The 40,444-nt window shown below is 46.9% G+C and carries 23 protein-coding genes, 8 tRNA genes and 15 pseudogenes; 31 read left to right on the forward strand and 15 right to left on the reverse strand.

All coding sequences use genetic code 11. The features are described from left to right. The first annotated feature begins 289 nt into the window (after positions 1-289). From TZ48_RS07975 to TZ48_RS08000, 6 genes are all read left to right on the forward strand, one after another. Positions 290-1,912, forward strand: coding sequence for a methyl-accepting chemotaxis protein (locus TZ48_RS07975; protein ID WP_112478804.1), 1,623 nt, complete (start codon positions 290-292; stop codon positions 1,910-1,912). A gap of 231 nt (positions 1,913-2,143) precedes the next feature. Next, positions 2,144-2,219: transfer RNA gene (locus tag TZ48_RS07980), tRNA-Phe, on the forward strand. Positions 2,220-2,276: 57 nt separating this feature from the next. After that, a tRNA-Thr gene (locus TZ48_RS07985) sits at positions 2,277-2,352 on the forward strand. 19 nt (positions 2,353-2,371) lie between these two features. Continuing rightward, a tRNA-Asn gene (locus TZ48_RS07990) sits at positions 2,372-2,447 on the forward strand. Between the two features lie 32 nt (positions 2,448-2,479). After that, positions 2,480-2,555 (forward strand) — tRNA-Thr (locus TZ48_RS07995). Positions 2,556-2,574: 19 nt separating this feature from the next. Next, positions 2,575-2,650 (forward strand) — tRNA-Asn (locus TZ48_RS08000). Positions 2,651-2,936: 286 nt separating this feature from the next. On the opposite strand, the gene TZ48_RS08010 is transcribed toward TZ48_RS08000, so the two are convergent. Beyond that, a complete protein-coding gene (locus TZ48_RS08010; RefSeq protein ID WP_112478806.1) occupies positions 2,937-4,046 on the reverse strand; it encodes a PilT/PilU family type 4a pilus ATPase in 1,110 nt (369 codons plus the stop codon). A gap of 9 nt (positions 4,047-4,055) precedes the next feature. Next, a complete protein-coding gene (locus tag TZ48_RS08015) occupies positions 4,056-5,096 on the reverse strand; it encodes a type IV pilus twitching motility protein PilT (RefSeq protein WP_112478807.1) in 1,041 nt (346 codons plus the stop codon). Between the two features lie 25 nt (positions 5,097-5,121). Between TZ48_RS08015 and TZ48_RS08020 the strand changes: the two genes are divergently transcribed. From TZ48_RS08020 to TZ48_RS08055, 8 genes and pseudogenes are all read left to right on the forward strand, one after another. Beyond that, positions 5,122-5,832 carry a YggS family pyridoxal phosphate-dependent enzyme gene (locus TZ48_RS08020; RefSeq protein ID WP_112478808.1) on the forward strand — a complete coding sequence of 237 codons (711 nt, stop codon included), beginning with the start codon at positions 5,122-5,124 and terminating at the stop codon, positions 5,830-5,832. A 40-nt stretch (positions 5,833-5,872) separates the two neighbouring features. Next, positions 5,873-6,690: pseudogene (gene proC / locus TZ48_RS08025) on the forward strand (pyrroline-5-carboxylate reductase). Between the two features lie 31 nt (positions 6,691-6,721). Further along, a complete protein-coding gene (locus tag TZ48_RS08030) occupies positions 6,722-7,279 on the forward strand; it encodes a YggT family protein (RefSeq protein WP_042501029.1) in 558 nt (185 codons plus the stop codon). Next, positions 7,279-7,562 (forward strand): annotated as a pseudogene (locus TZ48_RS08035) (DUF167 family protein). The gene TZ48_RS08030 and the pseudogene TZ48_RS08035 overlap by 1 nt, the downstream one beginning before the upstream one ends. 24 nt (positions 7,563-7,586) lie before the next feature. Further along, on the forward strand, positions 7,587-8,018 hold the full coding sequence (locus TZ48_RS08040) for a DUF4426 domain-containing protein (RefSeq protein ID WP_042501032.1): 432 nt from the start codon (positions 7,587-7,589) through the stop codon (positions 8,016-8,018). Between the two features lie 15 nt (positions 8,019-8,033). Then, positions 8,034-8,630 (forward strand): annotated as a pseudogene (locus TZ48_RS08045) (XTP/dITP diphosphatase); the annotation flags it as partial. A gap of 8 nt (positions 8,631-8,638) precedes the next feature. Continuing rightward, a complete protein-coding gene (hemW, locus tag TZ48_RS08050; RefSeq protein WP_112478809.1) occupies positions 8,639-9,808 on the forward strand; it encodes a radical SAM family heme chaperone HemW in 1,170 nt (389 codons plus the stop codon). 116 nt (positions 9,809-9,924) lie between these two features. Then, on the forward strand, positions 9,925-11,784 hold the full coding sequence (locus TZ48_RS08055) for an LTA synthase family protein (RefSeq protein ID WP_112478810.1): 1,860 nt from the start codon (positions 9,925-9,927) through the stop codon (positions 11,782-11,784). Between the two features lie 72 nt (positions 11,785-11,856). On the opposite strand, the pseudogene glsB reads toward TZ48_RS08055, so the two are convergent. Next, a pseudogene (gene glsB / locus TZ48_RS08060) lies at positions 11,857-12,776 on the reverse strand (glutaminase B). Between the two features lie 79 nt (positions 12,777-12,855). After that, positions 12,856-13,574, reverse strand: a pseudogene (trmB, locus tag TZ48_RS08065) (tRNA (guanosine(46)-N7)-methyltransferase TrmB). A 153-nt stretch (positions 13,575-13,727) separates the two neighbouring features. Between trmB and mutY the strand changes: the two are divergent. The 7 genes from mutY (at position 13,728) to TZ48_RS08100 (ending at position 16,796) form a co-directional block, all read left to right on the forward strand. Next, positions 13,728-14,429 (forward strand): A/G-specific adenine glycosylase, encoded by a 702-nt coding sequence (gene mutY, locus TZ48_RS08070; RefSeq protein WP_420822925.1) that lies wholly within the window; start codon positions 13,728-13,730, stop codon positions 14,427-14,429. Then, complete coding sequence (locus TZ48_RS26290; RefSeq protein WP_420822926.1) at positions 14,426-14,773, forward strand: NUDIX domain-containing protein; 348 nt, start codon at positions 14,426-14,428, stop codon at positions 14,771-14,773. Before mutY ends, TZ48_RS26290 begins: the two co-directional genes overlap by 4 nt. Before the next feature lie 14 nt (positions 14,774-14,787). Beyond that, on the forward strand, positions 14,788-15,060 hold the full coding sequence (locus TZ48_RS08075; protein ID WP_112459442.1) for an oxidative damage protection protein: 273 nt from the start codon (positions 14,788-14,790) through the stop codon (positions 15,058-15,060). A 56-nt stretch (positions 15,061-15,116) separates the two neighbouring features. Continuing rightward, positions 15,117-16,253 carry a membrane-bound lytic murein transglycosylase MltC gene (gene mltC, locus TZ48_RS08080; protein ID WP_112478820.1) on the forward strand — a complete coding sequence of 379 codons (1,137 nt, stop codon included), beginning with the start codon at positions 15,117-15,119 and terminating at the stop codon, positions 16,251-16,253. Between the two features lie 125 nt (positions 16,254-16,378). Beyond that, positions 16,379-16,454 (forward strand) — tRNA-Phe (locus TZ48_RS08085). A 56-nt stretch (positions 16,455-16,510) separates the two neighbouring features. Then, positions 16,511-16,586 (forward strand) — tRNA-Thr (locus TZ48_RS08090). Positions 16,587-16,720: 134 nt separating this feature from the next. Continuing rightward, a tRNA-Asn gene (locus tag TZ48_RS08100) sits at positions 16,721-16,796 on the forward strand. A gap of 126 nt (positions 16,797-16,922) precedes the next feature. Here the strand turns inward: TZ48_RS08100 and TZ48_RS08105 are convergent. After that, positions 16,923-18,244, reverse strand: a pseudogene (locus TZ48_RS08105) (cation:proton antiporter). Positions 18,245-18,587: 343 nt separating this feature from the next. Here TZ48_RS08105 and metH point away from each other — a divergent pair. Beyond that, positions 18,588-22,240, forward strand: a pseudogene (metH, locus tag TZ48_RS08110) (methionine synthase). A 95-nt stretch (positions 22,241-22,335) separates the two neighbouring features. Here metH and TZ48_RS08115 read toward each other — a convergent pair. Continuing rightward, positions 22,336-23,609, reverse strand: a pseudogene (locus TZ48_RS08115) (HlyC/CorC family transporter). Positions 23,610-23,705: 96 nt separating this feature from the next. Then, positions 23,706-24,498 (reverse strand): annotated as a pseudogene (locus tag TZ48_RS08120) (cytochrome C assembly family protein). A 174-nt stretch (positions 24,499-24,672) separates the two neighbouring features. On the opposite strand from TZ48_RS08120, the gene ffh reads away from it, so the two are divergent. The 5 genes from ffh (at position 24,673) to rplS (ending at position 28,310) form a co-directional block, all read left to right on the forward strand. Continuing rightward, positions 24,673-26,055, forward strand: coding sequence for a signal recognition particle protein (ffh, locus tag TZ48_RS08125; RefSeq protein ID WP_112478811.1), 1,383 nt, complete (start codon positions 24,673-24,675; stop codon positions 26,053-26,055). A 248-nt stretch (positions 26,056-26,303) separates the two neighbouring features. Continuing rightward, positions 26,304-26,552 carry a 30S ribosomal protein S16 gene (rpsP, locus tag TZ48_RS08130; RefSeq protein ID WP_031494887.1) on the forward strand — a complete coding sequence of 83 codons (249 nt, stop codon included), beginning with the start codon at positions 26,304-26,306 and terminating at the stop codon, positions 26,550-26,552. Between the two features lie 46 nt (positions 26,553-26,598). Then, the gene (rimM, locus tag TZ48_RS08135) at positions 26,599-27,129 is read left to right on the forward strand and encodes a ribosome maturation factor RimM (protein ID WP_162674520.1); all 531 of its coding nucleotides are present in this window, start codon (positions 26,599-26,601) and stop codon (positions 27,127-27,129) included. Between the two features lie 35 nt (positions 27,130-27,164). Next, complete coding sequence (gene trmD / locus TZ48_RS08140; RefSeq protein ID WP_112478813.1) at positions 27,165-27,914, forward strand: tRNA (guanosine(37)-N1)-methyltransferase TrmD; 750 nt, start codon at positions 27,165-27,167, stop codon at positions 27,912-27,914. 42 nt (positions 27,915-27,956) lie between these two features. Then, entirely contained in the window at positions 27,957-28,310 is a 354-nt protein-coding gene (rplS, locus tag TZ48_RS08145; RefSeq protein ID WP_112478814.1) for a 50S ribosomal protein L19, read from the forward strand. 110 nt (positions 28,311-28,420) lie between these two features. On the opposite strand, the gene yacG is transcribed toward rplS, so the two are convergent. From yacG to nadC, 8 genes and pseudogenes are all read right to left on the reverse strand, one after another. Beyond that, entirely contained in the window at positions 28,421-28,615 is a 195-nt protein-coding gene (gene yacG, locus TZ48_RS08150; RefSeq protein WP_112478815.1) for a DNA gyrase inhibitor YacG, read from the reverse strand. A 53-nt stretch (positions 28,616-28,668) separates the two neighbouring features. Continuing rightward, positions 28,669-29,408: pseudogene (gene zapD / locus TZ48_RS08155) on the reverse strand (cell division protein ZapD). 31 nt (positions 29,409-29,439) lie between these two features. Next, a pseudogene (gene coaE, locus TZ48_RS08160) lies at positions 29,440-30,047 on the reverse strand (dephospho-CoA kinase). Continuing rightward, positions 30,047-30,918 (reverse strand): annotated as a pseudogene (locus tag TZ48_RS08165) (prepilin peptidase). The pseudogenes coaE and TZ48_RS08165 overlap by 1 nt, the downstream one beginning before the upstream one ends. Positions 30,919-30,960: 42 nt before the next feature. Next, positions 30,961-32,187, reverse strand: coding sequence for a type II secretion system F family protein (locus tag TZ48_RS08170; RefSeq protein WP_112478816.1), 1,227 nt, complete (start codon positions 32,185-32,187; stop codon positions 30,961-30,963). Positions 32,188-32,203: 16 nt separating this feature from the next. Next, a pseudogene (gene pilB / locus TZ48_RS08175) lies at positions 32,204-33,891 on the reverse strand (type IV-A pilus assembly ATPase PilB). A 10-nt stretch (positions 33,892-33,901) separates the two neighbouring features. Then, the gene (locus tag TZ48_RS08180; protein ID WP_112478817.1) at positions 33,902-34,348 is read right to left on the reverse strand and encodes a pilin; all 447 of its coding nucleotides are present in this window, start codon (positions 34,346-34,348) and stop codon (positions 33,902-33,904) included. 303 nt (positions 34,349-34,651) lie between these two features. Further along, positions 34,652-35,541, reverse strand: a pseudogene (gene nadC, locus TZ48_RS08185) (carboxylating nicotinate-nucleotide diphosphorylase). Between the two features lie 185 nt (positions 35,542-35,726). On the opposite strand from nadC, the pseudogene ampD reads away from it, so the two are divergent. The 4 genes and pseudogenes from ampD to TZ48_RS08205 form a co-directional block, all read left to right on the forward strand. After that, positions 35,727-36,289: pseudogene (gene ampD, locus TZ48_RS08190) on the forward strand (1,6-anhydro-N-acetylmuramyl-L-alanine amidase AmpD). A 405-nt stretch (positions 36,290-36,694) separates the two neighbouring features. Then, the gene (pdhR, locus tag TZ48_RS08195) at positions 36,695-37,462 is read left to right on the forward strand and encodes a pyruvate dehydrogenase complex transcriptional repressor PdhR (protein WP_112478818.1); all 768 of its coding nucleotides are present in this window, start codon (positions 36,695-36,697) and stop codon (positions 37,460-37,462) included. 56 nt (positions 37,463-37,518) lie between these two features. Beyond that, the gene (aceE, locus tag TZ48_RS08200; RefSeq protein WP_112478819.1) at positions 37,519-40,182 is read left to right on the forward strand and encodes a pyruvate dehydrogenase (acetyl-transferring), homodimeric type; all 2,664 of its coding nucleotides are present in this window, start codon (positions 37,519-37,521) and stop codon (positions 40,180-40,182) included. Between the two features lie 30 nt (positions 40,183-40,212). Then, positions 40,213-40,444, forward strand: a 232-nt coding sequence (locus tag TZ48_RS08205) for a biotin/lipoyl-containing protein (RefSeq protein WP_338062257.1), incomplete at its 3' end; no start/stop codon positions are given.

Raw genomic sequence — 40,444 nt, forward strand, 5'->3', positions numbered from 1 at the left:
AAGAAGCCTCGTCGAAAGACGAGGCTTTTTGCTATCTGCGACATACTAAGCCCTAGACTAGGCTCGATTCTACATCTCCAGGTTGCTGAACAATTCAGCTCTTTCAACACTTAACTCTGCACTCTTGGGCAGCGACCATTTGATTCAAATCTTTAACAAGAAACTTAATTTATCTTGCAAATTTAATCCCCGTCATAGTTTTCGACACTCCTACTTTAAATGATATATCTGTCATGTATTCTTCATCGAAATGCAATATTCCGTACGTTATCAGTATCTGAGCAAAAAAATGAAGTTAAAAAATCAGACATATTTATTATCTCTAATTATCCTTGTTGCCGTCGTCGCTGTTGCGATATCAGGCCTTTGGTCACTTCGTGTCGCTAGCGACAGTGACAATAAATCTCGAGTGACTGAGATTTTCACGAGCACTTATTCAACCATTGCTGAACTAGAGAAGTTGGCGATAGAAGGTGTGCTCTCTGAGTCAGAAGCTAAGGCAATTGCAACGCGCATACTTAGGAACAATGTCTATAAGGATAATGAGTATGTGTATGTCGCCGATGATCAAATGGTCTTTATTGCTGCACCATTGGATCCTCAACTACATGGTACAAGCTTCCACGATTTCAAAGATAGTAGCGGTCGTAGTGTCGCTGATATCATTTTGAGTAAGCTGGGGAATACAACAGGCTCTCTTATTGAGTATCATTGGTCTCAGGCACTCCCAGATGGCTCAGTAGAGGACAAGTTGTCTATTGCTGAGCGTACGCCTCATTGGAACTGGGTCGTAGGTACGGGTATTGGCTTCAATGAAGTTAACGAACGCTTCTGGTCAACCGCTAAATGGCAACTGTCATTTTGTTTAGTCATTATTGTAGCCATCGTAGGCCTTTTGCTAACTTCTCTAAATAGAATGACCTCCATCCTAGGTGGAGAGCCCTCTGATGTGCTTAAAGCTGTCCGCGACGTTGCAGATGGCAAGCTAAAGACAAACTTTGAGCATAAAGCAATTGAAGGCAGTATTTATCATTCAGTACAGACCATGAACCTCTCACTTGCTTCATTACTGTCTAGCATCGAGAAGGTAACCGCGTCTATTACGTCACAGCTCTCAGACGCTGATTCTCGCTCTTCGGTTATCGCGTCGCTAGCATCTACTCAGCAGCAAAGTACAGAGATGATCGCTACGGCTATGACGGAAATGGCTTCCTCTGCTTCTCATGTTGCTCAATCGGCCACTGATGCGGCGCAGAGTACGGATGAAGCAGACAAACAGAGCCAACAAGTGAGTCAGCTTATTCTAGCGACCGTGTCGAATATCGAAGGTCTAGCCACTCAGCTGGAGGGCGCGAGTACGGCGGTGTCTGAACTCGACAGTGATGTGAATAATATCGCGCGCGTTCTCGATGTTATTGGTGATATTGCAGAGCAGACCAACCTTCTCGCATTGAACGCAGCCATTGAAGCGGCACGTGCAGGCGAACAAGGTAGAGGTTTTGCAGTCGTCGCTGATGAAGTGCGTAACCTAGCTGGTCGAACTCAGCAGAGCACTAAAGAGATCCAAGAGATGATCGGTAACTTACAATCTGGCTCTCAAAACGCGATTCAAAGTATTCTACTTTGTGCTGAAACGAGCCAGGCAACGGTTTCTGAGTCTCAAACTGCTTCTCGTGCACTTCAAGAAGTTGTCGTGAGCCTTGAAGCCATTACCGAGAAAAGCCAACAGATCGCGACAGCGGCCGCTGAGCAAACAGAAGTGAGTGATGATATCTCACAACGCATCAATATGATTGAACACAGTGGCAGCGAATTAAGAGGTGTTGTCGACGAAACTAAGCGAGCGACTCAAACATTAAACCAGCTTTCTGAAGATCTAAGTTCGAAAGTGGCTCGTTTTGAAGTGGCTTAACATAAAATAAGGTTGGCTGTAGGCGTTAAAATTGATACTTTTTTGGTGCTTGGGAACTGTCTCAAGTCCAGTAATAACGTGGTCTACAATTGTCTGATCCACTGCTAGGGCTTGTTTTTGAGCACCAAACGAATAAAAATAGAACGCTAAGTATATAAAAGCAACAAACGATATTTTTTTTGCAATTTAGTGTTGACCTAAAGGCCGAAAAACCGTTTAATACACCTCGTCGCCCGGATAGCTCAGTCGGTAGAGCAGAGGATTGAAAATCCTCGTGTCGGTGGTTCGATTCCGCCTCCGGGCACCACAATTTAGATTGTTGGTGCTAAGACAATTAGTACGAGCAATAACAAAATAAAGTGTCGCCGACTTAGCTCAGTAGGTAGAGCAACTGACTTGTAATCAGTAGGTCACCAGTTCGATTCCGGTAGTCGGCACCATTTATTTACGTAAAGTAATTCCCCCTTAGTTCAGTTGGTAGAACGGCGGACTGTTAATCCGTATGTCGCAGGTTCGAGTCCCGCAGGGGGAGCCACTTTTAAAAGTAAGCGAAAGCTTGCTTTAAGTGCCGACTTAGCTCAGTAGGTAGAGCAACTGACTTGTAATCAGTAGGTCACCAGTTCGATTCCGGTAGTCGGCACCACTTTATTGCGAAAAGCAATTCCCCCTTAGTTCAGTTGGTAGAACGGCGGACTGTTAATCCGTATGTCGCAGGTTCGAGTCCCGCAGGGGGAGCCACTTTAAGAAAGCTGCATCGAAAGATGCGGCTTTTTTTGCATTTGATGCTCCCAAGCTTTATAAGCTTGATGTCGCAGACCTAGGCGGCCCCGTACTAGTCCCGCAGGGGGAGCCACTTTAAGAAAGCCGCATCGAAAGATGCGGCTTTTTTGCATTTGATGCTCCCAAGCTTTATAAGCTTGATGTCGCAGACCTAGGCGGCCCCGTACTAGTCCCGCAGGGGGAGCCACTTTAGAAAAGGCCGTATCGAAAGATACGGCCTTTTTTGCATTTAATGCTCTCAAACTCAACTCATATCTATCTTAATACCACTCAATCTACTTTGCTGTTTAGAATCGCTCTCTTGAAGTTTTAGCATCAGCCTTAGGTCGTTTGGTGAGTCTGCACTGTGCAGAGCGTCGCTTTGATTGATTTTATCCGCCAGAACAAGGTCGTACAGGGCTTGGTCGAAGGTTTGCATTCCGACTTCTTTGCTTTTGTTCATCGCTGTTTTGATTTCGTGGAGATCGCCTTTGCGTATCAGCTCAGCGACTCTGGGGCTATTAAGAAGTACTTCAAATACCCCATGTCGACCTCGTCCGTTTTTATCCCTTATCAACTGCTGTGCGACGATCCCTCTTAAGTTGGTTGAAAGATCAAACAGAAACTGCTCTTTGCGCTCCTTGGGTACGAGATGAAGTACTCTTTCTAATGCTTGGTTGGCGTTATTGGCATGCAGAGTCGCCATACATAGGTGGCCTGTTTCGGCGAAAGCCATCGCATATTCCATGGTTGCACGAGTGCGAATTTCACCAATAAGGATCATGTCGGGAGCTTGTCTGAGTGAATTTTTTAGCGCGACGTCGTAGCTCTCTGTATCTAACCCCACCTCTCTTTGGGTAACAATGCATTTCTGATGCTCATGCACAAACTCAATCGGATCTTCCACCGTTAGGATATGTCCACTTCGATTACGGTTGCGATACCCCGTCATCGCTGCCATCGTGGTTGATTTTCCAGATCCGGTTGCGCCAACCACAAGCACCAGCCCACGTTTGGCGATCGCTAAGTCCTGTAGAACGTCGGGTAGTGCTAGCTCTTCAAAGCTAGGTATTTGGGTTTCGATACGGCGTATTACCGCTCCAGGGAGTTCTCGTTGAAAAAAGGCACTGACGCGAAAGCGGCCAATTGCTTTTACGATCGCAAAGTTTGCCTCTTTAGTCGTGAGGTAATCTTGTTGAAGGTTATTATCCATGACCGCGTTTAATAGCTCGAGGATCGCCTGCTCAGTAAGTGTATCTCCCCTAGACTTTAGCTCGCCATCGACGCGATACAGAACAGGAGCCCCCACCGTCAGGTAGAGATCCGAGGCTTTCAGCTCTAGCATGTGATTTAGAATGTCATCAATGATTGGCATGGTGTTTCCTTACTGGAACAGAGTGTCATTTTGAACCACTTTCTTACTGACCTCTTCAATATCGATTAGGCCTTGAGAAAGAAGCTGCCTTGCGTGCTGCTCCATGGTTTGCATTCCATTCGCAGCGCCTGTCTGGATAACAGAAAACATTTGAGCCACCTTGTCTTCTCTGATGAGGTTGCGTATCGCAGGAGTTCCAACCATGATTTCATGACACGCAACTCGTCCACCTCCCAGGCGCTTAAGTAGTGTTTGTGCAATGACGGCTCGTAATGATTCAGAGAGCATAGAGCGAACCATGTCTTTATCTTGGCCGGAAAACACATCAACAATCCTGTCTACTGACTTGGCTGCAGAGTTAGTGTGCATAGTGGCAAACACCAAATGCCCTGTTTCAGCCGCCGTCAACGCAAGGCTAATGGTTTCTTGGTCGCGAAGCTCGCCGACAAGGATAATATCTGGGTCTTCCCGCAGCGCAGAACGAAGCGCTGCATTAAAGCTATGAGTATCCCTATGCACTTCACGTTGATTAACGAGGCATTTCTTGTTGCTATGGATAAATTCGATTGGATCTTCAATAGTCAAGATGTGCTTGTTTTGATGTTCATTAATGTGATTGACCATAGCAGCGAGTGTGGTGGATTTACCAGAGCCGGTTGGTCCTGTTACCAGTACTAGCCCATTCTCAAGACTGGCAAGTTCTGCAAACTTGCTCGGTGCGCCAATGTCTTCGAGTGTCGGTATTTTGGTGGGTATAGTTCGAAACACGGCTGAGCAACCTCGAGATTGATTAAACGCATTGGCGCGAAAGCGGCCGATATTGGGAAGTTCAAACGAAAAGTCGATTTCTAAATGCTCTTGGTACTCGTTGCGCTGCTTGTCATTCATGATATCAAAGATGAGTTTATGAACTTCAGAATGCTCTAAAGCCGGGATGCCTAGTTTTCTCACTTCTCCATCGATGCGCACCATAGGTGAAACCCCAGCAGAAAGGTGTAGATCTGAGGCATTATGCTTTACACTGAAGTCTAGTAACTCGGTGATATCCATTCATTTTCCTTTTGACTTTAAATCTATGACTAGCATTCAGAACAATATACAACTAATTAACTCGCAAATTGCGGCTACAGAGCAAAACTGCGGGAGAGTGCAAGGTGAGGTGCAACTACTCGCGGTAAGTAAAACTAAGCCTGTGGAAGCGATTCTAGAAGCCTGTGAGGCTGGGCATCGCATGTTTGGTGAAAACTACGTGCAAGAGGGCGTGGCCAAAGTAGCGTTATTCAGAGAGCAGCATCCAGATCTAAATATCGAATGGCACTTTATTGGTCCAATTCAATCAAATAAGACTCGACCAGTAGCTGAACATTTTGATTGGGTGCACACCATCAATAGAGATAAAATTGCACAGCGTCTCAACGATCAAAGACCGGCAGATATGCCTCCGCTTCAGGTACTGATTCAGGTGAATACCAGTGGTGAAGCCAGTAAGTCTGGCGTTGATGATGAGCAGGTGTTTGAGCTTGCCCAGTTGATATCTGAGCTTCCCAACCTCACTTTAAGAGGAGTGATGTCCATTCCTGAAAATGTCAGTGACTATCAATCTCAGCTTGTTGCATTTAAAGCGCTAGCAAAAGTCAAGGATGCGCTGGCAGAGCGCTATCCGCAGGTGGATACGTTATCGATGGGAATGAGCGGAGACATGCAAGCAGCGATTGAAGCGGGCAGTACGATTGTACGTATCGGCACAGCAATATTCGGCGCAAGAGATTACAGTAACAAAGCTTAGGCAGCACTTAGCTTAGCTTTTATTTTTTAGGATGAGTTTCATGGAACAAAGAAAAGTCGCCTTTATCGGAGCGGGCAACATGACGCGATCGATAGTTGCAGGTCTGGTTGCTAGTGGATACGAACCAAGCCAAATCATTGCTACCAACCGCAGTGAAGCGAAGCTCACGGCATTGCAACAGGACTATGGCGTACAGGTAACCACTGACAATGTTGTCGCGGCGCAGCAAGCTGATGTTGTCGTCATGGCGGTAAAGCCGCAATTAATGGAAGAGGTAGCAAAGCCACTTCAAGTCATCGATTTTAGCAATAAGCTAGTAATCTCGATTGCTGCAGGAATCAACGTTGCACGAATGCAGCAGATGTTTGCTTGCGACTTGAACCTTATTCGAGTGATGCCAAACACTCCATCACTGGTAGGTGAGGGGATGAGTGGCCTGTTTGCTTCCAATGTCACTCCTGAGGCCGATAAACAGTTTGCCGGTGACCTAATGCAAGCGGTCGGTAAGGTATGCTGGTAGAGCAAGAGTCAGGAATCAATGATGTGATTGCAGCCGCTGGTAGTGCACCTGCGTATTTCTTCTTGTTTATGGAAGCGATTCAGCAGCAAGCCATAGCTAGTGGCTTTGATAGCGAGACGGCTCGCTTGTTGGTACAGCAAACGGCATTAGGCGCTGCAACTATGGTAGCTGCTAATCCAGACACCGAACTGGCGACATTGCGTCAGCAAGTGACATCAAAAGGTGGAACGACTGCAGAAGCGGTACGCACCTTTGAAGACAGCGATATTCGTGGCATTGTAGCCAAAGCGATGCAGGCGGCAGTGGCGCGTGCAGAAGAAATGGAAAAACTGTTCTAATCCCACTAATGATTATTCGTAAGGGCTTTATATGAATTCAATGAGTTTTTTAGTTTCGACCTTGTTTGATCTTTACATTATGGTCGTTCTTTTACGTATTTGGCTGCAGGCTGCGCGAGCGGATTTCTATAATCCGTTCTCTCAGTTTATCGTTAAGGCCACGCAACCAGTGGTCGCGCCATTGCGTCGTGTTATCCCATCGATCGGCAGTCTCGATATGGCGACGCTGCTGTTTGCCTATCTGCTTAGTGTCGGTAAATTTATTGCGCTAGTGATGGTCTCTTCCGGTGGCGGTATTAGCTTAGATGCGGGCTTCTTTATCTGGGGCGCTCTGTCGCTACTTAAAGCAGCTGGTGGATTGCTATTCTGGGTATTGCTACTTCGAGCGATTCTTAGCTGGGTTAGTCAAGGTCGCAGCCCAATTGAGTATGTGTTCCATCAACTGACTGAGCCAATGCTCGCGCCAATTCGTCGCATTATCCCTGCTATGGGCGGCTTTGATTTGAGCGTATTAGTGCTGTTTATCGTGCTGCAATTTGCCAACATGCTGATGGGCGATATCATTGGTCCAATCTGGTTCCGACTATAATGTCAGCTATCACTTTAGTGGGTGAGGATCTGGTGTTACGTATCTACGTACAACCTAAGGCGAGCCGAGACAAACTGGTAGGAGCGCATGGCGATGAGTTTAAAGTTGCAATAACCGCCCTCCATCGATGCAAAGCCAACGCCCACCTAAGTAAATACTTGGCCAAGCAATGTAAAGTGGCAAAAAGCAAGTACTGATAGAAAAGGGCGAACTCGGTCGCCACAAACAAGTCAGGATAATTGCACCCACGCAAATACCCAAGGAATTCCAAGCCCTCTTATGAGGGCTTTTTACAAGGAGATAACAGATGAAAAAGTCGTTGTTATTCATCTTTGCTGTACTCATGAGCAGCGCTGCAGCCGCAGGCCAGTTTAAAACCATCAAAGATGCAGAAGTGCATTATGTTGTATTTAACTCGACGTTTATGACGCCAAAGATTGCCCGCAGTTACGGCTTAAAACGTAACGAGCATATCGCTACCGTTAATGTGAGTGTGCTTGATCGGGCTAGCGCGGGTAAACCTGCGATGGAAGTAGGCATCAAAGGGGTTGCTAAGAACCTTATCGGTCAAATGAAAACTCTAGAGTTTAAGCAAATCAAAGAGGGAGATGCGGTATACTATCTCGCTCAATTTCCGATCGTGAACGAAGAAATGTATCAGTTTACGATTGATATCGACGCTGGAAACAAAGGCCGTGGCCCGGTTTCCTTTAGTCAAAAGCTTTATGTTGAACCTTAACCCCGAGATACTCTCATGAACAAAAAAATCGTCCTAGCAACCGGTAACCAAGGGAAAGTTAAAGAGATGGCAGACCTGCTGTCAGACTTTGGCTTTGAGGTTCACGCTCAAAGCGAGTTCAACGTTTCTGAAGTCGCCGAGACCGGAACGACGTTTATTGAAAACGCCATCATCAAAGCCAGACATGCGGCAAAAGAAACAGGTTTAGCCGCGATTGCGGATGACTCTGGTCTAGAGATTGATTATCTGAAAGGTGCACCTGGCATCTACTCTGCTCGCTATTACGGTGAAGGTGCGACGGATAAACTTAACCTAGAAAAAGTGCTTACTGAAATGCAAGGCGTACCAGAAGAGCAAAGAACGGCACGCTTTCACTGTGTACTGGTATTAATGCGTCATGAGAGCGATCCAACACCACTAGTTTGTCATGGTAAGTGGGAAGGCCGGATCTTAACGGAAGCATCGGGTGAAAATGGCTTTGGATACGACCCTATTTTCTTCGTCCCGGAGGAAGGCTGCGCTTCTGCCGAGCTTGAGCCTGTGCGTAAAAAGCAGCTTTCTCACCGTGGTAAAGCGCTCAACGAGCTTTTCGAGACGCTCAAGCTCAAGGTCTGTAAACGATGTCGACGTTATCTGCCATCACTCCACCGCCTCTTAGTTTGTATATTCACATCCCGTGGTGTGTGCAAAAGTGTCCTTACTGTGATTTCAACTCGCATGCTCAAAAGGGAGAGATACCTCAGCAGGCTTACATCACAGCACTTCTTGAAGATCTGGATGCTGATATTGCTCGTTATCAACTTACTAACGATGAGCGTCCATTGCACTCGATCTTCATTGGTGGTGGTACGCCAAGCTTAATTGCTCCTGAGCTTATTGAGGAGCTGTTGGATGGTGTAAGGCAGCGAATCCCATTTCGTGATGATATTGAAATCACCATGGAAGCCAATCCAGGTACTATCGAAGCGGCAAGGTTCAAACGCTATCAAACTGGCGGTGTGACTCGTATTTCAATCGGTGTTCAGAGCTTCCAGCAACAAAAGCTTGAACGGTTGGGGCGCATTCATGGAGAGAGTGAAGCCATCAATGCGGCAAAGCTTGCTCATACTATAGGGCTCAAAAGCTTTAACCTAGATCTAATGCACGGTCTTCCAGAGCAGTCGGTGACGGATGCGCTGAGTGATCTGCAGCAAGCCATTGATCTCGCGCCGCCGCATCTCTCTTGGTATCAGCTAACCATTGAACCGAACACCTTGTTCTACTCAAAGCCACCGACCTTGCCAGACGATGACGATCTTTGGGATATCTATGAGCAAGGCCATAAGATGCTTGAAGAGGCGGGTTACCAGCAGTATGAAGTCTCCGGCTATAGTAAGCCAGGCTACCAATGTCAGCATAATCTGAACTATTGGCGATTTGGTGACTACCTCGGAATTGGGTGCGGTGCACACGGCAAGTTGAGTTTTTCAGATGGCCGTATTGTGCGAACCACTAAGGTCAAGCACCCAAGAGGCTATCTCAATATGCTTAAGCCTTACTTGGACTCTGAGACTGAAGTAGAAGCCCAAGATAGACCATTTGAGTTCTTTATCAACCGGTTACGCCTGTTGGAGGCTTGCCCTAAGGCTGAGTTTACCGAGCGTACAGGATTAAGCTTGAGCGTTATTGAGGCTCCGATGACGCACTGCATCGACAATGGCTATATTGATGATTTAGGTGATCACTGGATAGTTACCGAGAAAGGAAAGCTGTTTCTCAACGATGTGTTAGAGCAATTTGAACTGGAATGATGACCAACCATTACCGTAACTTACTTCTGCAAAAGTAACGGTTTGACTACAATGCGCGCCCGGGAAGACGTTTTACTGTAAGGATGCAGTAACTTGTTGAAATTACTTGGCGCTCTATGATCCTTTCGTTATTAAAAATAGTCGTGACGCTGGCACTATTGTCAGTTCTTTCTAAAGTTACTTTTCTTGGTTGGTATGAAATCAACTATTCAGACACAGCACTGCTGGAGTTTCTGAAAGCGGTTCTTTGGGGAGTACGATTTGACCTGACGGTCTCTCTCCTGCTGACTGGGTTAAGCTTACTTCTGCTCACACCATTTGCCTATTTTAAGCGCGTGTATCAAGGTCTGTTTCATGTTTGGCTGCTAGCGTGCGGCGCGTGGATTATTTTCTCGACCATGGGCGATACCATCTATCTTAGCCAAGCGAACCGCCATGTGACGGTTGATCTTCATTTGGGTAAGGGGATGGAGTTTGAGCTACTATCGACTGTGGCTACCCAGTACGCAGGTCTAATCATCGGAGCGCTTGCGATGTTGGCCGCCTTTATTCTATTGCTACGCAGGTTTCCTCTAAAGATCACCTTCAGTCAACGTTGGTACCAATCGGTGTCGGTCGCGCTAGTTTTTATTGTCGTTGTCGTAGCCTCGGTGCGCGGTGGCTTTAGTGATAAACCACAAACACCCATGTACGCTTATAAGATTGGTGATATCAATCAGGCTCGTATTGCTTGGAGTGCACCTTACGCGATTACTTACTACTCGCTGGTGGGGGAAGATAAATCAGGCCATCGCTGGACGCCAGAGCAAAGCCCACAGCAAATGGATGAGCTCAAAACGAAAGTCAACCCTAAGCCGAAAACGAAGGTTAATCGACTCAAGCAGCATGACGTCGTGCTAGTACTATTGGAAAGCTGGACGGCCTACGATATGCAAAGCTACGGCTCTGAGGTTAATGCCACTCCTAACTTTGATGCACTACGTGATAAATCGCTATCGACAGAGGCGTTTTACTCCAATGGCTTTCGAACCGTAGAAGGCGTATTTGCAACCATGTGCTCGCAGCCTAACCCAGTTGGTGGCAGTGTGGCCGGAACTCGTCTAGAGAGCATGCCATACCGCTGTTTGCCGCAACTACTGAAGGAGCGCGGCTGGGAAACGTCTTTTGTTCAAGGCAGTGGTCAAGGCATGGTCGGTGCATTTGCCCAATCTCTAGGGTTTAGCGACTCCTACGGTAAGTTTGAGTACCCAGATAAGGGGCAAGCTCAAAACTATTGGGGCTATATGGATGATGGTATCTACGATTTCGCGTTAGATAAGTTAGCAAGCGCTGGTGATGCACCGCAGTTTGTTACGATTAATACAGGGACTACGCACGATAGCTATCTGCCGAGAGAGTCTGACTATGTATTTGGTGATGAAACCGATGAGCAAACGCGCCGCAGTGTATTGCACCATGCTGATCAGTCACTGGGACGTTTTGTTGAACGTTTGAAAGCGCAAACTAAGCGACCAACGCTACTGGTATTGGTCGCTGACCACACTATGGTGGGGGCTAAAAACGATCTCAGGCATGTTTCTATTCCGTTTTTGATCCACGGTATCAATATGGAGATTCCGACAGGCACTTTACCTTTCTCTGCATCACACAAAGATGTCGCACCCACGGTAATTGACCTCTTGGGAGGACAAGTAGGTTGGTTCTCTGGACAAAGCCTGTTAGCGAAAAACTACCAAGAAGGTGCGGATTTTACCGTGAACAACCAGTTCTACTGGCTAGCCAATGACAAAGTGATCCGAATTAACGCTGAAAGCGGCCAAAAAGAGGCGTGCTATCGAGTCGGTAGCGATACAGTAAGTTTGAAATCATTTGATTGTAGTGAATCGAAACGCACCAAGGCTATGTATGAAAACGGCCTTAATTACCTGCTCTATAGTCAGCAGCATTTGTTTGATGGCAGTACTGCGCGCTACTAAAGTTTGGTTACAATAGATATAAAAGAAGCTGGTGGATACCAGCTTCTTTTGTTTTAAATCTTGAAAAGGCTATCAGAAAATTGAGCGACCGATTCGTTCAGAAAGCATTTCTAATGCGCGAGTGCCAGCGAGTGAGTTACCAGACTTATCAAGCTCAGGTGACCAGACTGCAATAGTCATTTCCCCGGAACAATTGCGATGATCCCACCACCCACACCAGACTTACCAGGCATGCCTACTCGATACGCGAACTCGCCAGCACCATCATACAATCCACAAGTCGCCAGCAAGGCATTGAGCTGCTTGGTTTGTGTTGGCGTGATGATTTGCTTTTTGGTGTTGACTGACTGACCTTGGTTAGCAAGATAGCTAAAGGTCTTAGCAAGGTCGACACAGCTCATTTTAAGCGCGCAAGCGTGAAAGTAGTTATTCAACACAGGGATAACATCGTTGTTAAAGTTACCGAATGAGCGCATCAGATAAGCGATAGCTGCATTCCGGTCGCTATGCATCATCTCAGACGCAGCCACAATCTTGTCGTAGATAATATGGCTATCGCCAGATAAAACGCGCACAAACTCCAGTAGACGCTGTCTAGGGGCTGAAAGACGGCTCTGTAGCAAATCAGCCACCACAATAGCACCAGCATTGATGAATGGATTGCGAGGAATACCTTGCTCCATTTCAAGCTGGATAAGCGAGTTAAATGCCTGTCCAGATGGCTCTTTGCCAACGCGTTGCCAGATTTCCTCAGGCTTATAGAGCATCATGGCGAGCGTTAAACTCAGCGCTTTGGAAATTGATTGAATTGAGAAGCTTTCTTCCGCATCTCCTGCGGTAATGACTTCACCTTCATTGGTGTAGACTGCGATACCCAATTTGTTATTGGGTACATTGGCAAGCGCAGGGATGTAATCGGCGACTTTGCCTTGCCCAATCAGCGGTTTTACTTCGCTTAGGATGGTAGAAAGGATTTGTTTTGTTGGTTTCATGGTTATTGTTCTCCCAACATTAGCGCTAAAAAAAGCCAACGTTGGGTTGGCTTTTCATTGATAAACTTTCGCGATTTGCTTACGCAGTGCGACGGTACTTGATATCCCAAACACCGTGACCTAGACGGTGACCACGAGCTTCAAATTTTGTCAGTGGACGCTCTTCAGGGCGTGGTACAAAATCACCATCAGTGGCAATGTTTTCAAAACCAGGTGCTTCGTTCATCACCTCTACCATGTGCTCCGCGTAGTTTTCCCAGTCAGTTGCCATGTGGAAAATACCAGATTCAGGGATAAGCTTGGTTCTTACCATTTCAGCAAAATCTAACTGAACAATACGGCGCTTGTGGTGACGCTTTTTGTGCCATGGGTCTGGGAAGAACAGTTGTAGTGTGCTTAGGCTGCCTTCAGGGATCATGTTAGCAAACACTTCAACCGCATCGTGACACATTACTCGCAGGTTAGTGATACCCGCATCGCGCGCAGAAGAAAGGCAAGCGCCAACACCTGGCTGTGCACTTCAATACCGATGAAGTTCTTCTCTGGTGCGTTCTTTGCCATTTCAACCAGTGACGCGCCCATGCCGAAACCGATCTCTAGAACCACAGGGTTGTTGTTACCAAACACCTGTTCCCAGTCGAGTAGTGACTCTTGGTAATCAATACCCATCGTTGGCCAGCACGCTTCCATCGCCGCCTCTTGGCCTTTTGTTAGACGTCCTTCGCGACGAACAAAACTGCGAACTTTGCGAATCAGTTTGCCATCTTCAGTGTATTCGTTAGTAGTCACTTCACTCATTGGTTTAGCCTGTTCATTCAATAATCAGAGCGGGAATTATCCAAAGAATTTGCCATCAAGCAAGCATTATTGGATCAGAAATTCACGCGGTTTTACTTCTGTTACTAAGTGTGGTGCAATTTCCGGCAAATTATAAGAGAGAAGAGAAACATTGTGACGCCTTTTGCACGCTCAATATTAGACTGGTACGACAAATTTGGTCGTAAACAGTTGCCGTGGCAGCAAGATAAAACCGCTTATAAAGTGTGGCTGTCTGAGATCATGCTTCAGCAAACCCAAGTCGCGACCGTAATACCGTACTACGAGCGCTTTCTAGAACATTTCCCAACAGTTGAATCCTTGGCTAACGCGCCACAAGATGAGGTATTGCACCTCTGGACTGGCCTTGGCTACTACGCAAGAGCACGCAACCTTCATAAAGCCGCCAAAGTGGTCGTAGAACAATATGGGGGTGAATTTCCATTAACCTTAGAAGAGATGAATGCATTGCCGGGTGTTGGTCGCTCAACCGCCGCTGCAGTGCTGTCCTCGGTTCATAAATTGCCACATGCGATTCTTGATGGGAACGTCAAACGCACCTTGGCTCGCAGTTTTGCAGTGGAAGGCTGGCCTGGGCAGAAAAAAGTAGAGAACCAGTTGTGGGAGATCGCTGAGCAGCATACGCCTAAAGTTGATACTGATAAGTATAATCAGGCCATGATGGATATGGGGGCGATGGTCTGTACGCGGAGCAAACCTAAGTGCACACTGTGTCCTATTGAGTCATTGTGTACGGCGAACAGGCAAGGAAATCCCCTCGACTATCCAGCAAAAAGCCTAAGAAACAAAAGCCAGAGAAAGAGACCTGGTTTGTGATTGTTAAGCACAACCAAGATCTTTGGCTTGCTCAGCGTCCGCAAACGGGGATTTGGGGCGGACTATTTTGTTTTCCAGAGAGCTCAACAGCGGATATTGAGCCGGTACTTGAAGGGTTAGGCATTCGTAAGGCCATGATAGTCTCCACGGATATTGAGATCGCCTTTAGACATACCTTTAGCCATTACCACCTTGATATCACCCCAATCGTCGTGACGCTGAACCAGCTTCCGACAATGATGATGGAACCGTCTAAAGGTCTTTGGTATAACATTAGCCAACCAGAAAAAGTGGGGCTAGCTGCGCCAGTGAAGCAGCTTATAGACACCTTACAACGACATTAATTGAGGATAACATTATGAGCCGTATGGTTTTTTGTGCTCGTCTACAGAAAGATGCTGAAGGCCTAGACTTTCAACTGTACCCAGGTGAACTGGGTAAGCGTATCTTCGATAACATTTCTAAACAGGCGTGGGCTGAGTGGCAATCCAAGCAGACGATGCTGATCAATGAAAAGAAGCTGAATATGATGGATCCTGAACATCGTAAGCTGCTTGAAGCTGAGATGGTGAGCTTTCTGTTTGAAGGCAAAGATGTCGTTATCGACGGCTATACACCGCCATCTGAGTAATTGACCAAGGAATGAAGCAAGCACCACCTTACAGGTGGTGTTTTTAAATGGTATCTATGAAGAAGTTAATCTATTTTTTAACGCCGCTACTGTTGCTCGGTTGTAGTCGTGAGTTCATCGAAAAAATCTACGATGTGAACTACGAACCAACCAACCGTTTTGCTAAGAACTTGGCACAGTTGCCGGGTCAGTATGTCAAAGATGTTGCCGCGCTCGATGCGCTTATCAGCAGCTTTAACGGCAATATCGAGAAGCGTTGGGGTAGCCGCGAAGTTAAAGTCGCGGGTAAAAGTAACTACGTTAAATACATAGATAACTATTTGAGCCGCGCTGAGGTTAACTTTAGCAAAGGTTTGATCACCATAGAGACCGTTTCCCCAACGGAACCTGAAAAGCACCTTAAAACGGCTATTGTGACCACGCTGCTTACGCCAGACGATCCGTCTAGCGTTGACTTGTTCTCATCAAAAGGCATTACCTTGGAGGGTCAGCCGTTTTTGTACAATCAGGTCGTGGATCAAGAGAAAAAGCCCATTCAATGGACTTGGCGCGCGAATCGTTTTGCAGACTACCTGATAGCCAACAAGCTTAAAACCAAGAATGTAGATTATAAGAAGGCGTATTACGTTGAGATCCCTATGGTGGCGGATCACTTCAAGCAGCGAAGCTATCAGTATTCGGATATCGTCCGTCGTGCTTCTCAGCGCTACGACATTCCAGAAGATTTAATTTACGCCATCATCAAGACTGAGAGTAGTTTTAACCCGTATGCAGTGAGCTGGGCTAATGCCTACGGCTTGATGCAAGTGGTGCCGAAGACAGCAGGGCGAGATGTATTTAAGCTTGTGAAGAATAAGCCAGGGCAACCAACGCCAGAGTATCTGTTTAATCCAGAGCAGAACATTGATACCGGTACAGCGTATTTCTACATCTTGAAAAATCGTTACCTTCGCGATGTGCGTCATCCGCTTTCACTAGAGTACAGCATGATCTCCGCATACAACGGTGGTACTGGCGGTGTACTAAACACCTTCCACCGAACAGATAGAAAGCGAGCGATGAACGATCTTAATTCACTGCAGCCGAATCAGGTTTATTGGGCACTGACGAAGAAACACCCAAATGCAGAAGCTCGTCGCTATTTGGAGAAAGTCACTAAATTCAAAAAAGATTTTAATGCTGGAAAAGGCTAATTTTGCCAAATTTGTCTAAAACAAATACGATTCGCTGAAAAATGCAGCGCTTGAACGCTTTTTTAAAGTTTTTTTCAAAAAAGCGTTGACGGGAGGGCCGAAAATCCGTTTAATAGCGCCCCGTTGCCCGGATAGCTCAGTCGGTAGAGCAGAGGATTGAAAATCCTCGTGTCGGTGGTTCGATTCCGCCTCCGGGCACCACAATTTAGATTGTTGGTGTTGTTAACAGAAACACGAGCAATAACAAATAAAGTGTCGCCGACTTAGCTCAGTAGGTAGAGCAACTGACTTGTAATCAGTAGGTCACCAGTTCGATTCCGGTAGTCGGCACCATTTATTTGCTCGATAGCTCAGTTGGTAGAGCAGCGGATTGAAAATCCGCGTGTCGGTGGTTCGACTCCGCCTCGAGGCACCATTATTTGGTGTTAAGCTGATAATGGTCTTACGACCTAGCTTGCACAAATAATTCCCCCTTAGTTCAGTTGGTAGAACGGCGGACTGTTAATCCGTATGTCGCAGGTTCGAGTCCCGCAGGGGGAGCCACTTTAAAGAAGGCCGTATCGAAAGATGCGGCCTTTTTGCATTTTAAATTTCTAAACTTTTTAGTCTATTCGTAAAGCAATAAAAAGCCCCGCGAATTCTGCGAGGCTATTTTGAGTCAACTTGCTGCTAATCCTGTTGAGCTTTTTTCTCGCCTTCAGGCTGCGTTTCTTTCTGCATCTCTTTCTCAGCTAACTTAGCCTTCTCAATCATAGGTGTGATGGTTGAGCCTTGAATCAGGATAGAGAACACCACCACCGAGTAGGTCATGACCATGATGATCTCTTTCACGTCGATAAGTTTATCTTCGATTACCCAGATACCGGATGGGATAGATAGCGCCATTGCAATTGCGAGACCACCACGTAAGCCACCCCATGTTAAAATGCGCACCGACCAAGGGTTATAGCGGCGGTAGCGCTTAAAGCCCACGTAGGCCAGCGCTACACTCAAATAACGCGCACAAAGCACCAGCGGTACCGAGACGGCATCATAATCCAGTCTTCTTGGTGGAATTGAAATAGCAGCATCGACATACCGATAAGTAAAAACAGCACGCCATTCAAGAACTCATCGACTAACTCCCAGAAATGGTCGAGGTGCTCTTCGGACTGTTTTGAAAAGCCAATGTAGCGTGTCCAGTTACCAATCATAATGCCTGATACCACCATAGAGAGTGGCCCTGAGACATGCAGGAATTCAGCAAAGGCGTAGCCTGCGGTTGGGATACCGATAGTCAGTAGCAGTTCCATTGAATGATCGTCAGTGGAGCTGATGAGGTAATGGAATACTAAGCCGAGTACAAAGCCATAAACAATACCGCCAATGGCCTCTTGAAGGAACAGAGCTGTTACGCTGCCAAGTGTGGGAGCTTCACTGCCAAACGCAATGGTAAACAGGGTGACAAAGATAACCAGACCAAAACCGTCGTTGAATAGCGACTCACCCTCGACTTGAGTTGAGACTCGTTGCGGAGCATTGAGCTTTTTCACAATGGCAAGAACGGCGATAGGGTCGGTAGGGGAGATCAGTGCGCCAAACAGTAAGCAATAGATAAGATCAAACTGAATGCCAATCAGTAGACAGAAACCATACAGAACAAAGCCAATAAAGAAGGTGGAAAATAGCGTAGCACCTAAGGCGAGGCCGGTGATCTCCCATTTTTGATCTTTGAGGTGGGGCAGTTTGATACCCAAACCGCCGGCAAACAATAGAAAGCCAAGGATCCCTTGGAGTAGAAAATCTTCAAAATCGATATCAGCAACGGTCTCGGTCGCCAGTTCAGTTAACTGAAACCAATCGTTTTGACCAGCAACTAAGATGAGTAGTGATAGCATCATAGCACCAGCAGTAATCGCGATGGTGGTTTGCATCTTACCTATCTTGCTGTTTATTAGAGCAATTAGCATGGCTGCCGCGGACAAAAAGCATAAAGTTTGATAGACGGACATCACTTCACCTAAGTGTGTAAAAAAATGTTAATGGGATTTTGTTCTTCTCCCTTGCGAATATCAATCACTATTTGTGAAATCATTTGTCAGTTTTATAGTTTAGAGCGACTCGGGCGATGTCGTTGTTTTTTGTTCGCTCCGTGGACTTACTAGACCATGAACAACTTGTTTCTGTTTCAAGAGTCCGATAGTTTGAGAGGATAACAAGTCAGTAAAGATTTTTTAGACGTCTAGATTTCTAAAAAATCTATGATACGATGACAGCATTAGCAAGGAATGAGGCAGTATCGTGGGAAGCAGTAAGTACGTTGAAGGCAAGAAAGCATTAAGCAAAAAAACGCAGATAGAAAATCAGCTCAAGCAGCGTATTCTTTTGATCGATGGTGGTATGGGCACCATGATCCAAGGATACAAGCTTGAAGAAGAGGACTATCGCGGCGAGCGTTTTGCAGATTGGCAGTGTGATCTTAAAGGCAACAATGACCTTTTAGTGTTAACTCAGCCAGATCTGATTAAAGAGATCCATAGCGCCTACCTAGAAGCTGGTGCGGACATTCTTGAAACCAACACCTTCAACGCCACCACGATCGCTATGGCTGACTACGAGATGGAATCACTGAGTGAGGAAATCAACTACGAAGCGGCTAGGCTTGCCAGAATTGCGGCCGATGAGTGGACAGCCAAAACGCCAGAGCGTCCACGTTACGTAGCCGGTGTACTTGGCCCAACCAACCGTACCTGTTCAATCTCTCCTGACGTTAATGACCCAGGCTACCGTAATGTAAGCTTTGATGAGCTGGTGGAGGCGTATTCTGAATCCACTCGCGCTCTGATTCGCGGTGGTAGTGACCTAATTCTTATTGAAACCATCTTCGATACTCTAAATGCAAAAGCTTGTTCATTTGCGGTTGAATCTGTATTTGAAGAGCTAGGTATCGAGCTTCCAGTGATGATCTCAGGCACCATCACCGATGCCTCTGGCCGTACTCTTTCTGGGCAAACTACTGAGCTTTCTACAACGCATTGCGTCACGTGAAGCCACTTTCCTTTGGCCTTAACTGTGCACTCGGTCCAGATGAGCTAAGGCAATATGTTGAAGAGATGTCTCGCATCTCTGAAGGCTTCGTTTCTGCACACCCGAATGCGGGCCTACCGAATGCCTTTGGTGAATACGACCTTTCCCCAGAAGACATGGCTGAACATATCGGTGAATGGGCACGAAGCGGTTTCCTAAACCTAGTAGGCGGCTGTTGTGGTACCACGCCAGAGCATATTCGTCAGATGGCAAATGCCGTAGAAGGGGTGACGCCACGTCCGCTACCTGAGCTGCCAGTTGCTTGTCGACTTTCCGGTCTAGAGCCACTAACCATTGAGAAAGAATCGCTATTTATCAACGTTGGTGAGCGTACCAACGTTACTGGCTCTGCTCGCTTTAAGCGTCTTATCAAAGAAGAGTTGTATGACGAAGCGTTAGAAGTGGCTCGTCAGCAAGTTGAAAATGGCGCGCAGATCATCGATATCAATATGGATGAAGGCATGCTTGATGCCGAAGCCTGTATGGTTCGATTCCTAAATCTGTGTGCTTCTGAGCCAGAGATCTCCAAAGTGCCTATCATGGTGGACTCCTCAAAGTGGGAAGTTATCGAGGCGGGTCTTAAGTGTATCCAAGGCAAAGGCATTGTTAACTCAATCTCGCTAAAAGAAGGCAAAGAGAAATTCGTCGAGCAAGCGAAGCTGATCCGCCGTTATGGCGCAGCCGTTATCGTGATGGCGTTTGACGAAGTGGGTCAGGCTGAAACTCGCGAGCGTAAACTAGAAATCTGTACCAATGCTTATCGTATTCTTGTTGATGAAGTTGGCTTCCCACCAGAAGACATCATCTTTGACCCGAATATCTTCGCGGTAGCAACGGGTATTGAAGAGCACAACAACTACGCAGTCGACTTTATTGACGCGGTAGCAGATATCAAACGTGACCTACCACACGCAATGATCTCTGGTGGTGTATCGAATGTTTCCTTCTCGTTCCGTGGTAACAACTATGTTCGTGAAGCGATCCATGCTGTATTCCTTTACCACTGTTTCAAGAACGGTATGGACATGGGCATCGTTAATGCCGGTCAGCTTGAGATCTACGATAACGTTCCAGACAAACTGCGTGAAGCGGTAGAAGATGTGGTACTCAACCGTCGTGATGATGGTACCGAGCGACTTCTTGATATTGCGGCTGAATACGCTAATAAAGGCGTTGGCAAAGAAGATGATGCCAGTGCGCTAGAGTGGCGTACATGGCCAGTAGAGAAGCGCCTAGAGCATGCGCTTGTGAAAGGTATCACCGAGTTCATCGTTGAAGATACCGAAGAAGCGCGCGTCAATGCCTCAAAACCTCTCGAGGTAATTGAAGGCCCACTAATGGATGGTATGAACGTGGTCGGTGACCTATTTGGTGAAGGTAAGATGTTCCTTCCTCAGGTAGTAAAATCGGCACGTGTAATGAAGCAGGCGGTAGCGCATCTAGAGCCATTTATTAACGCGTCCAAGCAGGCAGGTTCGAGCAACGGTAAGATCCTTCTTGCGACCGTTAAGGGTGATGTTCACGACATCGGTAAGAACATCGTTGGCGTGGTTTTGCAGTGTAACAACTACGAGATCATCGATCTTGGCGTCATGGTGCCTTGTGAGAAGATCCTCAAAGTCGCCAAAGAAGAAAACGTCGACATTATTGGCTTGTCTGGTCTCATTACTCCATCGCTCGATGAAATGGTTCACGTCGCCAAAGAGATGGAGCGTCAAGGCTTCGACCTACCGCTACTGATTGGCGGCGCGACGACATCCAAAGCGCACACTGCGGTTAAGATTGAGCAGAATTACAGTGAACCAGTGGTATACGTGAACAACGCATCACGAGCAGTGGGTGTATGTACTTCGCTACTTTCTAACGAACTAAAACCTGCGTTTGTTGAGAAGCTAGATATCGATTACGAGCGCGTTCGTGACCAGCACAATCGTAAAAAGCCACGCACTAAGCCAGTGACACTGGAAAAAGCGCGTGAAAACAAGGTCGATATCGATTGGCAGAACTACACACCGCCAAAACCGGCTAAGCCAGGCGTGCACGTGTTTGAAAACTTCGATGTCGCGACACTGCGTAATTACATCGACTGGACACCATTCTTTATGACTTGGTCGCTGGTGGGTAAGTACCCGGCCATTCTAGAACATGAGGAAGTGGGTGAAGAGGCGAAGCGTCTGTACAAAGATGCCAACGACCTACTTGATCGTGTTGAGCGTGAAGGGCTGCTCAAAGCTGCGGGCATGTGTGCTTTGTTCCCAGCGGCGTCTGTGGGTGACGACATTGAGGTTTATACCGACGAAACACGCAGTGAAGTTCGCACTGTTCTTCATAACCTTCGTCAGCAAACGGAAAAGCCAAAAGGCTTTAACTACTGTCTATCGGACTACATTGCGCCTAAAGAGAGCGGTAAGCAAGATTGGATTGGTGCCTTTGCGGTAACAGGTGGCATTGGTGAGCGTGAACTTGCCGATGAGTACAAGGCGCAAGGTGATGACTACAATGCCATCATGATCCAAGCAGTCGCAGACCGATTGGCGGAAGCTTTTGCTGAGTACCTGCACGAAAAAGTTCGTAAAGAAATCTGGGGCTACTCTGCGGATGAAGCACTCTCCAATGACGACCTTATTCGCGAGAAATACCAAGGTATTCGCCCGGCTCCTGGTTACCCTGCGTGTCCTGAGCACACTGAGAAAGGCTCGCTATGGGAAATGCTGAATGTAGAAGAAACCATAGGCATGTCGCTAACCACAAGCTATGCGATGTGGCCAGGCGCTTCAGTATCGGGTTGGTACTTCTCACACCCTGATTCTCGCTACTTTGCGATTGCTCAAATTCAGCAAGACCAAGTAGATAGTTACGCCGACCGTAAAGGTTGGAGTTTGGAAGAAGCTGAGAAATGGCTTGGTCCTAACATCAACTAGTCTCGATATCTTAAATATCGGCAAGTAAATTAAAGCAAAACGGCACCTTTCGGTGCCGTTTGTTTATATGTTCATAGCTGTATTGTGTTTGCTGGCTAACTCTTGCTTTTCGCTTTTGGGAAAACCTTGACCATCTTGATGCGGTTTTCTTCTAACTCAACAATTTCCATTTGATGCTCAGCAACTTGCACACTTAGGTGACTCTCAGGAATGTCTTCCAAGTATTCTAAGATAAGGCCGTTTAGGGTACGCGGTCCATCGGTCGGTAGCGTCCATTTCAGACCTTTGTTGATATCACGGATATTGCACTGCCTTCAATTAAGAAGCTGCCATCACCTTGCGGTGTGATTTCATCGGACAGCGTTGGCGCCATCGATGTAGTGAACTCGCCAACAATCTCTTCCAGAATATCTTCAAGCGTCACTAGACCGTTGATATCGCCATATTCATCAACAATGAGACCAATACGTTCTTTGTTGCGTTGGAATTTCAGCATCTGTACGTTGAGTGGCGTGCCTTCTGGAATGAAGTACACCTCATCGGCGCTGCGAAGTAGGGTCTCTTTTGTGAACTCGTTCTTCTCGAGCATCAAACGATATGATTCACGCAGCCTGATCATGCCTACCACTTCGTCAATTTGGTCACGATACAGCACGACTCGGCCGTGGGGTGAGTGCGTTAGCTGACGAACAATCGATTTCCAGTCATCATTAATGTTGATGCCGGTGATCTCGTTACGTGGAATCATGATGTCATTCACGGTCACGTGCTCAAGGTCGAGAATCGAAATCAGCATATCTTGGTGGCGACGTGGGATAAGTGAGCCAGCCTCATTTACCACGGTGCGCAGCTCTTCCGAGCTCAAATGGTCTTCATCGTTATGATCGACACGAAGCCCAATCAGGCGAATAAAGCCGTTGGTAATGAAGTTCACCAGGATAACCAGAGGCGAGAGCAGCTTCATCAGGATGGTGAGTACGATGCTACTCATAAACGACACGCGCTCAGGGTAAAGAGCAGCAAGCGTTTTTGGCGTGACTTCTGCAAACACTAAGATGATCATCGTCAGTGCACCGGTTGCGATAGCGACACCCAAGTCACCAAATAGACGCAGGCCAAGTACAGTTGCGATTGCAGATGCCAGTATATTAACGAGGTTATTACCGATTAGGATCAGGCCGATGAGTCGGTCAGGACGGCTAAGCAGTTTCTCAACGCGCTTTGCGCCTTTGTGGCCTGTTTTAGATAAGTGTTTAAGTCTGTATCGGTTCAAAGACATCATCCCTGTCTCTGAACCCGAAAAATAGCCGGAAATTACAATTAGACCTGCAAGGATTGCAAATAAAATACCGGTCGAAATGTCGTCCAATGCCCTAGAATTCCTTTAGTTAATAGCTGGTTAATTTATGAACTACTTAATCCCTATTGTCAACGCGCCTTTAGTTGTAGTGCGTCTAAGGTCGACTTAGTTCAAGATGATCTCTCTTACAAAGCGACTGCCAAAGTAAGCGAGCGTGAGAAGTGTGGCGCCCGCGACTGCAAACCATGTGACTTTTTTGCCGCGCCAGCTTTTTGATAGTGTCCCCAAAGCAGCACCGAATAAACAATCCACGCCATTAAGGACAAAATACCTTTATGCGCTTTGCCTTGAGCAAACATATCTTGGACAAATACAAAACCTGTGATCAAGGTAGCGGTTAATAAGCCGGTACCGATGAGGATGATATTGAAAAGTTGCCTCTCCACCATCATTAATGGAGGAAGGTTAGGGTTAATCGTTAGCGCTTTCTTGTTTTTCAGCTTGTGATCAAGCCACGCTAGTTGCAATGCATACAGTGCGCCAATAGACAGCGTCGAGTAAGAGAATAGTGCCAGTGAAATGTGAATCAACAGCTTCGGGTTGTGCTCTAGGTGGGTAATAAAGGCTGTCGGTACAAACGCAGCCGCACTGAGATTGATTGCCGCAAAACTATAGACCACAGGAAGTAAGAACCAAATGCGAGTTTTCACCATTGCGACGCTCATAAATAGCGAGATGATGAAGCTAATCAGTGATGCGACATTAAGAATACTGAGGTTCTGGCCTGTGCCGCTGAAGATTAAATCGCTGAGCAGCACAGCATGAAATGTCAGTGCGAGGACGGCACTAACCAGAACAGTTTTTGTACGGATCCCGACCTGATTAACCAAGCCTGGATGATAGTTGCGATGGCCAGGCCATAAAGTATGGCGGCCGCAATTGCGATTAAACTGTCCATTTTTCCTAAAAAATCGATTGCTTAGAGCACGAATTATACCCTGCATCGTCCTATTGGGCTACGCCAGATGTAAAAACTATTGACTCGTATTTGATCTTGTTAGATATGACTCTCACTGCTGGCTAAGGTATACTCACTGCAATTGATCGCCCAGTTTGAAGCGAAGAGAAAGAAATGTTTGAGAATTTAACGGATCGTCTATCCAAAACGCTGAAGAACATCAGCGGTAAAGGTCGTCTGACCGAAGACAACATCAAAGACACGCTACGCGAAGTTCGTATGGCGCTGCTTGAGGCGGACGTTGCTCTGCCAGTTGTTCGTGAGTTTATCAAAGGTGTTAAAGAGCGCGCTGTTGGCGTTGAGGTGTCGAAATCACTTACACCAGGGCAAGAGTTCATCAAGATTGTTCAAACTGAACTTGAACAAGTTATGGGTGAATCGAACGAAGCGCTCGACCTTGCTGCGCAGCCGCCAGCTGTCATTCTTATGGCGGGTCTACAAGGTGCAGGTAAAACCACCAGTGTGGGCAAGCTCTCTAAGCTTCTAAACGAGCGCGAGAAAAAGAAAGTATTGGTTGTGTCTGCCGACGTATACCGTCCAGCGGCAATCAAGCAGCTTGAAACACTAGCCGGTGATGTCGGTGTGGACTTCTTCCCATCGACAGCCGATCAAAAGCCAATCGACATTGCTAATGCTGCAATCGATCACGCTAAGAAGAAATTCTACGACGTATTGATTGTCGACACCGCAGGTCGCCTAGCGGTTGACCATGAAATGATGGATGAAATCCAGCAGCTTCATACAGCAATCAACCCAGTTGAAACCCTGTTCGTGGTTGACGCCATGACAGGTCAAGATGCGGCGAACACAGCCAAAGCCTTCGGTGATGCACTGCCACTAACCGGTGTGATCCTGACTAAGGTGGATGGTGATGCTCGTGGTGGTGCGGCACTTTCAGTTCGCCATATCACAGGCAAACCCATCAAGTTCTTGGGTGTGGGTGAGAAGACCGACGCACTCGAGCCGTTCCACCCAGACCGCGTGGCTTCACGTATTCTTGGTATGGGTGACGTTCTTTCTCTTATCGAAGACCTTCAGCGTAATGTCGATACTGAGAAAGCCGAGAAGATGGCGAAGAAGTTCAAGGAGAAGAAAGGTTTTGACCTTGAAGACTTCCGCGAACAGCTTGGCCAGATGCAGAACATGGGCGGCATGATGGGCATGATGGATAAGCTTCCGGGTATGTCTAACCTGCCGGACAACGTCAAAGATAAAGTTGACGACAAGATGTTCAAGCAGATGGAAGCCATCATCAACTCGATGACCATGAAAGAGCGTCAGCGTCCTGAACTTATCAAAGGTTCTCGCAAAAAACGTATCGCGGCAGGTTCTGGTACTCAGGTGCAAGATGTGAACCGCCTGCTTAAGCAATTCACCCAAATGCAGAAGATGATGAAGAAGATGCAGAAAGGTGGCATGCGCGGCATGATGCGTAACATGCAAGGCATGATGGGTGGTATGGGCGGCGGTGGCGGTTTTAATCCGTTTGGTAGATAGTAGCCTGCAAGGACCAAGGACCAAGGACCAAGGACCAAGCAGTTCCATCTATTATTTAAATTCAAACTGTTACCTAGCTCACACATTCACCAGCGCCCAAAAACTGGTGAAAAAATAGCTAAACCCCTTGCAATGCCTCGGAATAAGAGTAAAATTCCGAGGCTTTATTTTGGCACGAGACCTCAGGTTGCTCATTTGAGAAACATTTCTGAGGTCATTTTTATTATTGAGAAAGCAAAGAGGACGATATGGTTACCATTCGTTTGGCACGTCACGGCGCTAAGAAGCGTCCATTCTATCAAATCGTAGTAGCGGACAGCCGCAATGCAGCAACTGGCCGTTTCATCGAGAAAGTGGGTTTCTTTAACCCAACTGCTACTGGTCAAGAAGAAGGTCTACGTCTAGACCTAGAGCGCGTTAACCACTGGGTTGGTCAAGGCGCAACAGTTTCTGACCGCGTTGCTAAGCTAGTTAAAGACGCTCAAAAAGCGGCTTAATTCTAGTTAAGTAAGCAGTATGTCGTCGATGAAAGGTAAAGACACAATGAGCAATCAAGACGAAAGAATTGTTGTAGGTAAATTTGGTTCTACTTACGGCATTCGTGGATGGCTTAAGGTGTTTACCTACACAGACAATCCTGAAAGTATTTTTGATTACAGCCCTTGGTATATTAACCAAAAGGGTGAATGGGTAGAGTACAAAGTCGAAAGTTGGAAGCGCCATAACAAAGGTATGGTGTGTAAACTAGAAGGCCTTGAGGTTCGTGAAGAAGCTCACCTGCTGACCAACTTTGAGATTGCGATCGACCCAGCTGTGCTACCAGAGCTGTCAGAAGATGAATTCTACTGGCGCGAATTGTTCGGTATGAAAGTAGTGACCACGAAAGGTTATGACCTAGGGGAAGTAACTGACATCATGGAAACGGGATCGAACGATGTTTTGGTGGTGAAAGCAAATCTGAAAGATGCTTTTGGGAAAAAGGAACGGTTAGTACCGTACCTTGAAGAGCAAGTGATCAAGAATGTTGATCGCGAAGCTCAACGGATCGAAGTTGACTGGGATCCTGGATTCTAATTCATTTTTAGTAACTCAATAGAGCGAGAGAACAGATGTGGGTTGGCGTAATTAGCCTGTTTCCAGACATGTTCCGCAGCGTTACTGATTATGGAGTAACAGGTCAAGCGGTTAAAAAAGGTCTACTGTCGATTGAGACATGGAATCCTCGTGATTTCACTCACGACAAACATCGCACTGTCGATGATAGACCTTACGGTGGTGGTCCTGGCATGTTGATGATGGTTCAGCCATTGCGCGATGCCATTCACGCAGCCAAACAGGCATCACCGGGTAAGACGAAAGTCATTTACCTTTCTCCTCAAGGTCGTAAGCTCGACCAAGTTGGGGTAGAAGAACTAGCGAAAAACGACAACCTTGTGTTGATTTGTGGACGCTACGAAGGGGTAGATGAGCGCATCATCCAAACTGAGGTTGACGAAGAATGGTCAATCGGAGATTTTGTGATGACAGGTGGGGAAATCCCAGCCATGACGCTAATCGACTCAGTCTCACGGTTTGTTCCGGGAGTACTAGGCGATTTTGCTTCGGCAGAAGAAGATTCTTTTGCCAATGGTTTGTTAGATTGTCCGCACTATACGCGCCCTGAGGTGTTAGACGATTTAGAGGTACCAAGTGTCCTCAAGTCTGGCAACCATAAGGATATTCGTCGCTGGCGACTAAAACAGTCGTTAGGCCGTACTTGGCTAAGAAGACCGGAGCTCCTGGAAAACCTAGCTCTGACTGACGAACAGGAACAATTACTTGCCGAGTTCATTAAAGAAACTCGAAATAACAGCAAGTAACCTATTTAATTTAGTATCAGTTTATTCTAGGAATTTAAGAACATGAGTAACATCATCAAGGCTCTTGAAGAAGAGCAAATGAAATCAGACCTACCTAAATTTGCACCAGGTGACACTGTTGTAGTTCAGGTTAAAGTAAAAGAAGGTGACCGTGAGCGTCTACAGGCTTACGAAGGCGTTGTAATCGCTATCCGTAACCGTGGTCTTCACTCTGCTTTCACTGTTCGTAAGATCTCGAACGGCGAAGGTGTTGAGCGTACGTTCCAAACTCACTCTCCAATGGTTGATAGCATCGAAGTTAAACGCCGTGGTGCAGTACGTCGTGCCAAGTTGTACTACCTACGTGAGCGTTCTGGTAAGTCTGCTCGTATCAAAGAGAAACTTGCTAAGAAGTAATGCTATTTTACTAGCGTTCTCAAAGATTAAGCGGAGTCCTCGGACTCCGCTTTTTTTATGCCTGCGAAGTGCAGGCATAAAAAAAGAGCCTCCGAAGGAGGCTCTAGGTATTAGTAATTGTCTTCCGACCAGCCATCGCTGTCCGACATATCTGGTGCGCCCGGAATGGTATTCTCTTCATCCGCCCATTCACCAAAATCAATCATTTGGCACTGCTTAGAGCAGAATGGACGGAACGGGCTCTCTTCACCCCAAACCACCTCTTTTTTACATTGTGGGCATGGGACAATAGTTGGTTTACTCATAATAATTCCTGAGTGTGACAGTTCACTGAGTTTGCAGTTAAATGAGTTGGTAGTTAACTGCAAATCGCTAGTTCAAATTCAACATCGTTAAGGTAGGCTTGTCCAGACTCAAAAGCCATAAACTTCACCGTAAAGCGGCTCTTGTGGCCTGATACCATAGGGTAGACGCGTAATGCATTGGAATGTTGAGTCTAATGATATTCGCCTCTTCAGCCTCACTTTGAAGCAGCCCTGAACGCGCAATTTGCGGCTTAAATCGGCCGGTTTCACGAGTGAGTTTTAGCCACAAGTGCAGCGCGTTCATCAGTGGCTTAAGTGACGCCAGCCACATTTCAGCATCATGCATACGCTTATCGATAGGCAAATGCAGCCAGTGATGCAGGGTTGGCAAGTCAAAACAGCAGGCGCCACCTGGCAGTCCAAAACGCTGACGAATCGCGCTCAAGAATCGATCTTCTTTAAAAGATTGACCGAAACGCTCTGCGCCCATCAGTTCACGGTGCACGCTGTCGAGATCGCCTAAGATCGAGCCCAGCATCTCTTGATCGACATCGTCGATATTGAGCCAAGCTCGATAGGTTTGTCGCTGCTTTTCAAGATCCTTAGCCAGCTCGCTTTTAAGCTGGATCTGCTCAAAAATCTCTAATAAATCAAACAGAGATTTAAAGAAGATCTGGTGCTGGTAGTTATCTGAAAAAGACGAGGAATGCTGTAGCTGTCTCAGTAGAGATTCAACTCTTAGGTATATTCTGGTTTTTTCGTTAAGAGGGTGTTCGAATCTATTTGTGATCATGTGCTAGCCTTTAAACGCTTCCTTGCTATTTTCACCGATTTTTACCGCATAATGCTAGGTACTTTTGGTGCAATTGTGTGACTTGGGGCAAAAGTTGAGCGTTGTCAGTATTATTATCAATCACATCATCTGCATGCATCAGTCGGGTATCTCTATCGACTTGTGCTTTGAGTATAGAACGCACCTGTTGTTCGGGCACCCCGTCACGTGTCATTGTTCGGTAAATTTGTGTGTCGGCGGCGACATCGACCACAAGTACGCGGTCGGCCATGCTTTGCAAACCGTTCTCGATCAGTAGCGGTACCACAAGTAAAGTATAGGGGCTGGTCGAGGCATTAAGACGTTGCTGCATCTGTTGGCGGATCATCGGGTGCAGTAAGTTGTTTACCCACTGCTTTTCCTCATCATTAGCAAAGATGCGCTCTCTTAGTGCTGCGCGATCCAGTGAGCCGTCGCTTTGTAAAATATCGTGGCCAAAATGCTGGGTAAGTGCGTTTAAGCTTCTGAGCCAATCTCGACCACATCGCGTGCCACGACGTCCGCATCAACGAGGTCGATGCCAAACTCATGATGAAACAGATTGGCCACGGTGGTTTTTCCGCTCGCAATACCACCCGTTAAGCCGACTACAAATCCCACTAGTATACTCCCGTCACTGTCGCCAAATAGAAGTGAGTGATGGCATCGCCCCATAGCGCGCTAACCCAGCCAGCAATCGCTAGGTAAGGGCCAAACGGAAACGCCACATCTAAACCTTTGTTTTGCATTCTAAGCTGAATCAAGCCAAACACAACGCCAACAACCGAGGAAAGTAAAATAATCATTGGCAGGTGTGCCCAGCCAAGCCAAGCTCCCAGAGCGGCGAGTAGCTTAAAATCGCCGTAGCCCATACCTTCCTTGCCCGTTAACAGCTTAAACAGCCAATAGACAGACCAGAGGCAAAGGTAACCCGCGATAGCGCCAATCACAGATTCTTGCAGAGTGATGGGTGAGATGCCGAACAAGGCGAGCGCAATCCCAGCCCAAATTAGCGGCATGGTGAGCTGGTCGGGCAGCAGCATAGTATCAAGGTCGATAAAGGTTGCAGCGATAAGCACAAACGTCATGGCAATCAGCGCCACACTGTAGAAGCTAAAGCCTAGTTGCCAAGCTACAGTGGCGCTAAGAGCCGCAGTAAGCAGCTCAACCAGCGGATAGCGGATGCTGATTTTACTCTCACAGTGACGGCAGCGTCCTTTGAGTAACAGCCAGCTTAGTAGCGGGATGTTGTCGATAATGCGAATCGGCGTGTTGCATGATGGGCAGCTGCTGCGGGGAATGCTGAGATCAAAGCGTCCCTCTGGCGGCGTTATCTTGTATTCTGGGAAGCTTCGGCACACTCTTCACGCCAGCCGCGCTCCATCATGATAGGTAATCGATGGATCACCACATTGAGAAAGCTTCCGACAATTAGGCCAAGAATGGCTGCGAATACAACAAACAACCAAGGGTAATAAATCAACACGTCCATTTGCGGCTACACAGGAAATAAATCAATAAGTTAATGTCTATGTTAGCCTATTACGGTCATTAAGTTAAAGATAGGAAGGTACATTGCGACCACAAGCCCACCCACGAGGGTTCCAAGGAAAACAATGATAAATGGCTCGAGGATCTTGCCTAAATTATCCACGGTATTATCGACTTCGGCTTCATAAATGGCCGCTACGCGATTGAGCATGTCATCTAGGGTTCCGGATTCTTCACCGATCATTACCATTTGCAGCACCATTTCAGGAAAGGCATCGGCTTGACGCATGGCTAGATGGATTGGCGTACCAGCGACAATATCGGAGTGGATAGACTGAATGACTTGTTGGTAGTAGAGGTTATCAGCGGTTTTCGCACTGGCTTGTATGCTCGACAGTATCGGTATACCGGCGCTAAAGCTGGTGGATAGGGTGCGGCTGAACTTGGCAATGGACGCTTTAGTGATCACTTGGCCTATGATAGGTATCCGCAATACAAGATGGCTGGTGTAAAGCCGTACGCTGAAACTGCGCTGACGAGCAACCTTCAGACCGAAAGTGGCCAGAATAAACAGGTTAATACTCAGAAAGCCATGTTGCTGAAACCACGCTGAAAGGCTCAGCACCTGCTGAGTAAACCAAGGAAGGTCGGCATTAAAACCGCGAAACATCGACTCAAACTCTGGCACTACGGTGGTGAGCATCAGGTAGGTGACCCCAAGTGAGACCAGTAAGATCATCACTGGATATATCAGCGCCTTGATCACTTTGGAGCGCAGCATCTCTTGCTTTTCGCGATAGTCGGCTAAGCGCTCAAACACACCCGCTAGGTTACCTGAGTTTTCTCCGGTAGCGACCATGTCGACATAAAAGCTATCAAAATGACGGCTGGCCACCTGCATCACCCGTGAAATTGGCGTGCCGGCTTCCAGTCCTTTGCTGATTTGCGACAGTATCGACTTCATTTCCGCTTTGGCTTGATTGTCAGCAATCAGCTTGATGGCATGAACAATGGGAATACCGGTGCTGAGCATAGTGGCGAGCTGGCGGGTAAGGATGGTGATGTCTTTGCCTTTGATGCGCTGAGTCAGCTTAGTCCAAGTCGAGATACTGCGTTTTTTAAGCTTGCGGACTTGGATATGCTGCTGTTTGAGGGTTTCACGCGCTTCAGGCTCGGTTAGAGCCAATGTTTGGCCTGAGACTTTCTTGCCTTGGCTGTTTACGCCTTTCCAGTGAAACGCTTTGAGCGTTGGTTCGAGCTTTTTAACCATACTACTTAACCCATGATTAGAAGTAGAGCACGCGCTGTAACTCTTGATAGCTGGTCACGCCATCTCGAAGCTTTTCAATGCCCGATTGTTTGAGGGTGGTCATTCCTTGAGATTGCGCCAACGCTTCTATCTCTTGCATGCTCGCGCCAGTAAGCAGAGCATTGGCGAGCTCATGGGTACACTCCATCACTTCATAAATGCCAGTACGCCCCAAATAGCCATAGTTGCAATGATTGCAGCCTTGTTCGTTTGCTTGATAGATAAGTTCATCGTCACTAATGTTGAGAGAATGACGCAGCGCCGGTGACATAGGGTCAATAACCTTACAGTGTTGACACAGCTTGCGTGCCAGGCGCTGAGCGATGATGAGTGACAGTGAAGAAGCAAGGTTAATGCTCTCGACGCCCATGTTTTTAAGTCGTATCACTGTCTCTGCTGCGGAGTTGGTGTGCAGAGTAGAAAGCACTAAGTGGCCAGTTTGCGCTGCTTTCACCGCGATCTCCGCCGTTTCAATATCGCGAATTTCGCCCAGCATCACCACGTCTGGATCTTGGCGCAGGAATGATCGCAGTGCGGTGGAAAAATCAAAGCCGATCTTAGGGTTGATTTGTACCTGATTGATCCCATCAAGGTGGATCTCTACCGGATCTTCGGCGGTAGATACGTTGCGTTCAGCAGTATTGAGAATATTCAGTCCAGTATACAAAGAAACGGTTTTACCGCTTCCCGTAGGTCCAGTCATTAAGATCATCCCCTGCGGCTTTTTCAGTGCGGCAAGGTAGAGAGATTTTTGCAGTGCGTTATAACCCAACTGATCGATATCGAGATTGGCAGAGTCGCCATCGAGTAATCGCAACACGATCTTCTCACCCCACATGGTTGGCAGGTCGATACTCGCATGTCAATCGAAGCACTCTCCGATAACCTCAGTTTTAAACGGCCATCTTGTGGCAATCGGCGCTCAGCGATATCCAACTTCGCAAGGATTTTGATCCTCGCCGCCAAACGCCGGCTGAGCTGCGTCGCTGGCTGGTGAGTTTCAATCAAGATCCCATCACAGCGCAGGCGTATTCGGTATAGATGTTCATAAGGTTCGAAATGGATATCAGAAGCCTTTTTACGCACCGCATCCATGAGAACTTGATGGATAAAGCGACTGACGGGTGAATCATCTTGGGAGAGATCTTCGATGTTGTCGATCTCAGCGTCACTGACTTGGACGAGGTTGGCGAGATCGTCTGAGGTGAGTTGTTTGGTGTTTGATTTGGAATCTAGGTTGTTATCACCGTAGAGTTTGCGTATCGCTGCGCGGATGTCTTCGCAGTTTGCAATGACCAGTTCAACCTGCATTCCTGTGGCAAATCGAAAATCATTTTCAGTCTGCATTAAGCTTGGATCAGCAGTAGCAACTGACAATGTGTTGTTTACAATAGCGACTGGGAGTGCGTTGTGCTCCAATATTATTTCTCTGAGCCCTAATCGCTTGCATGCATTGATATAATCAGTTTCCGAGAGAACTCTAGTCTCAAGACCAAATAACTCACTAATAGTCGTCGCTAGGTTAGAGGCACTGAGCCATCCTTTATCAACTATCCCTTCTGGAACAGTCAATTCGCCAGAAGAAGTCCATTGGACTAACTCATTCTCTTGAGACTCGCTCAATACTCCAGCTCTTTGAAGTATTGAGCATAAACTAGAGTTCATATTATGAAACTCAATAATCGTTTTTACAGTTTTTTGGTCGTAAATTTTCAGTGATGCCGCTGTCAGTAACGCATGTCCACTGTCCCTCATCACTCCTCACTAATCGGATTCCATGACTTGACAGGTCAGGGCTTACGAGCCCTGCAACAAAGTTGTATGTAATAGTTCCGCTGGCTGAGGATGCACTTGATTGTGCCAATTCAATGTTACCCATCGATGCTGCCGGAATGCCAACAGCTGCCGATTGAGTGTCTGCTGGGAATTCGCCATTTTCCAATGTGAACGTTTCAACATTGGTCTTTAGTCCTGATAGAGTCGCTAGAGCTGAAGACAACTCACTTTTTGCTACATAGTTTTGGTACTGCGGCAACGCCACCGCCGCCAACACCCCAATCACAGCCACCACTATCATCAACTCAATCAAGGTAAAACCTTGCTGCTTTGTTGTTTTTTTCATTTTTAATCCTTAATAAATTAGTTGCACAAGCCGAACATACTCCTGAGGTTTACCCCAATAAAGTTAATGGCTTAGCGCGCTAGAGACGGTTCTAAAAAATGCGGGCGTATTGCAGTAGATTGCAGTTTGATTGCGAGTGATATTGAAGTGCAGGGATTAGAACTGATTAAAAAGCAACCAGAAAAAACAGAGAGCAATGAGGTAATGAGATCAAAAAAGCGAAGCTATTTGCTTCGCTTTTCAAACAAGGCGTTTAGTCTTTGAACCCTAGGGCCGAGAACCAAGTACCGAGGACCGATTTTATTAGTCCTTAAACCTCATCGACAAATCCATCGCCTTAAGATGCTTAGTCAGCGCACCAACAGAAATGTAATCAACACCCGTTTCAGCAAACTCAGCGATAGTCTCTAGAGTCACGTTACCAGAGTTTTCAAGTGCAGCGCGGCCAGCGTTGATTTCAACGGCTTTGCGCATCATGTCGGTGGTGAAGTTGTCGAGCATGATGATATCTGCGCCAGCTCGATTGCTTGTTGTAGCTCTTCTAGAGATTCGGTTTCGACTTCAACTGGCTTACCTGGATTTAGCTGCTTAGCGGTTTCAATAGCTTTAGTGATGCCGCCACATGCGATGATGTGGTTCTCTTTAATTAGGTAAGCATCAAACACACCGATACGGTGGTTATAACCGCCGCCACAAGCCACTGCGTATTTTAGTGCGCTACGCAGACCTGGGATGGTTTTACGAGTATCCAGTAAACGACATTCTGTGTGCGCGATTTTTGCCGCGTACTCTGCGGTCACTGTCGCGCAGCCTGATAGCGTTTGGATGAAGTTCATCGCGTTACGCTCACCTGTCAGCAGTGTGCGTGCAGGACCTGTTAGCGTGCAAAGCACCTGGTTTGGTTCTACTTTGTCGCCATCTTGTACGTGCCATTCAATGCTGACTTCGCCACCAAGCTGTTTAAACACTTCATCAGCCCACATCTGTCCGCAGAATACGCCGTGTTCACGAGTGATGATTGTGGCAACGTTCTGAGTATCTGCTGGGATCAGGCTTGCCGTGATATCGGTCATTACATCCAGTGTTCCGCCCAAATCTTCACGAAGCGTGTCGGCCACGGCACGTGTGATTTCTGAAGGAAGTTGCTGCTTTAGATATTCAAGACGTTCTTGGCTGTTATGTGTGTTTTTCATCGCTTAACGTGTTTAGTGGGGGAACGAAGTGGGCATGATACTCCTGCTTGTGCGGAATTTCAGCATCAAATCTCGCATTTTATTGGCCGTCGGATAAAATCAAAGCGATAGCGATGTAGATGAGCTCAAAATATATGCAAAACCAAGATAGAACCCATGCCAATCAAGCCGCGGAGAGCGATGCTATGCCAGATAATGTTTCAGGTGTTATCGATGAGCAGGGTTGGTATCCACGAGCAAGGCGAGTACCTTCTCCCCATTTTGATGCCAGGCCGATGTGGAAGATGTTTCCTTGCTGGTGGTGCACAATATTAGTCTTCCTCCAGGGCAGTTTGGTGGGGGCTACATTGAAGACTTTTTCCTTGGCAAGCTTGATGCAACTGCCCATCCTTTTTTTCACGTGATTAAAGACCTGCGTGTTTCGGCGCACTGTTTAATAAGGCGAGATGGTGAAGTGGTTCAGTTTGTCCCTTTTCATGCTAGAGCTTGGCATGCAGGCATGTCGAGCTTTGCAGGCCGATCAAGATGCAATGATTACTCGATTGGCATTGAGCTTGAAGGTACAGATTATGTGGCCTATACCGAAGCGCAGTATCAAAGCTTGCAACGCTTAACCCTGTCACTGCAAGCACGCTATCCAGCAATGACTCGTGAACGTATCACCGGGCATCAATACATTGCGCCGCTTAGAAAAAGTGACCCTGGTCTCGTTTTTGATTGGCGTCGTTTCAAAAATTCTCTGTCATAAAACATTCACTCCACCTTTTAGTGTCGATTTCGTGGCCGTATTGTCGCGCCACGAAATATTTTGTTATTCAAATTATTAATAACCAGTGATGTGGTTATTCCTTTCTTTCTTGATATTGGTCAATTTCCTTTGTCTGACAAATAAGGTTCTTTGTTGTTGATTTATAAGGGTTTTTATAGCACGTAAATTACCCGATAAGTTTCTTGTATGTAATTGGTCTGACCATGAGTGTTGGCGTTTTAATCTATAAATGTTTCATTAAGGTTAACGCAAGGCCAGTTCTATGATGTGAATCAATTTTTCACTAGACATTGGTGTTTTAAATGTGTTAATTTTTACCCCAACTTATAAATTGGTAATACCAATTAACAGCTCAAGCAAGTAGAACAATAAAGAACAATAGTTATGGCTTATCAAAGGATCCGTCAGCCGAAACTTTCGGATGTTATCGAGCAAGAATTGGAGCGCTTGATCGTTGAAGGGACACTTTCAGCAGGACAGCAGCTTCCACCTGAACGCGAGCTGGCAAAGCAGTTTGATGTTTCTCGTCCATCTATTCGAGAAGCGATTCAGCGACTTGAAGCGAAAAAGCTTCTTACTCGTCGTCAAGGCGGTGGCACGTTCGTTAGCGAGAACATCTGGAAAAGTTTCTCGGATCCCTTGTTAGATCTTCTATCTTCTCACAAAGAGACTCAGCTAGATTTGCTTGAGGCTCGTCATGCTATGGAAGGTATTTCTGCTTACTTTGCTGCTTTGCGTGGCACTGATGAAGATTTTGCTCAAATCGAGACGTGTCTAAGCAACATTGGCATCGCACAGGAAGCGGATGATGTGGAAGCGGAAGCCTCTGCTGTCATGGCATTTCTTGTGGCACTGACGGAAGCCGCACACAACGTTGTACTGCTGCATATCGTGAGAAGCTTGGCACCGCTGCTTGAGCAAAATGTTCTACAGAATTTAGAGCTATTACATCGCCGCTCTGAGGTGGTGGAGAAAGTCAGTAAACACCGAGCTAATATCGTTGAAGCGATCGTCGCTGGTCAGCCAGAAAAGGCGCGTGAGATGTCGCATTCGCACTTAGCTTATATCGAAGAAACATTGTTGGATTTGACCCGAGAGGCGTCTCGTCGTGAGCGCTCTTTAAGACGAATTCAACAAGATAGTGATTCTTAAAACTAGAAACGCTTACTTTAATTAAGTAGATCCAACCAACAGAAGGATAGATCGCCATGTCTGACATGAAGCATGACGTAGATGCACTGGAAACTCAAGATTGGCTTCAAGCACTTGAATCCGTTGTTCGTGAAGAAGGTGTAGAACGTGCACAATTTCTACTAGAAACTGTTCTAGAGAAAGCTCGTTTAGATGGCGTTGATATGCCAACAGGCATCAACACTAACTACATCAATACCATTCCAGCGGCTCAAGAACCAGCATACCCTGGTGACACTACACTTGAGCGTCGTATTCGTTCGATTATTCGCTGGAACGCAATCATGATCGTATTGCGTGCTTCTAAGAAAGACCTAGACCTTGGTGGTCACATGGCTTCTTACCAGTCTGCAGCAGCATTTTATGAAGTGTGTTTCAACCACTTCTTCCGTGCTCCAAACGAAACTGACGGCGGCGATCTGGTATACTACCAAGGTCACATCTCTCCGGGTATCTACTCTCGTGCGTTCGTTGAAGGCCGTCTAACTGAAGAGCAGCTAGACAACTTCCGTCAAGAAGTAGACGGTAAAGGTATTCCTTCATACCCACACCCTAAACTGATGCCTGAGTTCTGGCAGTTCCCAACCGTATCTATGGGTCTAGGTCCAATCTCTGCGATCTACCAAGCGCGTTTCCTTAAGTACCTAAATGGCCGCGGCCTAAAAGACACGTCAGCTCAGCGTGTTTATGCCTTCCTAGGTGACGGTGAGATGGATGAGCCAGAATCACGTGGTTCACTGTCTTTCGCTGCGCGTGAGAAACTAGACAACCTATGCTTCCTAATCAACTGTAACCTTCAGCGCCTAGATGGCCCTGTAATGGGTAACGGTAGCATCATCCAAGAGCTAGAAGGCCTATTTAAAGGTGCTGGCTGGAACGTTGTTAAGGTTATCTGGGGTAACAACTGGGATGCACTGCTGGCGAAAGACACGTCAGGCAAACTTCTGCAGCTAATGAACGAAACTGTAGACGGTGACTACCAAACATTTAAATCGAAAGATGGCGCATACGTACGTGAGCACTTCTTTGGTAAGTACCCAGAAACGGCTGCACTGGTTGCAGACATGACCGATGACGAAATCTTCGCGCTTAAGCGTGGTGGTCACGACTCTTCTAAGCTGTACGCAGCCTACAAGAACGCGGCAGAGACGAAAGGTCGTCCAACTGTCATCCTAGCTAAGACTGTTAAAGGTTACGGCATGGGTGATGCGGCTGAAGGTAAGAACATCGCACACCAAGTTAAGAAGATGGACATGACGCACGTACTGCACCTACGTGATCGTCTAGGTCTTCAAGACATTCTAACTGACGAGAAAGTGGCTGAGCTTCCATACCTGAAACTGGAAGAAGGCAGCGCAGAGTACGAATACCTGCACGCTCGTCGTAAAGCGTTGAAAGGTTACACGCCACAGCGTCTACCTAACTTTACTCAAGAGTTCAAAGTGCCAGAGCTAGAAGAGTTCGCGCCGCTACTAAGTGAGCAAAAGCGTGATATCTCAACGACAATGGCATACGTTCGTACTCTGAACATCCTGCTTAAAGACAAGAACATTGGTAAGAACATCGTTCCTATCATCTGTGATGAAGCGCGTACGTTCGGCATGGAAGGTCTATTCCGTCAGATCGGTATCTACAACCCACACGGTCAGAACTACACGCCACAGGATCGCGATATTGTTTCTTACTACAAAGAAGCGACCTCTGGTCAGGTTCTACAAGAAGGTATCAACGAACTAGGCTCAATGGCTTCTTGGGTAGCGGCTGCAACATCTTACAGCACTAACGATCTACCAATGATTCCGTTCTACATCTACTACTCAATGTTTGGTTTCCAACGTGTAGGTGATATGGCATGGATGGCTGGTGACCAACAAGCTCGTGGCTTCCTACTAGGTGCAACGGCTGGTCGTACAACGCTAAACGGCGAAGGTCTACAGCACGAAGATGGTCACTCGCATATCATGGCGAATACGGTTCCTAACTGTATCTCTTACGACCCAACGTTCGCTTACGAAGTGGCAGTAATCATGCAAGACGGTATCCGTCGCATGTACGGTGAGAACCAAGAGAACGTGTTCTACTACCTAACTGTGATGAACGAGAACTACGCAATGCCAGCAATGCCAGAAGGCGCTGAAGAAGGCATCCGTAAGGGTATCTACAAGCTTGAGTCTTACGCAGGTGACAAGTCTAAAGTTCAGCTAATGGGCTCTGGTACTATCATGAACGAAGTACGTAAAGCAGCGACGATTCTAAGCGAAGAGTACGGCATCGCCTCTGACGTGTTCTCTGTAACATCATTCAACGAGCTAACTCGTGACGGTCAAGACGCAGAGCGCTACAACATGCTTCACCCAGAAGCAGAAGCGAAAGTCCCTTACATTGCGCAAGTAATGGGCACTGAGCCAGCAATCGCGGCGACGGACTACATGAAGAACTACTCTGAGCAAGTTCGCGCGTTTATGCCTTCTGAGTCATACAAAGTACTGGGTACAGATGGCTATGGTCGTTCAGACAGCCGTGAGAACCTACGTCGTCACTTCGAAGTTAACGCAGGCTACGTGGTCGTTGCAGCGCTAACTGAACTAGCGAAGCGCGGTGATGTTGAGAAGTCTGTTGTGACTGAAGCAATTGCTAAGTTCAACATCGACACTGAAAAAACTAACCCACTTTACGCTTAATACAGCGCTTAATTAGAAGGTAAATAAGCAATGGCAATCGAAATTAATGTACCTGACATCGGTGCGGATGAGGTTGAAGTTACTGAGATTCTTGTAAGCGTTGGCGACAAGGTGGAAGAAGAGCAGTCTCTAATCACTGTTGAAGGCGACAAGGCTTCTATGGAAGTGCCAGCGTCTCAAGCAGGTATCGTTAAAGAAATCAAAGTAGCGGAAGGCGATTCTGTTACTACGGGTTCTCTTATCATGATTTTCGAAGAGGCAG

The sequence above is a fragment of the Vibrio variabilis genome (genome assembly GCF_003263785.1).
GTDB lineage: Bacteria > Pseudomonadota > Gammaproteobacteria > Enterobacterales > Vibrionaceae > Vibrio > Vibrio variabilis.

Coding starts and splice junctions, on each gene's coding strand:
- TZ48_RS07975 (WP_112478804.1), top strand. CDS start 290: ATGAAGTTAAAAAATCAGACATATTTATTATCTCTAATTATCCTTGTT.
- TZ48_RS08010 (WP_112478806.1), bottom strand. CDS start 4,046: ATGCCAATCATTGATGACATTCTAAATCACATGCTAGAGCTGAAAGCC.
- TZ48_RS08015 (WP_112478807.1), bottom strand. CDS start 5,096: ATGGATATCACCGAGTTACTAGACTTCAGTGTAAAGCATAATGCCTCA.
- TZ48_RS08020 (WP_112478808.1), top strand. CDS start 5,122: ATGACTAGCATTCAGAACAATATACAACTAATTAACTCGCAAATTGCG.
- TZ48_RS08030 (WP_042501029.1), top strand. CDS start 6,722: ATGAATTCAATGAGTTTTTTAGTTTCGACCTTGTTTGATCTTTACATT.
- TZ48_RS08040 (WP_042501032.1), top strand. CDS start 7,587: ATGAAAAAGTCGTTGTTATTCATCTTTGCTGTACTCATGAGCAGCGCT.
- hemW (WP_112478809.1), top strand. CDS start 8,639: ATGTCGACGTTATCTGCCATCACTCCACCGCCTCTTAGTTTGTATATT.
- TZ48_RS08055 (WP_112478810.1), top strand. CDS start 9,925: ATGATCCTTTCGTTATTAAAAATAGTCGTGACGCTGGCACTATTGTCA.
- TZ48_RS08075 (WP_112459442.1), top strand. CDS start 14,788: ATGAGCCGTATGGTTTTTTGTGCTCGTCTACAGAAAGATGCTGAAGGC.
- mltC (WP_112478820.1), top strand. CDS start 15,117: ATGAAGAAGTTAATCTATTTTTTAACGCCGCTACTGTTGCTCGGTTGT.
- ffh (WP_112478811.1), top strand. CDS start 24,673: ATGTTTGAGAATTTAACGGATCGTCTATCCAAAACGCTGAAGAACATC.
- rpsP (WP_031494887.1), top strand. CDS start 26,304: ATGGTTACCATTCGTTTGGCACGTCACGGCGCTAAGAAGCGTCCATTC.
- rimM (WP_162674520.1), top strand. CDS start 26,599: ATGAGCAATCAAGACGAAAGAATTGTTGTAGGTAAATTTGGTTCTACT.
- trmD (WP_112478813.1), top strand. CDS start 27,165: ATGTGGGTTGGCGTAATTAGCCTGTTTCCAGACATGTTCCGCAGCGTT.
- rplS (WP_112478814.1), top strand. CDS start 27,957: ATGAGTAACATCATCAAGGCTCTTGAAGAAGAGCAAATGAAATCAGAC.
- yacG (WP_112478815.1), bottom strand. CDS start 28,615: ATGAGTAAACCAACTATTGTCCCATGCCCACAATGTAAAAAAGAGGTG.
- TZ48_RS08170 (WP_112478816.1), bottom strand. CDS start 32,187: ATGGTTAAAAAGCTCGAACCAACGCTCAAAGCGTTTCACTGGAAAGGC.
- TZ48_RS08180 (WP_112478817.1), bottom strand. CDS start 34,348: ATGAAAAAAACAACAAAGCAGCAAGGTTTTACCTTGATTGAGTTGATG.
- pdhR (WP_112478818.1), top strand. CDS start 36,695: ATGGCTTATCAAAGGATCCGTCAGCCGAAACTTTCGGATGTTATCGAG.
- aceE (WP_112478819.1), top strand. CDS start 37,519: ATGTCTGACATGAAGCATGACGTAGATGCACTGGAAACTCAAGATTGG.